The organism is Paraburkholderia sp. BCC1886 (genome assembly GCF_900996245.1).
GTDB lineage: Bacteria > Pseudomonadota > Gammaproteobacteria > Burkholderiales > Burkholderiaceae > Paraburkholderia.
In genome coordinates this window covers 453,708-502,239 of the sequence record NZ_CAAJGK010000063.1, presented here as the reverse complement: position 1 = coordinate 502,239, position 48,532 = coordinate 453,708, and the positions used below count along the sequence as shown (strand labels likewise).

The 48,532-nt window shown below is 62.9% G+C and carries 42 protein-coding genes and 1 tRNA gene (1 of these 43 running past the window's edge); 29 read left to right on the top strand and 14 right to left on the bottom strand.

Going from position 1 to position 48,532, the window contains the following annotated elements:
* Positions 1 to 284: 284 nt before the first annotated feature.
* Positions 285 to 1,481 carry a M20 aminoacylase family protein gene (locus FQ746_RS24520; RefSeq protein WP_144112244.1) on the bottom strand — a complete coding sequence of 399 codons (1,197 nt, stop codon included), beginning with the start codon at positions 1,479 to 1,481 and terminating at the stop codon, positions 285 to 287.
* Between the two features lie 175 nt (positions 1,482 to 1,656).
* Between FQ746_RS24520 and FQ746_RS24515 the strand changes: the two genes are divergently transcribed.
* Positions 1,657 to 3,792, top strand: coding sequence for a molybdopterin-dependent oxidoreductase (locus FQ746_RS24515; protein WP_144112242.1), 2,136 nt, complete (start codon positions 1,657 to 1,659; stop codon positions 3,790 to 3,792).
* Between the two features lie 89 nt (positions 3,793 to 3,881).
* Positions 3,882 to 5,555 carry a long-chain fatty acid--CoA ligase gene (locus tag FQ746_RS24510; protein ID WP_144112240.1) on the top strand — a complete coding sequence of 558 codons (1,674 nt, stop codon included), beginning with the start codon at positions 3,882 to 3,884 and terminating at the stop codon, positions 5,553 to 5,555.
* A gap of 147 nt (positions 5,556 to 5,702) precedes the next feature.
* Here the strand turns inward: FQ746_RS24510 and FQ746_RS24505 are convergent, their stop codons facing one another.
* The gene (locus tag FQ746_RS24505) at positions 5,703 to 6,872 is read right to left on the bottom strand and encodes a porin (protein ID WP_144112238.1); all 1,170 of its coding nucleotides are present in this window, start codon (positions 6,870 to 6,872) and stop codon (positions 5,703 to 5,705) included.
* Between the two features lie 302 nt (positions 6,873 to 7,174).
* On the opposite strand from FQ746_RS24505, the gene coq7 reads away from it, so the two are divergent.
* The 18 genes from coq7 to lpxC all read left to right on the top strand — a co-directional run bounded on the left by coq7 (position 7,175) and on the right by lpxC (position 27,871).
* Complete coding sequence (coq7, locus tag FQ746_RS24500) at positions 7,175 to 7,810, top strand: 2-polyprenyl-3-methyl-6-methoxy-1,4-benzoquinone monooxygenase (protein WP_144112236.1); 636 nt, start codon at positions 7,175 to 7,177, stop codon at positions 7,808 to 7,810.
* A gap of 537 nt (positions 7,811 to 8,347) precedes the next feature.
* Entirely contained in the window at positions 8,348 to 8,776 is a 429-nt protein-coding gene (gene mraZ, locus FQ746_RS24495) for a division/cell wall cluster transcriptional repressor MraZ (protein ID WP_144112234.1), read from the top strand.
* Positions 8,777 to 8,791: 15 nt separating this feature from the next.
* Positions 8,792 to 9,745: a 16S rRNA (cytosine(1402)-N(4))-methyltransferase RsmH gene (rsmH, locus tag FQ746_RS24490; protein ID WP_144112232.1), complete on the top strand. Its 954-nt coding sequence runs from the start codon at positions 8,792 to 8,794 to the stop codon at positions 9,743 to 9,745.
* Complete coding sequence (gene ftsL / locus FQ746_RS24485) at positions 9,742 to 10,092, top strand: cell division protein FtsL (RefSeq protein ID WP_144112230.1); 351 nt, start codon at positions 9,742 to 9,744, stop codon at positions 10,090 to 10,092. The genes rsmH and ftsL overlap by 4 nt, the downstream gene beginning before the upstream one ends.
* The gene (locus tag FQ746_RS24480; protein ID WP_144112228.1) at positions 10,089 to 11,954 is read left to right on the top strand and encodes a peptidoglycan D,D-transpeptidase FtsI family protein; all 1,866 of its coding nucleotides are present in this window, start codon (positions 10,089 to 10,091) and stop codon (positions 11,952 to 11,954) included. The genes ftsL and FQ746_RS24480 overlap by 4 nt, the downstream gene beginning before the upstream one ends.
* Positions 11,951 to 13,546: a UDP-N-acetylmuramoyl-L-alanyl-D-glutamate--2,6-diaminopimelate ligase gene (locus FQ746_RS24475; RefSeq protein WP_144112226.1), complete on the top strand. Its 1,596-nt coding sequence runs from the start codon at positions 11,951 to 11,953 to the stop codon at positions 13,544 to 13,546. Before FQ746_RS24480 ends, FQ746_RS24475 begins: the two co-directional genes overlap by 4 nt.
* On the top strand, positions 13,543 to 14,970 hold the full coding sequence (gene murF, locus FQ746_RS24470; protein ID WP_186310827.1) for a UDP-N-acetylmuramoyl-tripeptide--D-alanyl-D-alanine ligase: 1,428 nt from the start codon (positions 13,543 to 13,545) through the stop codon (positions 14,968 to 14,970). The genes FQ746_RS24475 and murF overlap by 4 nt, the downstream gene beginning before the upstream one ends.
* Before the next feature lie 18 nt (positions 14,971 to 14,988).
* Positions 14,989 to 16,158, top strand: a complete 1,170-nt coding sequence (mraY, locus tag FQ746_RS24465; protein WP_144112224.1) for a phospho-N-acetylmuramoyl-pentapeptide-transferase — start codon at positions 14,989 to 14,991, stop codon at positions 16,156 to 16,158.
* A 23-nt stretch (positions 16,159 to 16,181) separates the two neighbouring features.
* Positions 16,182 to 17,702: a UDP-N-acetylmuramoyl-L-alanine--D-glutamate ligase gene (gene murD, locus FQ746_RS24460; protein WP_144112222.1), complete on the top strand. Its 1,521-nt coding sequence runs from the start codon at positions 16,182 to 16,184 to the stop codon at positions 17,700 to 17,702.
* Positions 17,699 to 19,000 carry a putative lipid II flippase FtsW gene (gene ftsW, locus FQ746_RS24455; RefSeq protein WP_144112220.1) on the top strand — a complete coding sequence of 434 codons (1,302 nt, stop codon included), beginning with the start codon at positions 17,699 to 17,701 and terminating at the stop codon, positions 18,998 to 19,000. Before murD ends, ftsW begins: the two co-directional genes overlap by 4 nt.
* Positions 18,997 to 20,124, top strand: a complete 1,128-nt coding sequence (gene murG, locus FQ746_RS24450) for an undecaprenyldiphospho-muramoylpentapeptide beta-N-acetylglucosaminyltransferase (protein WP_144112218.1) — start codon at positions 18,997 to 18,999, stop codon at positions 20,122 to 20,124. The genes ftsW and murG overlap by 4 nt, the downstream gene beginning before the upstream one ends.
* Positions 20,124 to 21,530, top strand: coding sequence for a UDP-N-acetylmuramate--L-alanine ligase (gene murC, locus FQ746_RS24445; RefSeq protein ID WP_144112216.1), 1,407 nt, complete (start codon positions 20,124 to 20,126; stop codon positions 21,528 to 21,530). Before murG ends, murC begins: the two co-directional genes overlap by 1 nt.
* A gap of 1 nt (position 21,531) precedes the next feature.
* Positions 21,532 to 22,485 carry a D-alanine--D-alanine ligase gene (locus FQ746_RS24440; protein WP_144112215.1) on the top strand — a complete coding sequence of 318 codons (954 nt, stop codon included), beginning with the start codon at positions 21,532 to 21,534 and terminating at the stop codon, positions 22,483 to 22,485.
* Positions 22,486 to 22,493: 8 nt separating this feature from the next.
* A complete protein-coding gene (locus FQ746_RS24435; RefSeq protein ID WP_144112213.1) occupies positions 22,494 to 23,246 on the top strand; it encodes a cell division protein FtsQ/DivIB in 753 nt (250 codons plus the stop codon).
* A 27-nt stretch (positions 23,247 to 23,273) separates the two neighbouring features.
* A complete protein-coding gene (ftsA, locus tag FQ746_RS24430) occupies positions 23,274 to 24,506 on the top strand; it encodes a cell division protein FtsA (protein WP_007180311.1) in 1,233 nt (410 codons plus the stop codon).
* A 165-nt stretch (positions 24,507 to 24,671) separates the two neighbouring features.
* Positions 24,672 to 25,871, top strand: a complete 1,200-nt coding sequence (gene ftsZ / locus FQ746_RS24425) for a cell division protein FtsZ (RefSeq protein ID WP_144112211.1) — start codon at positions 24,672 to 24,674, stop codon at positions 25,869 to 25,871.
* A 270-nt stretch (positions 25,872 to 26,141) separates the two neighbouring features.
* Positions 26,142 to 26,645, top strand: a complete 504-nt coding sequence (locus FQ746_RS24420; protein WP_144112208.1) for a peroxiredoxin — start codon at positions 26,142 to 26,144, stop codon at positions 26,643 to 26,645.
* A gap of 308 nt (positions 26,646 to 26,953) precedes the next feature.
* A complete protein-coding gene (lpxC, locus tag FQ746_RS24415) occupies positions 26,954 to 27,871 on the top strand; it encodes a UDP-3-O-acyl-N-acetylglucosamine deacetylase (RefSeq protein ID WP_144112206.1) in 918 nt (305 codons plus the stop codon).
* A 105-nt stretch (positions 27,872 to 27,976) separates the two neighbouring features.
* Here lpxC and FQ746_RS24410 read toward each other — a convergent pair whose 3' ends face one another.
* Complete coding sequence (locus FQ746_RS24410; RefSeq protein ID WP_144112204.1) at positions 27,977 to 28,462, bottom strand: DciA family protein; 486 nt, start codon at positions 28,460 to 28,462, stop codon at positions 27,977 to 27,979.
* A 290-nt stretch (positions 28,463 to 28,752) separates the two neighbouring features.
* Here FQ746_RS24410 and secA point away from each other — a divergent pair, with 290 nt between their 5' ends.
* The 4 genes from secA to mutT all read left to right on the top strand — a co-directional run bounded on the left by secA (position 28,753) and on the right by mutT (position 34,302).
* A complete protein-coding gene (gene secA, locus FQ746_RS24405; protein ID WP_144112202.1) occupies positions 28,753 to 31,569 on the top strand; it encodes a preprotein translocase subunit SecA in 2,817 nt (938 codons plus the stop codon).
* A 151-nt stretch (positions 31,570 to 31,720) separates the two neighbouring features.
* Entirely contained in the window at positions 31,721 to 32,962 is a 1,242-nt protein-coding gene (argJ, locus tag FQ746_RS24400) for a bifunctional glutamate N-acetyltransferase/amino-acid acetyltransferase ArgJ (protein ID WP_144112200.1), read from the top strand.
* Positions 32,963 to 33,001: 39 nt separating this feature from the next.
* A complete protein-coding gene (locus FQ746_RS24395; protein WP_144112198.1) occupies positions 33,002 to 33,871 on the top strand; it encodes an ATP-binding protein in 870 nt (289 codons plus the stop codon).
* 8 nt (positions 33,872 to 33,879) lie between these two features.
* Positions 33,880 to 34,302 carry an 8-oxo-dGTP diphosphatase MutT gene (gene mutT, locus FQ746_RS24390; protein WP_144112195.1) on the top strand — a complete coding sequence of 141 codons (423 nt, stop codon included), beginning with the start codon at positions 33,880 to 33,882 and terminating at the stop codon, positions 34,300 to 34,302.
* A 9-nt stretch (positions 34,303 to 34,311) separates the two neighbouring features.
* Here the strand turns inward: mutT and yacG are convergent, their stop codons facing one another.
* From yacG to FQ746_RS24345, 9 genes are all read right to left on the bottom strand, one after another.
* Entirely contained in the window at positions 34,312 to 34,509 is a 198-nt protein-coding gene (yacG, locus tag FQ746_RS24385) for a DNA gyrase inhibitor YacG (RefSeq protein ID WP_144112193.1), read from the bottom strand.
* A 104-nt stretch (positions 34,510 to 34,613) separates the two neighbouring features.
* Entirely contained in the window at positions 34,614 to 35,369 is a 756-nt protein-coding gene (gene zapD / locus FQ746_RS24380; protein WP_144112191.1) for a cell division protein ZapD, read from the bottom strand.
* 194 nt (positions 35,370 to 35,563) lie between these two features.
* Positions 35,564 to 36,190 (bottom strand): dephospho-CoA kinase, encoded by a 627-nt coding sequence (coaE, locus tag FQ746_RS24375; RefSeq protein ID WP_144112189.1) that lies wholly within the window; start codon positions 36,188 to 36,190, stop codon positions 35,564 to 35,566.
* Between the two features lie 3 nt (positions 36,191 to 36,193).
* A complete protein-coding gene (locus FQ746_RS24370; RefSeq protein WP_144112188.1) occupies positions 36,194 to 37,222 on the bottom strand; it encodes a prepilin peptidase in 1,029 nt (342 codons plus the stop codon).
* Between the two features lie 28 nt (positions 37,223 to 37,250).
* Entirely contained in the window at positions 37,251 to 38,498 is a 1,248-nt protein-coding gene (locus tag FQ746_RS24365) for a type II secretion system F family protein (RefSeq protein WP_260854146.1), read from the bottom strand.
* Positions 38,495 to 39,844, bottom strand: a complete 1,350-nt coding sequence (locus tag FQ746_RS24360) for a GspE/PulE family protein (protein ID WP_144112186.1) — start codon at positions 39,842 to 39,844, stop codon at positions 38,495 to 38,497. The genes FQ746_RS24365 and FQ746_RS24360 overlap by 4 nt, the downstream gene beginning before the upstream one ends.
* A gap of 138 nt (positions 39,845 to 39,982) precedes the next feature.
* Positions 39,983 to 41,278 carry an HlyC/CorC family transporter gene (locus tag FQ746_RS24355; protein ID WP_144112184.1) on the bottom strand — a complete coding sequence of 432 codons (1,296 nt, stop codon included), beginning with the start codon at positions 41,276 to 41,278 and terminating at the stop codon, positions 39,983 to 39,985.
* A 194-nt stretch (positions 41,279 to 41,472) separates the two neighbouring features.
* Positions 41,473 to 41,549 (bottom strand) — tRNA-Pro (locus tag FQ746_RS24350).
* Between the two features lie 58 nt (positions 41,550 to 41,607).
* Positions 41,608 to 42,600 (bottom strand): polyprenyl synthetase family protein, encoded by a 993-nt coding sequence (locus FQ746_RS24345; protein ID WP_144112182.1) that lies wholly within the window; start codon positions 42,598 to 42,600, stop codon positions 41,608 to 41,610.
* A gap of 248 nt (positions 42,601 to 42,848) precedes the next feature.
* On the opposite strand from FQ746_RS24345, the gene rplU reads away from it, so the two are divergent.
* The 4 genes from rplU to proB all read left to right on the top strand — a co-directional run bounded on the left by rplU (position 42,849) and on the right by proB (position 46,016).
* Positions 42,849 to 43,160, top strand: coding sequence for a 50S ribosomal protein L21 (rplU, locus tag FQ746_RS24340; protein ID WP_144112180.1), 312 nt, complete (start codon positions 42,849 to 42,851; stop codon positions 43,158 to 43,160).
* Positions 43,161 to 43,184: 24 nt separating this feature from the next.
* The gene (gene rpmA, locus FQ746_RS24335; protein ID WP_007180330.1) at positions 43,185 to 43,448 is read left to right on the top strand and encodes a 50S ribosomal protein L27; all 264 of its coding nucleotides are present in this window, start codon (positions 43,185 to 43,187) and stop codon (positions 43,446 to 43,448) included.
* Positions 43,449 to 43,701: 253 nt separating this feature from the next.
* Positions 43,702 to 44,829 carry an Obg family GTPase CgtA gene (gene cgtA, locus FQ746_RS24330; protein WP_144112178.1) on the top strand — a complete coding sequence of 376 codons (1,128 nt, stop codon included), beginning with the start codon at positions 43,702 to 43,704 and terminating at the stop codon, positions 44,827 to 44,829.
* Positions 44,830 to 44,897: 68 nt separating this feature from the next.
* A complete protein-coding gene (gene proB / locus FQ746_RS24325; protein ID WP_144112176.1) occupies positions 44,898 to 46,016 on the top strand; it encodes a glutamate 5-kinase in 1,119 nt (372 codons plus the stop codon).
* Positions 46,017 to 46,123: 107 nt separating this feature from the next.
* Here the strand turns inward: proB and FQ746_RS24320 are convergent, their stop codons facing one another.
* Positions 46,124 to 46,681 carry a CNP1-like family protein gene (locus FQ746_RS24320; protein WP_144112174.1) on the bottom strand — a complete coding sequence of 186 codons (558 nt, stop codon included), beginning with the start codon at positions 46,679 to 46,681 and terminating at the stop codon, positions 46,124 to 46,126.
* Between the two features lie 76 nt (positions 46,682 to 46,757).
* Positions 46,758 to 47,519 (bottom strand): RNA pyrophosphohydrolase, encoded by a 762-nt coding sequence (locus FQ746_RS24315; RefSeq protein WP_144112281.1) that lies wholly within the window; start codon positions 47,517 to 47,519, stop codon positions 46,758 to 46,760.
* Between the two features lie 287 nt (positions 47,520 to 47,806).
* On the opposite strand from FQ746_RS24315, the gene FQ746_RS24310 reads away from it, so the two are divergent.
* On the top strand, positions 47,807 to 48,532 hold the start of the coding sequence (locus FQ746_RS24310; RefSeq protein ID WP_144112172.1) for a proline--tRNA ligase. The gene runs 1,011 nt beyond the window's last position; 726 of the gene's 1,737 nt are visible here — the first part of the coding sequence; it begins with the start codon at positions 47,807 to 47,809; its stop codon lies beyond the right edge, outside the window.

Here is a 48,532-nt window from a genome sequence, read left to right as displayed (position 1 = left end):
CGAGTCGGTCCCACCCCTTCCCATCCCGAACAGGACCGTGAAACGACTCCACGCCGATGATAGTGCGGATTCCCGTGTGAAAGTAGGTAATCGTCAGGCTCCCCAGCAGCAACAGAAACCCCACCCGTCAACGGTGGGGTTTCTGCGTTTACGGCCCAGATAAAAACGGCCCAAATAAAAGCCAACGAGCAATAGCGTCAACAAGGCAGAAAACGAGACCAAAACGACCGGCACCGTTTCCATCAAGCATTCAGCCAGTCGACCAATCTCTAAACAACTCTCCTCTACTTCTCCAACCGAAGAAACCGCTGCGCCAGCCTCACCCAATAAGTGGCCCCAAGCGGCAACAACTCATCATTAAAGTCGTAGCTCGCGTTGTGCAACATACAGGGGCCCGTACCGTGCCCTGACTCCCGATGCCCACCGTCGCCGTTGCCCAAGAACGCGTAGCAACCTGGCTTCGCCTGCAGCATGAAGGAAAAATCTTCGGCACCCATCGTCGGCTCGACGGCGTCGTCGACATTGTCAGCGCCCGCTATTTCCTTCATGACCTCCGCTGCAAATCTCGCCTCAGCACCACTGTTAATAGTCGGTGGGTAATTCCGATGGAATTGAAAATCGACCGTACAGTCGTATGCATCAGCCGTACTTTCGACGATCTTACGCATCCGCGTTTCAATCAGATCAAGCGCCTCGGTCGTGAACGTTCGCACCGTGCCGGCTAGCCACGCCTCGTTTGGAACGACATTGACAGCGTCCCCGGCGTGAATCTGAGTGATGGATAGCACCGCGGTATCCAGAGGTTTCTTGTTCCGGGTGATCACGCTCTGCAGTCCATTCGCAATCTGCACCGCGGTGAAAACCGGGTCGCGTCCGTTGTGAGGCAACGCTGCATGCGAGCCCACCCCTTTGATCAGAATCCGGAATTCGTTGCTGGACGCCATAATCGGGCCTTCCCTCACGCCAAAGTGCCCCGCCGGCATGCCCGGCCAGTTGTGGATGCCGAATACCGCATCGACGGGAAACCTGACGAACAGTCCGTCTTCGATCATGGCCCGAGCGCCGGCGCCCCCTTCCTCCGCCGGCTGAAAGATAAACACGATAGTGCCGTCGAACTCACCATGCCTCGCAAGATAACGGGCTGCCCCAAGCAGCATCGCAGTGTGTCCGTCGTGGCCGCAAGCGTGCATCTTGCCGTCGTTCTGCGAACGGTGATCGAAGCTATTGAGTTCCTGAATCGGCAGCGCGTCCATGTCGGCCCGCAAGCCGATCGAGCGCGAACCGCTTCCGCGCTTCAACACACCCACGACACCGGTTTTACCCAAACCACGGTGTGTTTCGATCCCCCAGGACTCCAGACTTTTCGCGACGAGATCCGCCGTCGCGGTTTCTTCGTAACGCAGTTCGGGGTGGGCGTGAATCGTCCGGCGGAGCGCCTGGATCTCGCCGTGCGCGGCCTGAATTTCGGGAATGAGTTTCATGATGGGAGTAAAAGTGCGATGTGCTTTTGCTTGCGGAGGATCGCTCGGGGCCGCCTGGCCCGGGCACGTTGAAAGCCGATTCTACGCTGAACCCATTTTTGGCGGCACATGCCGGCTAACGCGCGGGCCGTAATAGAATCCCGCATTGCCCACCGGTTTGACGGACCCATCGCCGATGAATGCTCCTTCCGAATTCGCTCGAGCGGTTTGCCCGCACGATTGCCCGGACACGTGCGCGATGCGCGTCGTGCTCGACAATGGCCGTGCCATCAAGGTACTCGGCGACCCCGATCATCCTCCCACGCAAGGCGCGCTATGCACGAAAGTCAGCCGTTATGCCGAGCGCGTCTATCACCCGAACCGCTTGACCACGCCGATGAAGCGCGTCGGCCCCAAAGGCGAGGGACGCTTCGAGACAATCAGCTGGGACGAAGCGTTGACCATCGCCGCAACCCGGCTCGCAGAAATCGCGGTTCGCGCACCGGAAGCCATCGTCCCCTATAGCTACGCCGGCACGATGGGCCTCGTGCAAGGCGACAGCATCGCGCAACGCTTCTTTCACAAGCTCGGCGCGTCGCAGCTCGATCGGACCATCTGCGCAGCCGCCGGCGCCGCTGGCCTGAAGTACACCTATGGCGCGAACATCGGCATGCACAGCGAGTTTTTTGCCGAGAGCGAGGTCATTCTGATCTGGGGCGCCAACCCGATCGCTTCGAATCTGCATTTCTGGACCCGCGCACAGGAAGCCAAGCGGAACGGCGCGCGCCTGATCGCGATCGATCCATACCGCTCGCTGACCGCGGAAAAATGTCATCAACACATTGCGCTCAGACCCGGCACGGACGGCGCCCTGGCGCTCGGCCTGATGCACGTGCTGATCGTCGAAAACCTGCTGGATCACGCGTACATCGCCGCTCATACGGTAGGCTTCGACGAGCTCAGCGCCCGCGCGCTCGACTATCCGCCCGCGCGCGTGGCGGACATCTGCGGGATCGAAGCGCAAACCATCGTGGACCTCGCGCGCCTCTACGGCAGCACGAAAAAAGCCGCGATCAGGATGAACTACGGTCTGCAGCGAGTGCGAGGCGGCGGCAACGCCGTCCGCGCGATCGCCAGCCTGCCGTCTTTGACCGGAGCGTGGCTCGAACGAGCGGGTGGCGTGTTGCTGTCATCGGGCGGATGGGCGCCGGTCGATTCCCACGCGCTGCAACGTCCCGACCTGATGCCTGGATGGCCGGCCAAAATACCTCGTGTCATCAATATGAATGCGATCGGCGACGCGCTGCTGCACCCGGGCGACACCGAGTTCGGTCCCAAAGTCGAAGCCGTGATCGTCTACAACTCGAACCCGGTGGCCGTCGCGCCCGACTCGGTGCGTGTCGCCGAAGGCTTCGCCCGGGACGACCTGTTCACCATCGTGCTCGAGCATTTTCAGACCGACACCGCCGACTACGCCGATCTGCTTTTGCCGGCCACGACGCAACTCGAGCACCTCGACGTGCACAAGTCATATGGCCACACGTACGTCATGCTGAACGAGCCGGCGATCGCGCCACTGGGGGAAGCGCGCCCCAACACGGAAATTTTTCGGGGCATCGCGCGGTACATGGGGCTTGACGAGCCCGCGCTGTACGAAAGCGACGAGGCCGTGGCACAGGCGGCATTTCGCTGGCAAGACCCGACGCTCGACGGAGTCGATTGGGCATCGCTGAAAAAAACCGGTTGGGCACAACTCAAACTAGCTGACGCACCGTTTGCCGAAGGCGGCTTCCGCACGCCGTCGGGCAAATGCGAGTTCTATAGTGAGCGGCTCGCCCAGCAGGGACTCGAGCCGCTGCCCGATTACCTCGCGCCCTACGAATCAGCCGACGGCGCGCCCGAACTTGCCGCTCGCTACCCACTCGCGATGATCTCGCCGCCGGCGCGCAATTTCCTCAACAGTACTTTCGTCAACGTCGAAAGTCTCCGTTCGACCGAAGGCGAACCGCACCTCGACATGCATCCGCTCGACGCGCGATACCGCGAGATCGTCGACGGCGAGCAAGTGCGCATCTTCAACGATCGCGGTTCGATGCAGGCTCGCGTACGCGTCACCGATCGAGCGCGCGAAGGGCTCGTGGTCGGCTTGTCGATCTGGTGGAAAAAACTCGCGCCGGATGGTTGCAACGCCAATCAGGTGACGAGCCAGGCGCTCACCGACCTCGGCGGCTCGGCCACTTTTTACGATTGCCTCGTCGAAGTCGAGGCCGCCCGAGCGCCGCGCGAAAGCAGCACGAAAGCCGCTCACCGCGGGTTGGAGGCCGCCGTCTAACCGCACCCTTTTTCGCGAATTGCACCGAGGTGCCCATGCTACGATGCGTTTTTAGCACGACCATTCGAAAATAAAGGAGGAGACGCTGCATGGACAAAATCTGGCTGAAATCTTATCCGCCCGGCGTTCCCGCAGAAATCGATACGAGCCGTTATACGTCGGTCGGTCAACTGCTCGAAGAGGCCTTTCGCGAGCATCGCGCGAAACCGGCGTTCACCTGTATGGGCGCAGAGATCAGTTACGGCGAACTCGATGCGCTTTCACTCAAACTCGCTGCGTGGTTCCAGACAAAGGGGCTCGCCCGCGGCGCCCGCATCGCGATCATGATGCCGAACGTGCTGCAGTATCCCGTGGCGATCGCGGCGATTCTTCGAGCGGGTTATGTGGTGGTGAACGTCAATCCGCTTTACACGCCGCGCGAACTGGAACATCAGCTCAAGGACAGTGGCGCCGAAGCAATCGTTCTGCTGGAAAACTTCGCCGTCACCTTGCAGGCGATCGTGCGCAATACGGCCATCAAGCATGTCGTCGTCGCGGCAATGGGCGATCTGATGGGGCTGAAAGGCACGCTGGTGAATTTCGTCGTGCGCCGCGTGAAAAAGATGGTGCCCGAGTGGAGCTTGCCGGGTCACGTCAAGTTCAATACCGCGATTGCCGAAGGTGGCCGGCAGAGTTTCAAGCCGGTTCAGCAGGGTCCGGACGACATCGCTTTTCTCCAGTACACCGGCGGTACGACGGGTGTCGCCAAAGGCGCGACGCTGCTGCACCGGAACCTGATCGCCAACGTGCTGCAGTCCGAGGTCTGGCTCGACCCGGTGCGCGCGAATCGTCCGGATATCGGCCAGTTCATCACGGTCGTCGCGCTGCCGCTTTATCACATCTTTGCGCTCACCGTTTGCGGGCTGCTGACGATCCGCACCGGCGGTCTGGGCTTGCTGATTCCGAATCCGCGCGACATACCCGGCACCATCAAGGCGTTGGAGGGCTATCCGATCACGACTTTCCCCGCCGTTAACACGCTCTATAACGCACTGTTGAACAGCCCGGACTTTCACAAGCTCGACTTTTCCAAGCTGATCGCGGCAAACGGCGGCGGTATGGCCGTCCAGGAAGCCGTCGCCAAACGCTGGTTCGAACTTACGCGTACGCCGATTATCGAGGGCTACGGTCTGTCGGAGACCTCGCCTTGTGTGACCTGCAATCCGGCCACTGTCACCGAATATAGCGGCACGATCGGCTTGCCGATGCCGTCCACCGAGGTGTCGATCCGTGACGACGAAGGCGTCGAAGTCCCGCTCGGTCAACCGGGTGAAATTTGCATCCGTGGTCCGCAGGTGATGGCGGGCTACTGGAATCGTCCGGATGAAACGGCCAAGGTCATGACGCCCGACGGCTTCTTCAAATCGGGCGATGTCGGCGTGATGAACGAGCGCGGTTACGTCAAGATCGTCGATCGCAAGAAGGACATGATTCTGGTGTCGGGCTTCAACGTCTACCCCAACGAGATCGAAGACGTGGTGGCGAAATTGCCGGGCGTGTTCGAAGTGGCCGCGGTCGGCGTGCCCGACCAGAATTCCGGCGAAGCGGTGAAGCTCTTCGTCGTGAAGAAAGACCCGGCGCTGACGGACGCCGACGTGTTCGCCTATTGCAAGCTGCAGTTGACCGGTTACAAGTGCCCGAAGACGATCGAGTTCCGCACTGAACTGCCCAAGAGCAACGTCGGCAAGATTCTGCGTCGCGAACTACGCGACGGTCGCGCCTAGACCGCACGCACGGCAACTCTCAAAAGGCCCGGCAGACCATCAGCCTGCCGGGCCTTTTGATTTCTGCGCCCAAACCGAACCCATGCCGGGCCAATAAAAAAAGGCGCCCGAAGGCGCCTTTGAGGAAAACTGCTTTTTTACGACTTATTAGAACTTGTGGCGAATACCGACGCGAGCCGTGAACTGGTTCTGGTTCGACGAACCCGTCAGACCGTTGATGCCAGCCGTTGCGTCGACCGTTGCGCCTGCTGCATTGACCGTATCGCCCAGAGCGTGCTGGTAGACACCCGTCACGTACACGTCGGTACGCTTCGACAGGAAGTAGTCCACGCCAACTGCGCCTTGGTGGTACTGAGCACGCGAGCCGCCGTTGATTTCAGCACCGCGCGTGTAGTCATACGCGGCGCCGACCAGCAATGCCGGGGTCAACTGATACTTGAAGTTGACTTCGCCGTTGTTGAACGTAGCCGACTGACCGCGGAACGGCGAAGCGTACGACGAGCCCAGGTTGCCGAAGCGAACGTTCGAGTACGTCACGCCGACCGTTGCCGCGCCGAACGTGTAAGCACCGCCTGCGCCGATCACTTGATACGTGTTAGCCGAAGCGAAGCCAGCGTAGACCGGCGACGTGACTGCTGCGTTTGCTGCTGCAGCCGTACCGCCGTTGTTGAACAGGCCGCCCGAAGCTGCCGGCGTACGTGCGTTCAGGTAACCCACGCCGAGAACGAGGGGACCGTTGTTGTAGCCAGCGCCCAACGACCAGATCTGGTTCGACGTGATGTTGCCAGCGACGCCGCCGAAGCTGTACGTGCCGCCGAACGTCAGGCCGCCGTAGTTTGCGCTCGTGTACTTGACCGTGTTGTTGGTGCGGTACGCGTTGTTGAAGTTGTCCAGGTCACCCGGGTGAGCGGCGATGTAGCCACCCCATTGGTCACCCGCTTCCAGCGGACCGACATAGTCGACCACGGAGTCGTATTGACGACCCAGCGTCACCGTACCCAGCTGGCTCGACAGACCCACGTAAGCCTGACGACCGAACATCAGGCCGCCTTGACCCAGCTTGCCGTTGTTCACGTCGAAGCCGTTTTCCAACACGAAGATTGCCTTCAGACCGCCGCCCAGATCTTCCGTGCCACGCAGGCCCCAACGCGAGCCTTGCAGAACACCGCTGGACAGGTTGTACAGGTGCTTGCCACCTGCATTGGTGTTGATGTTGAAGCCTTCGTCAATGATACCGTACAGGGTCACGCTGCTCTGTGCATGTGCGACGCCTGCGAATGCGCCCAGTGCTGCGAGAGCGAGAAGCGACTTTTTCATCGAATGATCTCCAAGGATTACGAATCTTTTGTACAAGGCGAATATTTGTGTAGCGTTGAGGCCTTGCTTGTCCAACTTCGCGAGAAGTTGCACGTAATGTAACAAAAGGCATACATGGCACAAAGCAAAAGGAAGCTCCCAGGAAGGCTCCTGTTACGTTTACGCAACATGGTCTAAAATCAAAAACCGGCCGTCTGGCCGGTACGGATTCCGGCTTCCCGCAACGCCGTTTTCCGCCCGCAAAGCCTTGTCAGGCGGACCTCTCGGTCTGGCAAAAAAGTTGTTGGATAAGGGAGTGCTGAATGTTTCTCGACGAGTTGATCAACGAGTTTGATCGGGGTTTACGCTCAATGACGGGCGTGTCCCGGATGAGTCGTCCATTGCCGGTTCCGCAAGAATCGCTAGCTGCTCAAGCGCCGGAATTGTCGCCGGCCGAGCGCGCTCATGCGGCAGGTCTGATGCGGGTCAACCACGTGGGCGAGGTCTGCGCTCAGGCGCTGTACCAGGCTCAGAAACTCGCGACGCGATCACCTTCGTTGCGCGCCGTGTTCAATCACGCCGCAATCGAAGAAGAAGACCATCTGGCCTGGACGGCGAAACGGCTCGAAGCACTCGACTCGCGGCCGAGCCTGCTCAATCCCGTGTGGTACACCGGCGCATTGGCTATCGGTTTCGCCGCAGGCCGTCTTGGCGACCGGGTGAGTCTTGGCTTCATGGCCGAGACCGAACGTCAGGTCGAGCAGCATCTGGATCAGCATCTCGACGAGTTGCCGGCCGCCGACCACGAGTCGCGCGCCATTGTCGAGCAGATGCGGGTCGACGAAGCCGGTCACGGCAAGGCGGCGATGGATGCCGGCGGCGTCGAATTGCCGTTCCCCGCGCGTGCGCTCATGCGCGCGGTGTCGAAGGTGATGACGCGCACCGCCTATTACATATAGAAGGGGAAAACCCGCACAACCGCACGCGAATTCTCCAGCCTGATTTTTACCGATCAAGGTGAGAAAAAGTACTCGATCAGGCTAGTTTTACCTATTGCTGGAAGTGGGACGGCGCACCCCGCGCCGATCCCCGATTTACCCCGTAACGCCCTCCAACTCCCGCGAATCGCCCGCCACGTTCTCTTACATTCCACGCTGTTCCCCCACACTTTTCACGTATCACCTTCACAAGTGCTACTAGCTCATTCATTTATAACGGTTTTCCGTTTTATGCGCGACGTGAAGGAGTCGCGCTAAGTCCTTGTTCTAGCAAACAAAATTCGCCTGAAAAGCGTGGTTCTCCCTTGACCCCTGTTTAGCCTTACTCTAAAGTGGGAGACAGTGTGAGAAAGTGTATTTTTGTGTGATCTCACGAGCAGTTTCGGGTAGATTTTTACGAATCGAGTCGCCGGCGCAAAAACGCCGCAGAGCAACCAGGTTGCAGGGGACCGAAGTTGGACGCCAACGCGCCAACACCGGTCGACAGGGGAGAACGAAGTGTTCCAAGGGGCGTCGGCGCTGACACTCGATGCGAAAGGGCGGATGTCGATCCCCTCTCGCTATCGTGACGCGCTGCAAACACAGGCAGAGGGCCGGGTGACGATCACCAAGCACCCGGACGGCTGCCTGCTGCTCTTTCCCCGCCCCGAATGGGAAGTCTTTCGCGACAAGGTCGACAAGCTTCCCATGAACGCCGCCTGGTGGAAACGCATCTTTCTCGGCAATGCCATGGACGTCGACATGGACGGTGCGGGCCGCGTGCTCGTGTCGCCGGAATTGCGCACGGCCGGCGCGCTGGAAAAAGAAGTGACGCTGCTCGGCATGGGCCGGCACTTCGAATTATGGAATGCACAAACCTACGCCGAGAAGGAACAGGCGGCGATCGCCGAGGGCATGCCCGAAGCGTTGAAGAATTTCACGTTCTGATCGCGGCTCACATATATGGCACCTGCGATGGGAAACGAATTGCAGCATCGCACGGTGCTGCTGGAAGAAGCGGTTGGCGCGCTGGTCACGCGCGCGGACGGCGTGTATGTGGACGGTACGTTCGGGCGCGGCGGTCATAGCCGGCTGGTGCTGGAGAAGCTGGGCGACGCGGGGCGGCTCATCGCGTTCGACAAGGACCCGCTTGCCATCGCTACGGCGGAGAAAATCGCCGACTCGCGCTTTGGCATCGTGCACGAGAGTTTTGCTTCACTGCGCACCGCGGTTGCGGAGCGCGGCGTTGGTCGGGTGTCGGGTGTGTTGCTGGATCTGGGCGTGTCGTCGCCGCAAGTCGACGACCCGGAGCGAGGTTTCAGTTTTCGCGCCGACGGCCCGCTCGACATGCGGATGGATCCCACGCGCGGCGAGTCCGCGGCTGACTGGCTGGCGCGGGCCACGGTGCAGGAATTGACGGAGGTGATACGAGATTATGGGGAAGAACGGTTTGCTTTTCAGATTGCAAAGGCGCTTGTTGCTCGCCGGGCAGAGTCCGACCGTCTTGGGCCTCTCGTCAGCACGGGCGAGCTTGCCCAAATCGTGGCTAACGTCGTCAAGACCCGTGAGAAGGGCAAGGATCCGGCAACCCGCACCTTTCAAGCTATACGGATTCACATCAATCAAGAGCTTGCGGAGCTGCAAGTCGTTCTAGAAGCAGCGCTGTCGCTGTTGGAGCAAGGGGGGCGGCTGGTGGTCATCAGCTTTCATTCGCTCGAGGACCGGATCGTCAAGCGATTCATGCAGGCGCACGCAAGTACGCCTACGGTGGATCGCCGCCTTCCTATTCGCGCCGTCGACCTGCCGAGCCCTCCGCTCAAAATCATCGGCCGCGTGTTCGCGAGCGACGCTGAAGTCGCCGCCAACCCGCGCGCCCGTTCTGCCGTGATGCGCGTGGCGGAGCGGATCGCACCATGAACCGCCTCAATATTCTCCTGCTGATCATCGTCATGGGCTGTGCTTTGTCGGTTGTGAATGCAACCAATCAGCAGCGTCAGATATTCATCCAGTTGCAGCGCGCGCAATCGCAGGAGCGTCAGCTCCAGCAGGACTACTCGCAGCTTCAATATCAGCAGAGCGCGTTGTCGAAGACCTCGCGCATCGAGCAGATCGCCACCGACTCGCTGAAGATGCAAGGCGTCACCACCGGCCGCACCCAATACCTCACGCTCGACCCGGGCGCCGCGAAGGCCGAGGACGCACCCATCCCGACGTCCGGCCCCGCCTCGACCCCGGCAGCCACTACCCGCAAAGGCACGCGATGAAAAAGTCGCCGGCCCGCAAGAGCGTCGCCTTCTCGGCCAACCCGATCCTGTCGGTGCGCCTGCCGATGTGGCGCTCGAAACTCGTCGTGTTCCTGCTGTTCATGGCGTTCGTCGCGCTCGCCGCGCGCGCGTTCTGGATTCAGGGTCCGGGCAACGCGTTCTATCAGAAGCAGGGCGAAATCCGCTATCAGCGCCGTCTGGAGTTGCCGGCCACGCGCGGCAAGATTCTCGACCGTAACGGACTCGTGCTGGCCACGAGTCTGCCCGTGCGCGCCATCTGGGCGATTCCCGAATCGGTGCCGGACGACCTCGGCGCCGACAAGCTGACCGAACTCGGCAAGCTGCTCGGCATGACCGGCAAAGAGCTGCGCTTCAAGTTGTCCGAAGACAAGACCTTCGTCTACGTGAAGCGTCAGGTGCCGGTCGACGTCGCCGAGAAAGTCACCGCGCTCGACATCCCCGGCATCTACGCGCGCGACGAATACAAGCGCTTCTATCCGGAAGGCGAGATCACGGCTCACCTGATCGGCTTCACCAACGTGGAAGACGAAGGCCAGGAAGGTGTCGAACTCGGCGACCAGAAGCTGCTGGCCGGCGTGTCGGGCAGCCGCCGCGTGATCAAGGACCGCATGGGCCGCATCATCGAGGACGTGGACGAGCAGGTCGTGCCGCACAACGGCCAGGACGTGGACCTGTCGATCGACAGCAAGATCCAGTACATCGCGTACACGAACCTGAAAGCCGCGGTCGAGAAGTTCAAGGCCAAGGCCGGCGCCGCGATGGTGATCGACGTGCAGACGGGCGAAGTGCTCGCGCTCGTCAACTACCCGACCTACAACCCGAACGACCGCACCCACCTGACCGGCGACCAGTTGCGCAACCGCATTCTGACCGATACGTTCGAGCCGGGCTCGATCATGAAACCGTTCACGATCTCGCTGGCGCTAGATCTGCATCGCGTGACGCCGAACACGCTGGTCGACACCGGCGGCGGCCGCTTCGTGCTGGACGGCGCGCCGATTACCGACGACAGCGGCTTCGGCGTGCTGACGGTGGGCGGCGTGATCCAGAAGTCGAGCAACATCGGCGCGACCAAGATTGCGATGCAATTGCGTCCGGAAGAAATGTGGAACATGTACACGAGCATCGGCCTCGGCCTCGCGCCGAAGGTCGGCTTCCCGGGCGCGGCGGCTGGCCGTCTGCGTCCGTGGAAAAGCTGGCGGCGCATCGAGCAGGCGACCATGTCGTATGGCTACGGCCTGTCGGTGTCTCTCTTCCAGTTGGGCCGCGCCTACACCGCCATCGCCCACGACGGCGAAATCATGCCGGTGTCGATTTTCCGCACGCCGGGTAATCAGCCGGCCACCGGTCCGCAAATCTTCGCGCCGACCACCGCTCGCGAAGTACGCGCGATGCTCGAAACCGTCGTGGCGCCGGGCGGCACGTCGCCGGACGCAGCCGTGCCGGGCTACCGCGTCGGCGGCAAGAGCGGTACCGCGTACAAGCATGGCGCGCATGGTTACGATCACTCGAAGTACCGCGCGTCGTTCGTCGGCATGGCGCCGATGCCGAATCCGCGCATCGTGGTCGCCGTCTCGGTCGACGAACCGACGGCGGGCAGCCACTTCGGCGGTCAGGTGTCGGGTCCGGTGTTCTCGTCGATCGTCGGCGATACGCTGCGTTCGCTGAACGTGCCGCCGGACATGCCGGTCAAGCAGATGGTGGTGTCGGACGACTCGGCGCCGACCGTGGCTAATACGCCCGCTACGCCGACCACGGTCAAGAAACTGTCGACCAGTGCCGGCGCGAAGAAGATGACCATCTCCGCGAACGCGAAGAATCACCCCGGAGTCGTCCGATGAGCGCGTTGCGTCAGGCCCATCCGGCGGCCCGGCAGATCGCCGATGCGCTGACCTGGCTGCACGAGCGCGTGCAGCGAGGCGCGCATCTGCACGCCGACACGCGCTCGCTCGCGGCTGGCGACGTGTTCTTCGGCTATGCGGTCGACGGCGCGGACAACCGCGCGTTCATCGGCAACGCGTTCGACAAGGGCGCGGCCGCCGCGCTGGTTCAGCCCGAAGGTTTCAGCGGCCAGCCCGATGCATCCACGACACTCGCGGTGCCCGCGCTGAACGAACTCGCCGGTTCGATCGCCAGTGCCTGGTACCAGGATCCGAGCGACGGCATGCTGGCCATCGGCGTGACCGGCACCAACGGCAAGACGTCGTGCAGCCAGTGGATTTCGACCGCGTTGAGCGCGCTCGGCACGCGCTGCGCGATCATCGGCACGCTCGGCACGGGGTTGCCCGGCCAACTCGTCCACACCGGTTTTACGACGCCGGACGCGCCGCAGTTGCAGCGCAGCCTCGCGCAACTGCGCGACGCGGGCGCGCAGGCCGTGGCCATGGAAGTGTCGTCGCACGCGTTGCATCAGGGGCGCGTAAACGGCACGTCGTTCGATATCGCAGTGTTCACGAATCTGACGCAGGACCATCTCGACTACCACCACACCTTCGAAGCCTACGAAGCGGCCAAGGCGCGCCTGTTTGCGTGGCCGGGTCTGCGTGTTGCCGTGATCAACCGTGACGATGCCGCCGGCCGACGTCTGCTGGACAGCACGCGGGGCCATGCTCGCACCATCGCTTACGGCATTGGCGACGAGCCCGTCGCCGACTCAACAAAAGACACGCTCGAAAAGGCCCGCCAGGTCACGCCGAACCCCGCACCGGCCCACGCCTGGCTGAACGCGTCGAACGTGCGCGCCACCGCAACCGGCACGGCCTTCCACCTGAGCACGTCCGACTGGGGCAATGCCGAAGTCGAAGTGCAAACGCTCGGCGCGTTCAACGTGAGCAATCTGCTCGGCGTGCTCGGCGCGTTGCTGGCCGCGAACGTGCCGTTCTTCGTCGCGCTCGCCGAACTGGCGAAACTCGAACCGGTGAACGGCCGCATGCAGCGCCTCGGCGGCCGTCTGCAAAACGACGAACCGCTGGTCGTGATCGATTACGCACACACGCCCGACGCGCTCGAAAAAACGCTCGAAGCGCTGCGCCCGATGGCGACCGCGCGCGGCGGCGAACTCATCTGCATGTTCGGCTGCGGCGGCGACCGCGACGCCACCAAGCGTCCGCTGATGGGCGCGATCGCCGAGAAACTCGCCGACGGCGTCGTCGTGACCAGCGACAACCCGCGCAGCGAAGACCCGCAAGCGATCATCGAACAGATCGCCGCCGGCATGAACGACGCGTCTCGCGCGCGCCGCATCGAAGATCGCGCCAGCGCGATCCTGCAGGCGATCCGCGGCGCCGCGCGGGAAGACGTCATCGTGCTGGCCGGGAAGGGGCACGAAGCAACACAGGAAATCATGGGTAAGAAGCGCGCATTCTCCGATCAGGACCACGCCCGTCTCGCGCTCGCCGCGCGGGCGACGCATGCACGCGGAGGTGGCGAATGACCCAGCGAGGTATCGAGATGTTCACGCTGCGTGAAGCCGCCACACTGATTCCCGGCGCCACCGTGCTCGGCGACGACACCGTCGGCTTCGACTGCGTGTCGACCGACAGCCGCCGCGTCGGCCCCGGCGACCTGTTCGTCGCGCTGAAGGGCGATCGCTTCGACGCGCACGACTTCCTCGCCGAAGTCGCATCGCGCAACGTGACGGCGGTGCTGGTGTCGCGCACACCGGGCGACTGGCGCGTGCCGTCGTTGCAGGTCGCCGACACGCGCGTTGCGCTCGGCGCGCTCGCGCGCGGCTGGCGTCGCAAGTTCGACATGCCGCTGGTGGCGGTCACCGGCAGCAACGGCAAGACCACGGTCAAGGAAATGATCGCGTCGATTTTCGCGGCCGCGGTCGGCGACGACGCGCGCCTCGCGACCGCGGGCAACTTCAACAACGACATCGGTCTGCCGCTCACGCTGTTCCGTCTGCGCGAGACGCACCGGCTCGCCGTGGTCGAACTCGGCATGAACCATCCGGGCGAAACTTCGCTGCTCGCGCAGATCGCCGAACCCACCGTGGCCGTCGTCAACAACGCGCAGCGCGAGCATCAGGAATTCATGGCTACCGTGGAAGCCGTCGCGCTCGAACATGCGAGCGTGATTCATGCGCTCACGCCGGCAGGCGTCGCCGTGTTCCCCGCCGACGACGCGTACGCGAGCATCTGGCGCGTCGCGGCCACCGGCAACCGCATCATCGATTTCGCGCTGAACGACGCCACCCGCGTCACGCCCGCCGCCGTGCAGGGCACGTTCAGCGGCAATCTTCTGAGCATCGACACGCCGGACGGTCATCTCGACGTCGCCCTGCAAGTGCTAGGCAATCACAACGCGCACAACGCGCTGGCTGCGACCGCTGCCGCACTCGCCGCAGGCGTGTCGCCCGACGCGATCAGGCGCGGTCTCGAATCGTTCGGCGCGGTCAAAGGCCGACTGCAGGTGAAGCGCGGCGCGCTCGGCACGCTCGCCGGCGCGACCGTGATCGACGACACCTACAACGCGAATCCCGATTCGATGCGCGCCGCGATCGACGTACTCGCGTCGTGCGCATCGCCGCGCGTGCTGGTGATGGGCGACATGGGCGAGGTCGGCGACAACGGTCCCGCGTTTCATCGCGAGATCGGCGCGTACGCGAAAGAACGCGGTATCGACGCACTGTATGCGCTGGGCGACGCTTCACGCGACGCCTGCAGCGCGTACGGCGCGAGCGCGCATCACGTGACCGATGTCGGCACGCTGGTCGCGCAATTGCAGCAGGCCGGTTTCGGCGCCGCTGCAACGTTTCTCGTGAAAGGCTCGCGCTTCATGCAGATGGAGCGCGTGGTGGACGCCGTGACGAGTCCACAACCCAACGCAGCGGGCACGACGCCCGCTGCACATTGAAATAGAAGGACCGAGGCAATGCTCCTGGCGCTGGCGCAATGGCTGCAGAATGACGCAAGCTTCTTGCGCGTGTTCAGTTATCTGACTTTTCGTGCGGTGATGGCCACAATCACCGCACTGTTGATCGGGCTCGTCTGCGGCCCGGGTGTAATCCGCAAGTTGACGGCGATGAAGGTGGGGCAGGCGGTTCGTAAAGACGGTCCGCAAACGCACCTCGTCAAATCGGGTACGCCGACCATGGGCGGCGTGCTGATTCTGCTCGGTATCGCGGTGGCCACGCTGTTGTGGGCCGATCTGACCAACCGCTTCATCTGGATCGTGATTCTGGTCACGTTCGGCTTCGGCGTGATCGGCTGGGTCGACGATTACCGCAAAGTGGTCTACAAGGATCCGCGCGGCATGTCGTCGCGCGAGAAGTATTTCTGGCAGTCGGTGATCGGTCTGTTCGCCGCGGTGTATCTCGCGTTCAGCGTGTCCGAAGCGAGCAACGTGCGCGTGTTCGACCTCTTCATGGCATGGGTGCGCAGCGGTCTGTCGATGGGGTTGCCGCCCCACGCCGACCTGATGTTGCCGTTCGTCAAGTCGATCAGCTATCCGCTCGGCGTGTGGGGCTTCATCGTGCTCACGTATCTGGTGATCGTCGGCGCGAGCAACGCGGTCAACCTCACCGACGGCCTCGACGGCCTCGTGATCATGCCGGTCGTGCTGGTGGGCGCGTCGCTCGGCGTGTTCGCGTACGTGATGGGCAGCTCGGTCTACTCCAAATATCTGCTGTTTCCGCATATCGCCGGCGCCGGCGAGTTGCTGATCTTCTGTTCGGCGATGGGCGGCGCGGGGCTCGCGTTTCTCTGGTTCAACACGCACCCGGCGCAGATGTTCATGGGCGACGTCGGCGCGCTTGCGCTCGGTGGCGCGCTCGGCACGGTCGCGGTAATCGTCCGTCAGGAAATCGTGCTCTTCATCATGGGCGGCATTTTCGTCGCGGAGACGCTGTCGGTGATGCTGCAGGTGTCCTGGTTCAAGTTCACCAAGCGGCGTTTCGGCGAAGGACGGCGTCTCTTCAAGATGGCGCCGCTGCATCACCATTTCGAACTGTCGGGCTGGAAGGAAACGCAGGTGGTGGTGCGTTTCTGGATCATCACGTTGATGTTGTGTCTGTTCGGTTTGTCCACGCTCAAGTTGCGCTAAGCAGTTATCAAGGGAAGCAGGCGATGTTCGGCGAGAAGTTTCGGGATCGGCAAAAGCCGATGGTGCTCGTGCTGGGACTGGGTGAATCCGGTCTCGCGATGGCGCGCTGGTGCGCGCGGCACGGCTGTCGGCTGCGTGTGGCCGATACGCGCGAGGTGCCGCCGAATCTGCCCGCACTCGAAGCACACGGCATCGACGCCGCGTTCGTCGGCGGCCCGTTTTCGCCGGCGCTGCTCGACGGCGTCGAACTGGTGGCGATCAGCCCGGGCCTGTCGCCGCTCGCCGCCGACCTGTTGCCGTTGATCACGGCGGCGCGCGAGCAGGGCATCGCCGTGTGGGGCGAACTCGAACTGTTTTCGCAAGCACTGAAGACGCTCGGCGAAGCCGGCTACGCGCCGAAGGTGATCGCGATTACGGGCACCAACGGCAAGACCACGACCACGAGCCTGACGGGACTGCTCTGCGAACGCGCGGGCAAGAAGGTCGCGGTGGCCGGCAACATCAGCCCGTCGCTGCTCGACAAACTCAGCGAAGCGATCGACAACACCGCGTTGCCCGATGTGTGGGTGCTGGAGTTGTCCAGCTTCCAGCTGGAAACCTCGCACTCGTTCGCGCCGGATGCGGCGGCCGTGTTGAACATCACGCAGGACCACCTCGACTGGCACGGTGGACTGGACGCCTACGCCGCTGCGAAGGGCCGCATTTTCGGAGCGCAAACCGTGCGCGTGCTGAATCGCGACGACGCGCGCGTGATGAAGCTCGATGCGTCGGCCAACGGCGACAGCGAGGCGGACGTGATTACCTTCGGCGTGACCGAGCCGAAGAATGCCGGCGACTACGGTCTGCTGCGCGATAACGCGATGGTCTGGCTGGTCGAAGCGCACGACCGCGACGCGAGCGACGAGCCCGCGCCGAAGCGTCGTCGCAAGAACGAAGTAGCGGCGTTGCCGAACATCGCGCTCAAGCGCCTGATGCCGGCCGACGCGCTGCGCATTCGCGGCCTGCACAACGCGGCCAATGCGCTCGCGGCGTATGCGCTCACGCGCGCCATCGGTCTGCCGGGTGCGCCGCTGTTGCACGGCTTGCGCGAATACCGCGGCGAGGCGCATCGCGTGGAATTGATCGCGTCGATCGAAGGCATCGATTACGTCGACGACAGCAAGGGCACGAATGTCGGCGCGACCGTGGCCGCGCTCGACGGTCTCGCGCAGCGCATCGTGCTGATCGCCGGCGGCGACGGCAAGGGCCAGGATTTCGAACCGCTCGCGGCGCCGGTCACGCGCTGGTGCCGCGCGGTGATGCTGATCGGCCGCGACGCTCCGCAAATTCGCGCGGCGTTGCAGGACACCGGCATCGCGTTGACGGATCACGCGACGCTCGAAGCAGCCACGCTTGCTGCGACCGCACTCGCCGAACCGGGCGACGCGGTGCTGCTGTCGCCGGCTTGCGCGAGTTTCGATATGTTCAGGAGTTATGCGCATCGTGCCGCGGTGTTCCGCAGCACGGTGGAAGACATCGCGGCCGAACGGGGGACGATGATATGAGATGGTCTGAACGATTCGGATCGCGCGAGGCGGGCGGTAGCGCCGTCGACGGTCTGGGCGGCGGTGTTCACGGCGGCCTCGGCGGCGGCACCAAACCGGCCGGTCGTACCGGCGGCCGCGGGCTCGCCAGCGCGGTCAATGGCGTGCGGCCGTTGCGCTCGCGCATGCTCGACTACGATCACTCGCTGCTGTGGGTCGCCGTCGCGCTGCTGGGACTCGGCGTCGTGATGGTGTACTCGGCGTCGATCGCGATGCCGGATTCTCCGAAATACGCGTCGTACCGCGATTACGCGTTTCTCGTGCGCCAGATCATCTTCGTGGTGATGGGCTCGGTGATCGGCGTCGCGGCCTTCCGCATTCCGATTTCGACGTGGGACAAGTACGCGCCCAAGCTGTTCCTGATCGCGCTGTTCTCGCTCGTGATCGTGCTGATTCCGCACATCGGCAAGGGCGTGAACGGCGCGCGCCGCTGGATTCCGCTCGGCATCACGAACATGCAGCCGTCGGAAATCATGAAGCTCGCCGTGACCATCTACGCGGCGAACTACACGGTGCGCAAACAGGAATACATGCATAGCCTCGCCAAAGGCTTCCTGCCGATGGCGGTCGCGGTCGGCCTCGTCGGCGCGTTGCTGCTGCTCGAACCGGACATGGGCGCGTTCATGGTGATCGCGGCTATCGCGATGGGCGTGCTGTTTCTCGGCGGCGTGAACGGCAAGCTGTTCGGCGGCCTCGTCGCGACCGCGGTGGGCACGTTCAGCTTGCTGGTGTGGGCGTCGCCGTGGCGTCGCGAGCGGATCTTCGCTTACCTCGATCCGTGGGACGACCGTTACGCGCAGGGCAAGGCGTATCAGCTGACGCACTCGCTGATCGCTTTCGGCCGCGGCGAGTGGTTCGGCGTGGGCCTCGGCGGCAGCGTCGAGAAGCTCAACTATCTGCCGGAAGCGCATACCGACTTCATCCTCGCGGTGATCGGCGAGGAACTCGGTTTTGTCGGCGTGATGATCGTGATCCTGATGTTCTACTGGATCGTGCGCCGCTCGTTCGAGATCGGCCGTCAGGCGCTCGCACTCGACCGCACGTTCGCGGGGCTGGTCGCCAAGGGCATCGGCATCTGGTTCGGCGCGCAGACCTTCATCAACATGGGCGTGAATCTCGGACTACTGCCGACCAAGGGGCTGACCTTGCCGCTCGTCAGCTACGGCGGCTCGGGCATCGTGCAAAACTGCGTGGCGATCGCCGTGCTGCTGCGCGTCGATTATGAAAACCGGGTGCTGATGCGAGGCGGAAAAGTATGACCGCACTGCCGCAACGCACGCTGATGGTGATGGCCGGCGGCACCGGGGGACACGTGTTCCCGGGGCTCGCGGTCGCGCACCTGATGCAGGCGTGGGGCTGGAAGGTCGTATGGCTCGGCAATCCCGCGGGCATGGAAGCGACGCTGGTGCCCAAACACGGCATTCCGATGGAATACGTGCGCTTCGGCGGACTGCGCGGCAAGGGCATGAAGACCAAGCTGATGCTGCCGCTGAATCTGCTGCGCGCCTGTACGCAGAGCCTCGCCGTGCTGCGTCGCGTGAAGCCGGACGTGGTGCTCGGCATGGGTGGATACATCACCTTTCCGGCGGGCTTGATGACCGCGTTGAGCGGCCGTCCGCTGGTGCTCCACGAACAGAATTCGATTGCGGGTCTCGCCAACAAGGTGCTCGCGAAAATCGCGAAACGCGTGCTGGTGGCATTCCCGAACGCACTGCCGCACGCGGAATGGACAGGAAACCCGATTCGTGCGGAACTTGCGCGCGCAATTGCACCCAAAGCACGCTACGCCCAACGTAGCGGTGCGTTGAACGTGCTGGTGGTGGGCGGCAGTCTGGGCGCGGCGGCGTTGAACGACGTGGTGCCGCGCGCGGTGGCGATGCTGGCGCCGAACGAGCGTCCGCGTATCGTGCATCAGGCGGGCGCGAAGCATATCGACGCGCTGCGCGAGAACTACGCGAAGGCCGGCCTCGCAGCGGGTACCGACGCCAACGCAGCCGTGGAACTGGTGCCGTTCATCGACGACATGACGAGCGCGTATGCGAATGCCGATCTGGTGATCTGCCGCTCGGGTGCGATGACCGTGTCGGAGATTTCGGCGGTGGGCGTGGCGGCGTTGTTCGTACCGTTCCCGTACGCAGTCGACGATCACCAGACCACCAACGCAGCGTTCCTCGCCGATCACGGCGCGGCGCTGGTCGTGCAGCAACGCGATCTGTCGGCGGACATGCTCGCCGGCTGGTTGCGCGGTCAGACCCGCGAGACGCTCGCGGAGATGGCAGAGCGTTCGCGCTCGCTCGCGAAACCCGACGCTACGGAGCAGGTCGCGCAAATCTGCGCGACCGTGGCGGGTTCGATTTCGGGCGCGAGCCCAGAAGGAAGGTAATGAAACACATCGTCAAACATATTCACTTCGTCGGCATCGGCGGGGTCGGCATGAGCGGCATTGCCGAGGTGCTGGTCAACCTGGGTTACCAGGTGAGCGGCTCGGACCTGTCGGCCAACGCCATTACCGATCGTCTCGCCACGCTCGGCGCGCGCATTGCCATCGGCCATGCGGCGGAGAACATCGAAGGCGCGAACGCGGTGGTGGTGTCCACGGCCGTGCGCAGCGACAACCCGGAAGTGCTGGCCGCGCGTCAGCGCCGCATTCCCATCGTGCCGCGCGCGGTGATGCTCGCGGAACTGATGCGTCTGAAACAGGGCATCGCGATCGCCGGTACGCACGGCAAGACGACGACCACCTCGCTGGTGGCGAGCGTGCTGGCCGCGGGCGGGCTCGATCCGACCTTCGTGATCGGCGGGCGTCTGATCAGCGCGGGCGCGAATGCGCGGCTCGGCACGGGCGACTTCATCGTCGCCGAAGCGGACGAGTCCGACGCGTCGTTCCTGAATCTGTTCCCGGTGATCGAAGTCATCACGAACATCGACGCCGATCACATGGACACCTACGGCCACGACTTCGCGCGGCTCAAGCAGGCGTTCATCGAGTTCACGCATCGTCTGCCGTTCTACGGCATCGCGGTGTTGTGCGTGGACGATCCGAACGTGAAGGAGATTTTGCCGTTCGTATCGAAGCCGATCATCCGCTACGGTCTCGCGGCCGATGCGCAGGTGCGCGCGGTGAACGTCAAGGCGCACGACGGCAAGATGCATTTCACGGCGTTGCGCGAAGACGCGGCGCCGCTCGACATCGTGTTGAACCTGCCTGGCGAGCACAACGTACAGAACGCTTTGGCCGCGATTGCGATTGCGACTGAACTCGAAGTGAAAGATGCCGATATCCAGCAAGCGCTGGCGGATTTCAACGGCGTGGGCCGACGCTTCCAGCGCTACGGCGAAGTGCCGGTGAAGTCCGGTGAAGACAGAACGGGCGGCGCGTACACGCTGGTCGACGACTATGGTCATCACCCGGTCGAAATGGCGGCGACGGTGGCCGCGGCGCGCGGTGCGTTTCCCGGCCGGCGCCTCGTGCTGGCGTTCCAGCCGCACCGTTTCACGCGAACTCGCGACTGCTTCGAAGATTTCGTGAAGGTGTTGTCGACGGTCGACGCGCTCGTGCTGACCGAAGTCTATGCGGCTGGCGAAGCGCCGATCGTCGCCGCGGACGGCCGCGCGCTCGCGCGTGCGCTGCGGGTTGCGGGCAAGGTCGAGCCGGTGTTCGTCGACACGGTGGATGAAGTGCCGGACGCGCTCGCTGCGCTCGTGCGTGCCGGCGATGTGGTGATCACGATGGGCGCGGGTTCGATCGGCGGTGTGCCGGGTCGTCTCGCGCAAGAAACGAAGGTATGACATGAGCAGCAACCAATCACAGCAATCGGCAGAACGCTTCGGCAAGGTGGCGGTGCTCCTCGGCGGCGACTCGGCCGAGCGCGAAGTCTCGCTGAACTCCGGCCGTCTCGTGTTGCAGGGCCTGCGCGACGCGGGCATCGACGCGCATCCGTTCGACCCGGCCGAGCGGCCGCTCGCCGCGTTGAAAGAAGAAGGCTTCGTGCGCGCGTTCAATGCGCTGCATGGCGGTTACGGCGAGAACGGCCAGATTCAGGGCGCGCTCGATTTTTACGGCATCCGTTATACGGGCAGCGGCGTGCTCGGCTCGGCGCTCGGTCTGGACAAGTTCCGCACCAAGCTCGTGTGGCAGCAACTGGGTATTCCGACGCCGCCGTTCGAAGCGGTGCTGCGCGGTGACGATTACGCGAAGCGCGCCACCGAGATCGTCGCAAAGCTCGGCTTGCCGCTGTTCGTGAAGCCGGCCAGCGAAGGCTCGAGCGTCGCGGTCATCAAGGTGAAGAGTGCCGACGCGTTGCCGGCGGCGCTCATCGAAGCGGTCAAATACGACCGGATCGTGGTGGTCGAAAAGAGCATCGAAGGCGGCGGCGAATACACCGCGTGCATCGCCGGCGATCTGGACCTGCCGGTCATCCGCATCGTGCCGGCCGGCGAGTTCTACGACTACCACGCGAAATACATCGCGAACGACACGCAGTACATGATTCCCTGCGGTCTGACGCCGGACGAAGAAAAGCGTTTGAAGGTGCTGTCGCGCCGCGCGTTCGACGTGCTCGGCTGCACCGACTGGGGCCGTGCCGACTTCATGCTCGACGCGGACGGCAACCCGTATTTCCTCGAGGTGAACACGGCGCCCGGCATGACCGATCATTCGCTGCCGCCGAAAGCGGCGCGCGCGGTGGGCATCAGCTATCAGGAACTGGTGGTCGGCGTGTTGGCGCTGACGCTCGTGGACTAAGCAAGACCATGTGGAATAACGCTCGTCAGCTCAATCTCGCCGCCAACGCATTGCATGTGTTGCTGGTGCTCGTGCTGCTGGCGGCCGGTGCGTACTGGACGATCCAGCGGCCAAATTTTTCGCTGCGGGAAATCCAGATCGACGGCGATACCGACCATATCAATTCGCCGACGGTGCGCGCCGGTGTGGTCGGACGGTTGAAGGGCAATTTTTTCACGGTGGATCTCGACGTCGCGCGTCAGGCGTTCGAGCAGATGCCGTGGGTGCGTCATGCCAGCGTGCGGCGCGTGTGGCCTAACGCGCTGGCTGTCACGCTGGAAGAGTACAAACCGCTGGGGACGTGGGGCAGCGATCAGCTGGTCAGCGTCGACGGCGAACTGTTCACCGCGAATCAGGGCGAGCTCGAAGACGACCTGCCCGCGTTCGACGGCCCGGACGGATCGGCGAAAGACGTGGTCGCGAGGTATCACGATTTTCAGAAGTGGTTTGCGCCGCTGGGCGCGACGCCCGACGAGGTGACGCTGTCGCCGCGTTATGCGTGGACGGTGAAGCTGTCGAACGGCATGCAGGTCGAACTGGGACGCGAACGCAATCAGGACACGCTGCTCGACCGCAGCAAGCGCCTGACCGCGGCGTGGGGCGCGGTGACGCAACGTTGGGGGAAGGACATCGAGTATGCGGACTTGCGCTATCCGAACGGTTTCGCGATTCGCGCGGCAGGGATGCGCTTTATCACCGAACCCGACAAGGGCAAGAAGTAAACGGACATCACACGCAATGAGCACGCTATGAGTAAAGACTATAAAGATCTGCTGGTCGCCCTCGACATTGGGACGTCGAAGGTGGTGGCCATCGTCGCCGAGTTGAAGGGCGAAGGTCACTACGAGGTGATCGGCCTCGGCCAGAGCGAATCGAAGGGGCTCAAGAAAGGTGTGGTGGTGAACATCGAGGCCACCGTGCAGTCGATCCAGCGCGCGCTCGAAGAAGCCGAGCTGATGGCCGACTGCAAGATCACCAACGTGTTCACCGGGATTGCCGGCAGCCATATCCGCAGCTTCAATTCGAGCGGCATGGTGGCGATCAAGGAAAAGGAAGTCACGCAGACCGACGTGGCGCGCGTGATCGAGACGGCCAAGGCGATCAACATTCCGACCGACCAGCAGGTGCTGCATATCCTCACGCAGGAATTCATCATCGACGGTCAGGAAGACGTGCGCGAGCCGATCGGCATGAGCGGCATCCGCCTGGAAGTGAAGGTGCATATCGTCACCGGCGCGGTGAGCGCGGCGCAGAACATCGTCAAGTGCGTGCGCCGTTGCGGGCTCGAAGTGAACGATCTGATCCTGCAACCGCTGGCTTCGTCGCTTGCGGTGCTGACGGAAGACGAGAAAGAACTCGGCGTGGTGCTGGTGGATATCGGCGGCGGGACGACGGACATCGCGATTTTCAGCGAAGGCGCGATCCGTCATACGGCGGTGATTCCGATTGCCGGCGACCAGATTACGAGCGACATCGCGATGGCGCTGCGCACGCCGACGCCGGACGCCGAAGACATCAAGGTGGATTACGGCATCGCCAAGCAGGCGCTGGCCGATCCGGACGAGATGATCGAAGTGCCGGGCCTCGGCGAGCGCGGTCCGCGCACGCTGTCGCGTCAGGCGCTGGCGGCGGTGGTCGAGCCGCGCGTCGAAGAACTGTTTTCGCTCGTGCAGCAGGTCGTGCGCGAGTCGGGTTACGAAGAACTGCTGAGCTCCGGCGTGGTGCTGACCGGCGGCGCGTCGATGATGCTCGGCATGGTGGAACTCGGGGAAGATATTTTCCTGAAGCCGGTACGCATCGGCGTGCCGGAATACGCGGGCGGTCTGGCGGACGTCGTGCGTAACCCGCGTTATTCGACGGCCATGGGGCTGCTCGTCGAAGGACGCTCGCAACGGATGCGCGGCCGCAAGGTCGCGGTGCAGTCGGGGTCGATGGGCCAGGTGTTCACGCGAATGAAAGACTGGTTCCTCGGCAACTTCTGATAGTTCTCTGGCAGTGACGGTTAGCGGTTGGCTCGAAGGTTCTGGTTCACGTTTTGGTTCAACTACGCGCTGGTGCCGGCGGCTGGCGCGCGATGGGAGGTTGCCCGATCTCCCGTTGAATAACGGCCGAAGTGGCGGTCATTTTTTATCTTGACGGAGGCAACAATGGAATTCCAGATGCTGGAAACCGAAACGAACGGCACCATCATCAAGGTGGTCGGAGTAGGCGGCGCTGGCGGCAATGCCGTGCAGCACATGATCAACAAGGGCGTGCAAGGCGTCGACTTCATCGTGATGAACACGGACGCGCAGGCTCTATCGCGCTCGCGCGCCACCGCGGTGATCCAGCTCGGCAATACGGGTCTGGGCGCAGGCGCCAAGCCGGAAATGGGCCGTGCTGCGGCCGAAGAAGCGCGTGAACGGATTTCCGACGCACTGCGCGGCGCGCACATGGTGTTCATTACCGCCGGCATGGGCGGCGGCACGGGCACGGGCGCAGCGCCGGTGGTCGCGCAGATCGCCAAGGAAATGGGTATCCTGACCGTCGGCGTGGTCAGCAAGCCGTTCGAATTCGAAGGCGGCAAGCGCATGCGCGTGGCAGAAGCAGGCTCGCAGCAACTGGAGGATCACGTCGACTCGCTGATCGTCGTTCTGAACGACAAGCTGTTCGAGGTGATGGGCGATGACGCCGAGATGGACAAGTGCTTCCAGTGCGCCGACGACGTTCTGAACAACGCTGTGGCCGGTATCGCGGAAATCATCAACGTCGACGGTCTGGTGAACGTCGACTTCGAAGACGTGAAAACGGTGATGGGCGAGCAGGGCAAGGCGATGATGGGCACGGCGACGGTCGCCGGTGTCGATCGCGCGCGTCTGGCCGCCGAGCAGGCCGTGGCCAGCCCGCTGCTGGAAGGCGTGGACCTGTCGGGTGCGCGTGGCGTGCTGGTCAACATCACGTCGAGCCGTTCGCTGCGTCTGTCCGAAACGCGTGAAGTGATGAACACCATCAAGAGCTACGCCGCGGAAGACGCGACGGTGATCTTCGGTGCGGTGTACGACGACGCAATGGGCGACGCCCTGCGCGTGACGGTGGTGGCAACGGGTCTGGGCCGTGCGGCGAAGAAGCAGCAATCGGCACCGATGACGCTGCTGCGCACGGGTACCGACAATCAGCCGATCAGCACGCAGCACGCAACGTACGCACCGTCGTCGTCGCACGCGAGCACGGCCGATTACGGCGCGCTGGATACGCCGGCGGTGTGGCGCACCTCGCGCGACACCGCGGCTTCGCATGTGCAGGCGCTGCAGGAAAAAGGCGTCGACACGTACGACATTCCGGCGTTCCTGCGCAAGCAGGCGGACTAAGCGCGGGCAGGCTTTCGTTGCCGCGCTGCGAGTGGTCGAACACAGCAGCGTTGGCGGACGGATGCACGAGCGTGGCGGGTGAACGGCAAACAGGTCGCGTATCGTGAGATCCGCGGCGCGGACAGGTGCCCCCTTCGGATTCGCGAAGCGCGGATGGGGCGGTGGTCGCGGTTGTCGTTGCAAGGCGGCGCCCGAGGGCAGGGCGACACTTTCATTCACCCCGACACGACAGCGTGCGGGTCTGGTTCGCATCGATGCAAAGGATTGAGCATGATTCAGGCAGGTGAAAAGCTACCCGACGCGACGCTCTTCGAGTTCATCGAAGACGAGCGGGCGGGTTGCACGTTGGGGCCGAACAGCTTCGACGTGCGCGAACAGACGGTGGGCAAGCGCGTGGTGATCTTCGGATTGCCTGGCGCGTTCACGCCGACCTGTTCGGCCAAACACGTACCGGGTTACGTCGAGCACGCCGAGCAGTTGCGCGCGCTTGGGATCGACGAGATCTGGTGTGTGTCCGTCAACGACGCGTTCGTAATGGGCGCGTGGGGACGCGATCAGCACGCCTCGGGCAAGGTGCGCATGATGGCGGACGGTAGTGCGGCTTTTACGCGGGCGCTCGGTCTGGAGCAGGATTTGTCGGCGCGCGGCATGGGAATCCGTTCCCAGCGCTACGCGATGGTGGTCGACGACGGCGTGGTCAAGACGTTGAACGTCGAGGCTGCCGGCAAATTCGAAGTCAGCGATGCAGCTAGTATTCTCGCCACGTTGAGCTAGTCACGGCGTCTCGCGCCTTCGCTTCGAACCGCGCTTGTAGCGTGTCGTGTCGAGGCAACGGCAAGCAAGACGCTTTTGTGACAGGCCGTTACGCGGGCCGATGACCGGAAACGCCTCCGTTCCGGACATCGGCCCGTCACGCTTTCCTGATGTTGTCCTGTTGTTGGATGGCTGCGGAGCCATCTGGGTAACGCCCGGAAACAGATTGATACGTACCGTGTAACGACGCTCCGAAGGCCTTTGGAGTACAATGCGCGCTATGGAATAAAAAGTCCCGATTGGGATTTTCAATCGAATAGAAGATCACCATGTTGAAGCAGCGCACTATCAAATCGATCGTCAAGACTGTCGGCATCGGCGTGCACTCGGGGCGAAAAGTCGAACTGACGCTTCGCCCGGCGGGTCCCGATACCGGCATTGTCTTCACCCGCGTGGATTTGCCCACGCCGGTGGAAATTCCCGCGAACACCATGTCGATCGGCGACACTCGCCTCGCGTCCGTTTTGCAGAAGGACGGCGTCCGTGTTTCCACCATCGAACATCTGATGTCCGCCTGCGCCGGTCTCGGCATCGACAATATGTACGTGGATGTCACCGCTGAAGAAATTCCCATCATGGACGGCAGCGCGTCCACTTTCGTGTTTCTGATTCAATCGGTCGGCGTCGAGCAGCAGAACGCGCCGAAGAAGTTCATCAAGGTCATCAAGCCGGTTGAGATTGTCGACGGCGACAAGTTTGCCCGTCTCGATCCGTTTTTCGGTTTCAAGCTGAAGTTCACCATCGACTTCCGTCATCCCGCGGTCGACAAGACCGGTCAGGCGCTGGAAGTGGACTTCGCCAATACCTCGTACATTCGCGATATCGCGCGGGCGCGCACCTTCGGTTACGCGCATGAAGTCGAGATGCTGCGTGAGTTGGGCCTTGCCCGCGGCGCAAGTCTCGACAACGCGATCGCGCTGGACGAATACCGCATTCTGAACAACGACGGCCTGCGTTACGACGACGAATTCGTGAAGCACAAGATGCTCGACGCGATCGGCGATCTATACGTGGTGGGTCATCCGCTGCTGGCGTCGTACACGGCCTACAAGTCGGGTCACGGACTGAACAACCTGCTGTTGCGCGAGTTGCTGGCTCACGAAGACGCGTATGAAATCGTCACCTTCGACGATACGCAAAAGGCGCCGCGCGGCTTCGCATTCGAGACGCAGACGGCGTTTGCCTGAAGGTAGCAGCGTTTCCTTCTTCGGAAATTTCCGAAGTTAGCGACGAAAAATAAGCGGCCCATTGGGCCGCTTATTCGTTGGTGAAACGCTTTCTTCAGAATCGACTCAGCGATTTCTCCGATGCCGCGCCGCCATTTTCGCCAAGGCTTCCTGCAGCGGCGACGGCGCGAGCGATTCGCTCAACGCCTGCAGCGCGTTGGCACCGACCGGCGTCATGCGCGCCTGCTTGACCGGCGGCGCCTCCTTGAGCGGCTGCGGGCGCACGCGAATGCGCAGCGCATTCACCGGCCAGCCGCGCTGCTGCAAGTCGGATAACAGCCGCGGCTCGAGATGCCGCAAGCGCGCCGCCAGAGCATTGTGCGCAGCGAACAGCGCCAGCACGCCTTCCTTGATGAAGCTCGGCTCCACGCTGGTCGCAAGGTAATCGGGCAGCAACTCGCGCAAGTCCTTTTCGAGCGCCGCGATCTGCTCGACGCCCGCGCGCAGCGCGGCAAACGCGTCCGTGCGGCGCAGCACTTCGGCGAGCGGCTGCGGACGGCGCGCATTGAACTGCTTGGGCGGCGGCCTTGAAAAGGACGGAATACGGCTCATGTGTGGACTTAAGGGCGTGGGCGCACCCCATGTGCGTCGACGCCGCGATTGTACCGCGCGGCATGCCCGCCACCCTGCCTCGCCCGACACCGTTAAAGGGCGCTGCGGCAAGCCTCCCGAGGCTGGCCTTCATCGCGGCGCCGTCACAGGCGCGGGCAAGGGCGCGTGCTAAAATGCGCGATTCGAATTCACTCTTGGACTAAGCCGCCGAGGCCCTTCCGACCCGGGAGCGCACGTGCATGCACTGCACGCCGCGAACCAGCCGAAGCCGCGACGCAGACACCGATCCGATGACCACCGGTTTTCTACAAAAGATTTTTGGCAGCCGCAACCAGCGGCTAGTCAAGCAATATCAAAAGACCGTCGCGGCGATCAATGCGCTCGAACCGCAGATCGAGCAATTGACGGACGATCAACTGCGAGCCAAGACGGATGAATTCCGCCAGCGGGTGGCCAGTGGCGAGTCGCTCGACAAACTCCTGCCGGAAGCCTTCGCGGTCTGCCGCGAAGCCAGCAAGCGGGTGCTCAAGATGCGCCACTTCGACGTCCAGCTCATCGGCGGCATGGTGCTGCACTTCGGCAAGATCGGCGAAATGCGTACGGGCGAGGGCAAGACGCTCGTCGCGACGCTGCCGGTTTATCTCAATGCGCTGTCCGGCCGCGGCGTCCACGTCGTCACCGTCAACGACTACCTGGCCCAACGCGACGCCGAATGGATGGCGCGCCTGTACAACTTCCTGGGTCTGTCGGTCGGTATCAATCTGTCGCAAATGGATCACGGCGCGAAGCAGGAAGCTTACGCAGCCGACATCACCTACGGCACCAACAACGAATTCGGCTTCGACTATCTGCGCGACAACATGGTCTACGAGACAGAGTCGCGCGTGCAGCGAGCCCTGAATTTCGCGGTGGTCGACGAGGTCGACTCGATTCTCATCGACGAAGCCCGCACGCCGCTCATCATCTCCGGTCAGGCCGAAGATCACACCGAACTCTACGTGCGCATGAACGCGCTGCCGCCACTGCTCGAACGCCAGATCGGCGAAGAGAAGGCCGACGGTACCGGCGTCGAGAAGCCGGGCGACTACACGCTGGACGAGAAAGGCCGTCAGGTGTTCCTGACGGAATCGGGCCACGAGAAAGCCGAGCGTCTGCTCGCCGAGTGGGGCCTGATTGCCGAAGGCGAAAGCCTCTACGCGCCGCAAAACATCACGCTGATGCACCACGTGTACGCCGCATTGCGCGCACACACGCTGTTCTTCAAGGACCAGCATTACGTGGTTCAGAACGGGGACGTGGTGATCGTCGACGAATTCACCGGCCGCCTGATGTCGGGCCGCCGCTGGTCGGACGGCCTGCACCAGGCCGTCGAGGCCAAGGAACACGTGAAGATTCAGAGCGAGAACCAGACGCTCGCGTCCATCACGTTCCAGAACTACTTCCGCATGTACGCGAAGCTGTCCGGCATGACCGGCACGGCCGACACCGAAGCCTACGAATTCAACGAGATCTACGGTCTCGAAACGGTCGTCATTCCGACCAACCGTCAGCCGAAGCGGATCGACAAGCAGGACCAGATCTACAAGACCGCCAAGGAGCGTTACGACGCGGTCATCCGCGACATTCGCGATTGTTACGAGCGCGGTCAGCCGGTGCTGGTCGGCACGACGTCGATCGAAAACTCCGAGTTGCTGTCGCATCTGCTCAAGCAGGCCGGCCTGCCGCACGAAGTGCTGAACGCCAAGCAGCACGCGCGTGAAGCGGAAATCGTCGCCGAAGCCGGACGTCCGAAGCGCGTGACGATCGCCACCAACATGGCCGGTCGCGGTACCGACATCGTGCTCGGCGGCAATGCCGAAAAGCAGGCGTCGTTCATCGAACTGGACGAAACGTTGTCCGACGCGGAGAAGCAAACCCGCATCCAGAAACTGCACGACGAATGGCAGGCGCTGCACGATCAGGTGAAAGCCGCGGGCGGCTTGCATATCATCGGCACCGAGCGTCACGAATCGCGCCGTATCGACAATCAGCTGCGCGGCCGTGCCGGCCGTCAGGGCGACCCGGGTTCGTCGCGTTTCTATCTGTCGCTGGAAGATCCGCTGTTGCGCATTTTCGCCGGCGACCGCGTGCGCGCGATCATGGACCGCCTGAAGATGCCGGAAGGCGAGGCGATCGAAGCGGGCATCGTGTCCCGCTCCATCGAGTCGGCGCAGCGCAAGGTGGAAGCGCGCAACTTCGACGTGCGCAAGCAGCTCCTCGAATACGACGACGTCTCGAACGATCAGCGTAAGGTCATCTACCAGCAGCGCAACGAACTGCTGGAAGCGAATGACATTACCGAGACCATCGGCGCGATGCGTCATGGCGTGATTGCCGACCTCGTGCATCAGTTCGTGCCGGCCGGCAGCATCGAAGAACAATGGTCGGTGCCGGAACTGGAAGAACTGCTGCGCAACGAGTGGCAGCTCGACCTCGCCATCCAGGAAATGATCAACGAGTCCAACTCGATCAGCTCGGACGAAATTCTCGAAGCGGTGGAAGCTGCGGCGGACGAAGCGTACGAAGCCAAGGTCGAACTGGTCGGCCGCGAGTCGTTCAGCGGTTTCGAACGCTCGATCATGCTGCAGACGCTGGACCGTAGCTGGCGCGAACATCTGGCCGCGCTCGACCATCTGCGCCAGGGCATTCACCTGCGTGGCTATGCGCAGAAGAACCCGAAGCAGGAATACAAGCGCGAAGCGTTCGAACTGTTCGCTGCAATGCTCGACGCCGTAAAGCTCGAAGTCACCCGCGTGGTCATGAACGTGCAGATCCAGTCGCCGGAGCAACTGGAACAAGCGGTGGAGCAGATCGAAGAGCAAGGTGGTTCGCTTGTCGACAACGTGGAGTTCCGCCATGCCGAACTGGCGGAAGCCGCGGCGGCAGCGCCGGTTGCCGCAGAAGCCGCGACGGCCGCGATGATCGGCGAAGCCATGAGCACCGGCACGCTGCAACAGACGGTTGCGCCCAACGTCACCATGGACAACGTGCCGAAGGTCGGACGTAACGACCCGTGCCCGTGCGGCAGCGGCAAGAAGTACAAACAGTGTCACGGCAAGATCGTATAAAGCGGGAGGCGGCGCGCGTCACGCGCGCCGCGTCGCCTTCTGCTCCGATTTAGCGTTGAATTCCGCGGTGCTCCGGCAACCTGGCCGGATCACCAGTTTTCGTCTCCTCAATGCCGGCGCCTGCCGGCATTTTCTTCGACAGGTCGCGACCATGGCTGTCAATTTCCCTTCGATCGATCCCGCTCAACTCCATCCCATTGCCGGCGTGACGCTGGGCTGGGCCGAGGCGAATATCCGCAAACCGAACCGCAAGGACGTGCTGGTCATTTCCATCGATGAAAACGCGACGGTCGGCGGCGTGTTCACGCAGAACCGCTTTTGCGCCGCGCCCGTGACGGTATGCCGCGAGAACCTCGAGCGCGTGCGCGCCGGCGGCAAACCGATTCGCGCGCTGGTGATCAACACCGGCAACGCCAACGCGGGCACCGGCGAGCCGGGCCTCGCGGCGGCGCGCGCGACCTGCGTCGAACTGGCGCGCCTCGCCGACATCGCGCCGGAACAGGTGCTCCCGTTTTCGACGGGCGTGATTCTCGAACCGTTGCCGGTGGATCGTCTGACGGCCGGCTTGCCGGCTGCATTGGCGAACCGCAAGGAATCCAACTGGTTCGACGCCGCGCAGGCGATCATGACCACGGATACCTTGCCGAAGGCCACCTCGCGTCAGGTCACGATCGACGGCCACACGGTTTCGTTCACCGGCATCAGCAAGGGCGCCGGCATGATCAAGCCGAACATGGCGACCATGCTCGGCTTCCTCGCGTTCGACGCGGCCGTCGCGCAACCGGTACTCGACGCGCTGGTCAAGCACGTGGCCGACCGCTCGTTCAACTGCATCACGATCGATGGCGATACCTCGACCAACGACTCGTTCATCCTGATCGCGTCGGGCAAGTCGAGCCTGCCGGCCATCACCTCGACCGATTCGCCGGCGTATGTCGCGCTGCGCGACGCCGTGACGGAAGTCGCCCAAACGCTCGCGCAACTGATCGTGCGTGACGGCGAAGGCGCGACCAAATTCATGACGGTCCATGTCGAAGGCGGCTCGAGCATCGGCGAGTGCCGGCAGATCGCGTACGCGATCGGCCACTCGCCGCTCGTGAAGACCGCGTTCTACGCATCGGACCCGAATCTCGGCCGCATTCTCGCGGCCATCGGCTATGCCGGTATCGACGATCTCGACGTCGGCAAGATCGATCTGTATCTGGACGACGTGCTGGTCGCCACCGCCGGCGGCCGCAATCCGGCCTATCGCGAAGAAGACGGCCAGCGCGTCATGAAAAAGAGCGAGATCGGCATTCGCGTCGTACTCGGCCGCGGCACTGCGCAAGCCACGATCTGGACTTGCGATCTGTCGCACGATTACGTGAGCATCAACGCCGACTATCGTTCGTAACCAGGTTCTTTATGCGGCGCTTCGCCGCTTTTCATCACCATGGACAAACTCGAACAGTTTCTGACCCGCGCCGAAGCCGTGCTCGTTCGCCTCGAAGCGATGTTGCCGCCCGCGGCGCCCGAGATCGACTGGTCGGCTGCAGTCGCCTTTCGCTGGCGCAAGCGCCAGGGGCGCGGCTATCTGCAACCGGTGCCGGCCATCTCCGACATTCAGCTCGACGACCTGCAGAACATCGATCGTCAGAAGGGCCTGATCGAACAGAACACGCGCCAGTTCGTACATAAGCAGCCGGCCAACAACGTGCTGCTGACGGGCGCGCGCGGCACCGGCAAGTCGTCGCTCATCAAGGCCTGCCTGAACGCGTACGCCAAAGACGGTCTGCGTCTGATCGAAGTGGACAAGGACGACCTGCACGATCTCGGCGATATCGTCGACCTGATCTCGCAACGGCCGGAGCGCTTCGTGGTGTTCTGCGACGACCTCTCGTTCGAAGACGGCGAATCCGGTTACAAGGCGCTGAAAGTCGCGCTCGACGGCTCGGTCGCCGCGCAGTCCGACAACGTGCTGATCTACGCGACGTCGAATCGCCGTCATCTGTTGCCCGAATACATGAGCGACAACGAGACGTACAAGCACACGTCGGACGGCGAAATCCATCCGGGCGAAGTGATCGAAGAAAAGATCTCCCTGTCCGAGCGCTTCGGGCTGTGGGTGAGCTTCTATCCGTTCAAGCAGGACGATTACCTGTCGATCATCGCTCACTGGCTGCGGCATTTCGGCTGCGACGACGCCGAGGTCGAAGCGGCTCGCGGCGATGCGTTGGTGTGGGCGCTGGAACGCGGCTCGCGCTCGGGACGGGTGGCGTGGCAATTCGCGCGCGACTGGTCCGGCCGCAAAGCACCGGCCTGAGGCGCGCCATGACCGATGCGGAAAAAAACGCGGCCGGCCGCAAGGTGACCGAAGTGGCCGTCGGCGTGCTGATTCAGCCGGACGGGCGCTATCTGCTGGCGCAGCGGCCGGCCGGCAAGCCCTACGAGGGCTACTGGGAATTTCCGGGCGGCAAGCTGGAGCCGGGCGAATCGGTGGAAGCGGCGCTCGCCCGCGAGTTGCACGAGGAACTCGGCATTACGGTCGAGGCAAGTCATTTGTGGCACACGCTCGAACACGACTATCCGCATGCTTATGTGCGGCTGTTCTTCTGCAAGGTGACTCAGTGGAGCGGCGAGCCGCACGGGCGTGAAGGCCAGGCGTTCGTCTGGCAGGCGTTGCCGGCGGATGTCTCACCGTTGCTGCCGGCGACTATTCCCGTGCTGGAATGGCTCGCGGCCGAGGAGCACTGAAGCGGACGCTCAGTGCGGGTTGTAACCGTCGTCGGGCGTCTCGTCCGACGACGCTTCCTGATCGGTCCCGCCGATCTTGTATTTTTCCGTGGCCCACGCACCGAGGTCGATCTGCTTGCAACGCTCGGAGCAGAACGGCCGAAAGCGGTTTTCGGGGGACCAGCGGACATCTTTTCCGCAAGTGGGGCATTTGACGACGGTAGGCATACGGTCAGGCAGTCAATCGCAAAACGGAACAAGGATCGAATATAGGGGCATTTTTCGCCGCTTTAAAGGCGCGGCCCTATGTTTCGGATTTCAGCAGCCTGGCGTTACAGGCTACACAGCGTGAGTTGGAACGGTACGTCGACATCGACCGCGCGCGGACGCAGATCGCCGTCCTGCACCGTGAAGCGAACCCACAACATGTACTTGTTGGCACTGGCTTCGGGAATCACCCGCAATTCGGGCGCCACGCGCACCTGCATCAACTGATACGAGCGGCCGGACAGCATTTGCTGGTAGCTGCCCTGCATGGCCATGACCTTGGACGCCTGACCGGATTCGCGCGCGAGCCGCAGCACGATGGTGGCCGCGTCGCGCAGCGGAAGCAGCGGGGTGACCCACTTGGCGATGTCCTGACGACGCTGGTCGGGGTGGAGTTGTTGCCACGCGTAATAAGAAGGCAGGTCGAATTTGCAGGTGCCGCCAGGAATGATGGCGCGGCTGCGAATGCTGGCGAGCCATTCGTTCTCGGCGAGATGCTGGCCGGTTTTGCCCTGCATTTGCGACAGACCTGCGAGCGTTTGCTCGATCTCGCCGAGCACCGCTTCCAGCGCGTCCTGCTCGATACCCGGATTGCCGCGAAACGGCGCCAGCGTTTGCCGTTGCCGCTCGAGTTCCTTCATCAGATCGGACTTCAGATCTGCGCGTCCCGCCACCTCGGTGATTTCAAATAAGGTGGTCAGCGCGACGTGATGTTCCCTGGCGTCTTCCTGAGTCAGGAAAAACGTGAAGCGCTCGAACAGGTCTTCGAGGCGCAATAGCGTCCGGATTCGCTCGTTGAAGGGATACTCGTAAAGGATCAAGCGGGCTCGCCTCGGGCGTGGTCGGTGACAGGAATGCAGAACATTCTAATGCGGGGAGACTACCCTAGCAATCACGCACTTTTTAAGCACTGGTTTGGCGTTTTTTTCACGCGTTTCGAGCGGTTTCTGCGTGGTTCGGCTCGCGTGGTCCGACAAAGTTCAACCGGCTGCGAAACCGCGCGAAAAGCGCGGGCTCAGGTTGCTGCCGCTGCCAGCGACAGGTAGGTCCGATGCTGCGTGTCGACTGCCGACTTCAGTGTGTCGAGCGACGCGTTGTCGTTGTCGTCGTCGTTGTCGTTGTCGATAACGTCGTCGGCCGCGGCAAGACGCGCTTCGCGGGTGGCCTGACGGGCGATGATCGCCAACACCTGCTCGCGGCTAAAACCGTTGCGCCGCATGACGCGCGCGATTTGCGTTTCCACGCTGCAATCGACGGTGAGGACGCGGCCAAAGCGCTGCTTCCAGTTACCGGATTCGACCAGCAGCGGTACGACTACGATGACATACGGTCCTCGTGCTTCGCGTTGAGCGCGGGAGGTCTCGGCGCGGATTAGCGGATGGGTGATGCCTTCGAGCCGGGCGCGCGCGCTGTCGTCGCTGAATACGAGCGCGCGCATGCGGGCACGGTCGAGCGAGCCGTCGGGGGCGACGAATTGCGCGCCGAACTCCGCTTCGATTAGCGGCATGGCCGGGCCGCCCGGAGCGGTGATGCTGTGCGCGATCAGGTCCGCGTCGACGAGCGGAACACCGTGCGCGGCGAACAGGTCGGCGACGGTCGATTTGCCGCTGCCGATGCCGCCGGTTAATCCCACAACGAACATGCTTCAGCCTCCCAAAGCCAGATAGAGGGGTGTGCCGAGAAAGAGGGTAACAGCGCCGCCAGCCGCGAGAAAAGGACCGAAAGGCAGCGGTTCTTCGAAGCGCATCCGGCCGCGCCAGGTGGCCGCGAGTCCGACCAGCGCGCCGGTCACCGCCGCGATCAGCACGATCTGCGGCAGGGCGGCCCAGCCGAGCCAGGCCCCTAGCGCGGCGAGCAGTTTGAAGTCGCCATAACCCATGCCTTCGATACCGCGGACCAGACGGAATACCCAGTGCACGGCCCACAACACGAGGTAGCCGAAGATCGCGCCGAGCACGGCGTCCTGCAGGCTGCTCGCGAACATACCGTCGAAGTTGACGATAAGACCGGCCCACAGCAAAGGCAGTGTCATCGAGTCGGGCAGCAGGTGAGTGTCGATGTCGATCGCGCTCATCGCGAGCAAGGCCGCGCATAAGCCGAACGCGGCGAGCGCCATCGGGGTCGGGCCGAACGAGACGAGTGCCTCGACGGCAAAGGCCGCGCTGGCGAGTTCGATAAGCGGATAGCGCGCGCCGATGGGAGCCTTGCAGGCCGAGCAACGCCCGCGTAGCAGCACGTAGCTCAACACCGGCACATTTTCCCAGGCGGACAGAACGTGGCCGCAATGAGGACAGGCGCTGCGCGGCACCCACAGGTTGTAGCGCGCGGGAAGGGTGTCTTCTTCCACTGGGTCGTTGTTTGCGTCGGCGGCTTCGAGTGCGTCGTGTTGCCCGTGTTCCCCGTGTAGCCCGTGCTCCCTGTGTTCCTCGTGCAGGTCGCGAAGGTCTTCGCGCCACGCACGTTCGAGCATGATCGGCACGCGATGCACGACCACGTTCAGGAAACTGCCGATCACGAGTCCGAACACGATCACGAACGCGATCTGCAGACCGGCGGGCAGACTGCCGAACGCGAGACCGAGGTCGGCGGCGAAGTGACCGGACAGCAGGCCCGACGGGACGACGGACAGCGGACTGGAAGAAGTATCTGACACGAGTGGAAAAGAAGCCTGCATGGATAAAAGGGCGGAGTCGGCTGCGATGCTACACCACGTTACCGAGTTGAATGATGGGAAGATACATGGCGATGACGAGTCCGCCGACCAGCCCACCCAGCACGATGATGACGAGCGGTTCGCATAGGCTCGACAGCGTGCCGATACGCTCGTCGACCTGACGATCGGCGAGCGAGGCCACGTCGATCAGCATCGCGTCGAGCGCGCCCGATTCCTCGGCGACCGCGACCGGTTGCACGACCTCGGGCGCGAAACAGCGGGCGGCGCGCATGGCTGCGGCGAGTCGTTCGCCGCGCTTCAGACGCGCGCCGATCTCGACGGTGGCACGGTCGAAAAACGCGTTGCCGGTGGCATGCGTGAGCGAATCGAAAGCATCGGCGAGCGGTGTGCCGGCAGACAGCAGCGTGCCGAGCGCGCGACTCCAGCGCGCCGCGCACAAGGTGCGCAACAACGGACCCGCGATGGGCATTGTCAGCGATAAGCGCGCAAACCGGATGCGCGCCGATTCCGATTTGCGTAGCAGAAATATCATCGCCGAGAACGTTGCGAAGAGCAGGGCGAGCAACGGTATGCTCCAGCGCGCGGCAGCGGACGACAGCGCCAGCACGAACTGCGTCGGCGCGGGCAGCGCGGCACCGAAGCCGTCGAAAATCTGCTTGAAAGTCGGGACTACCCAGACGAGCAATGCCGCCGTAATCACGAGGGCGAGCAACAGAATGGCGACCGGATAAGTGAGCGCTGCGCGGACTCTGCCGCGTTGCGCGGCCGCCCGCTCGCGATCTTCGGCGATGCGGGCCAACACTGTCGCCAGTGCGCCCGCGGCCTCACCGACTTCGACGAGCTGACAGTAAAGCGCGCTGAACTGCGCCGGATGCCGCTGCAAAGCCGCAGAAAACCGCAGGCCGCCGGTGATGTCGCGAGCAACGGCACTGGCGATTCGCGGCATGCCTTGTGGACGCGAACTCTGCGCCTGACCAAGCAGTTCGAGCGCCGGCGCGAGCGGCAAGCCGGCGCGCAGCAGGCTTGCCAACTGTCGGGTGAAGCGTGAAACGTCCGCGGCCGTGGCTTTGGCGCGCGGCGCCGGACCATGCGCTTTCAATTCCACGACGAACAGATTGTCGCGTTTGAGGATCGCGCGCGCGGTGCCGGGGTCGGGCGCGATCAGCGCACCCTGTTTGTGAGCGCCGGAGCTGTCGACGCCGCGCCAGCGGAAACGCGTTTCGCTCGACAGCGGCGGCACGCGCGACGTGGCTTGCATTGGGAGGGCAGCGCTCATGCGACCTCGGTGGCGGCAAGGGCTTCGGCGAGGCTGGTGGTGCCGTCACGCACGCGCGCCAACGCAGCGTCGCGCAAGGTCGTCACCTGTTCGGCCTGTGCGAGTCTTGCCAGTTCGTGCGTGCCCGCGCGGGTCACGATCAGTTCGCGCATCGCGTCCGAGACAGGCATCACCTGATGAACGCCGACCCGCCCGCGGTAACCGATGCCGTGGCATGCGGCGCATCCGGTCGCGGCAAACGGCTGCCAGTCTGCGGGGCTCCCGGTCGCGAGATCGCGGCTGAAGCCCGCCGCCTCGAGTGCCTTCGCGGATTCGTGTGCAGGCGCGCGGCACGCCATGCAGAGCCGCCGCACCAGTCGCTGCGCCGTCACCATGCGTAACGCTGCCGCGAGGTTGTACGGCTCGACGCCGATATCCAGCAGGCGTGCAATGGCGGCGGGCGCGTCGTTCGTGTGCAGCGTCGAGAGCACGAGGTGCCCGGTTTGAGCGGCCTTTACCGCGACGTCGGCGGTTTCCTCGTCGCGAATTTCGCCGACCATGATCACGTCCGGGTCCTGCCGAAGAAAGGCGCGTAATGCGACCGCAAATGTCAGCCCGGCTTTCTCGCGCACGCTCACCTGATTGATACCGGCAAGCTGGATCTCGGCAGGATCTTCGACCGAACAGAGATTACGCGCTTCACCGTTGAGCAGATTCAGGAAGCAATACAGCGACAGCGTTTTGCCGCTGCCTGTCGGGCCCGTGACCAGCACGAGCCCATGGGGCGCGCGGATCGCGGCATCGACGGTATTGCGTTGGCGGGCGTCGAGTCCGAGCGAGTCGAGCGAAAGATCGGCCGGCAGCGCGTCGAGTCTGCGCAACACCAGCTTTTCGCCGAACAGCGTCGGCAGCGAGTTGACACGATAGTCTTCCACGCGGCCGGGGGACGTGGCGATGCGCAACCGGCCGTCCTGCGGCACGCGCCGCTCGGCAATGTCGAGGCGCGCCAGCACCTTGACCCGGGTGATGAACGCGTCGCGCAGATGCGCGGGCGGCGTGGCGATGGCATGCAACACGCCGTCGATCCGCAAGCGTATGCGCCAGCCGTGCTCGGCCGGTTCGATATGCAGGTCCGACGCGTTCCGTCGCGTCGCTTCCTGCAACGTCTCCGTGAGCAGACGGACGGCGGGGACGTTATCGGAGTCGGCGAGAGCCGGCGGAGGGTCAGCGTTGAACGGGGTTGTTTTAGGCGCTTGAGGCGCTTGAGGCGCGTGGGGCGCGTGTGGCGCCCTGGCGGACTGAGGCGCGCTTTCGCGATCGAAAACGATGGGCCGCGGCGCGGCGGCGAGTGGGGAAGACGCTTGCATGAAAGTCCGGTGATGAGCCGCCTCGTAAACACGACGACGCCATCTTCGGACATTGACTGGGCTCAGCGCCACTCGGCCATTCGGCTAATGGCGCGCGTCCCTGGCCTGTGCGATGCTTTGTCCGCAGCCGAAAGCCGGTTAGCTCAGCAAGGATTTGCCGCTCTTCGGGCGCGGCGGCTGGAACAGTTTGACGGTGCGGATGGCCTGATCGTCGCTGCGCATCACTTCGAGTTTGATCTCGCCTATCTGCACGCAAACGTCGCCGTCGGGGATGTCTTCGAGAATTTCGAGGATCAGACCGTTGAGTGTTTTCGGGCCGTCGGTTGGGAGTGTCAGTTGTAGCCAGCGGTTCAGTTCGCGCAGCGGCATGCTGCCCGCGACGATGCACTCGCCGCTCTCGTTCCAGCCGCCGCGCGAATTGGCACTACGCGGAATCGACGTCGTGAATTCGCCGATCAGCTCTTCGATGATGTCTTCCGGCGTGACGAGCCCCTGGAGTTCGCCGTATTCGTTCACCACCAGCGCGGTGCGGTGGCGGCTCTCCTGGAAATACTGGAGTTGCTGGAACACGGGTGTGCCGGTCGGCACGAAATACGGTTCCGCCAGCAATTCGCGCAGCGTTTCGCGCTCCAGTTCCTGGTTGTGCAGGGCGGCCAGCGTTTTGCGTACGTGCAGCACGCCCAGTACGCGGTCGATGTCACCTTGATAGACGATCAGCTTGTTGTGATAGCAGGTTTCGAGTTGATGCAGGATCTGCTCGAACGGCGCATCGAAGTCGAGGGCTTCGATGCGGCGGCGCGGAATCATCACGTCGTCGACGGAAATGTTTTCGAGGTCGAACAGGTTGAGCAGAATGCTGCGGTGCTTCGTCGGCATGAAACTGCCGGACTCGAGCACGATGCTGCGCAACTCTTCCGTGGACAGGCGCTGATCACGCGCGCCTTTAGTGTTGATATGCAGCACCCGCAAGATGGCGTTCGCGAACAGGTTGACGAACCAGACGAGCGGGCGGGCCACGCGCATCATCGGCGCGATCAGCAGGCTGGCGGGCAGCGCAATTTTCTCCGGAAAAGTCGCGCCGACGATTTTCGGCGTGATTTCCGCGAACACGATAATAAGGAACGCGACGATGCCCGTGGCGATCGACAGCACTACATTGTTACGCCCGAACGTATGCAGCGCGATGGAGGTGGTGAGCACCGGGATGATCGTGTTGAACAGATTGTTGCCGATCAGTACGACGCTCAGCAGTTGGTCGGTGTGGGCAAGCAGGCCTTGAGTGGTCTTCGCGCCAAGGGCATTCTGACTGGCCAGATGTTTCAGCCGATGGCGGTTGATCGCCATCATGGCGGTTTCGGAAATCGAGAAAAAGCTGGAGCAGATGAGCAGGAGAACTACGGCGCCAATCTGCGCCCATAAGGGAAGTTGTTCCACGCGCGCTGAGGGTAGGGAAAAGGATGGAGAGAATATAGCAGAGGGGATGCGGCGTCCCATCGGACGAAAGGGCGGACGCGCTGGGGTAGGACGTTGTGACGCGACTTCGGCGGGCTGACAGTTTCAAGCTGGAAAACAAAAAACCGCCGAGCAAGCTGGGCGGTTTTTTGAGCCTTGAATCAACAAGGAGAATCTGGTCGGGGTGAGAGGATTCGAACCTCCGGCCTCTACGTCCCGAACGTAGCGCTCTACCAGGCTAAGCTACACCCCGATGTGTACTGCGAGAAATGCTGTGCTCGATTTGGACTGATTCGGTAATTTAGTCTCGTTTAAGACTGCCTTGCCGTCGAGTAAGAACATAATTCTAGCAGGCTATCTTTGAAAATGGAATCGGGAAATGAAGAAATCGCTGCTGCTGCAGCCTGCGCTTCCTGTTTCGCGCATTCGAGCGTGTGATCCAGCGCGCCAGAGCTCGTGATTGCTTCGAAGATCGTGTCGAAACGGTCGGTGCCGCCCTGTTCGATTGCTTCGCGAGCGAGCGCCGACTGCTCGGGCGTGCCGCGCTCTATTAAATAGATGAGCGGAAGCGTGGGTTTGCCTTCGCGAAGATCGTCGCCGGCGTTCTTGCCCATTGATTCGGCCGTGCCCGTGTAATCGAGCCAGTCGTCCATGATCTGGAACGAGGTGCCGATGCGCCGCCCGAATTCCGCCGCCGCTGCTTCGGTCCTGGCATCCGAGCCGGCCAGCACCGCGCCGAGTTGCGCGGCGGCTTCGAACAGCTTGGCTGTCTTGTAGCGGATTACCTGCATGTAGCGCGCTTCGTCCACGTCGGCGTCGTGCATGTTCAGCAACTGCAGGACTTCGCCTTCGGAGATGATGTTGGTCGCCTCCGAAAGGATTTCCATCACCCGCATTTTGCCGACGCCCACCATCATCTGGAACGAGCGCGAATACAGGAAGTCGCCTACCAGTACACTCGCCGCGTTACCGAACAGCGCATTGGCTGTTTGCCGGCCGCGCCGCAGATCCGATTCGTCGACTACGTCGTCGTGCAGCAAGGTCGCCGTGTGGATGAACTCGACGACCGCCGCCAGTTCATGGCGGTGACCGGTGGTTTCCCCGAGCGCGCCGGCCACGAGCAGGAGCAGCGCGGGGCGCAGCCGCTTGCCGCCGGCACTGATGATGTACTCGGAAATCTGGTTGATCAGCATTACGTCGGACGCCAGACGGTGCCGGATGACACGGTTCACCTGCTGCATGTCTTCGGCGATCGGAGCGAGCAGGCTGGCGGCGTTGGAGGAAGTAGTGGCGGTCGACGACATGGTGGCTGAATTGGGTAGTGCCGCGAATTATAAGGGGTATCGCGACCGTTCCGGGGCGTTGGCTGCGGCTTGGCGTAATGGCGGCGGTCGCCGCGGCGCTCGTCAGACCCGCGGGGCCGACCGCCGGGCAGTGCGAAGCAGCATTGAATGAGTTTTGACCGTGCAGCTAACTCTATGTATAATCACGGGTTTCCGCGCGCGGTGCGTGGGGAAAATGAAAAACGAATGAACACAGAGTGAGGTTTTCAATGTACGCGGTCATAAAAACCGGTGGCAAGCAGTATAAAGTTGCCGTCGGCGAAAAACTTAAAGTAGAACAGATACCGGCAGACATTGACGCTGAAATCACGCTCGACCAGGTTCTCGCAGTAGGCGAAGGCGAATCGATTAAGTTCGGTACGCCACTGGTCGGTGGGGCTTCCGTCAAGGCTACCGTCGTGTCGCAAGGTCGTCACAAGAAAGTGACCATCTTCAAGATGCGTCGCCGGAAGCACTACCAGAAGCATGGCGGCCACCGCCAGAACTACACCGAATTGCGCATCGACGCTATCAACGCGTAAGCGCACGGTTAAGGAGCAAATCAAATGGCACACAAAAAGGCAGGCGGATCGTCCCGGAACGGCCGCGACTCTGAATCGAAGCGCCTCGGCGTGAAGGTTTACGGCGGTCAGGCCATCAACGCTGGCGGCATCATTGTTCGTCAACGTGGCACGCGCATGCACCCGGGCGAAAACGTCGGTATCGGCAAGGACCACACCTTGTTCGCGCTGACGGACGGCCACGTCAATTTCTCGACGAAGGGCGCAGCGAAGAAGCACATGGTCAACGTCGTCCCGGCAGCAGTCTGAGTTTAATCAGACACGGGCTTCAGGACCGGAAGAAGGCCCCGCGAAGTTAGCGGGGCTTTTTTTATTCCGGCGATTTTCGCCGGGCGAGTATTGGGTTTGCGCAGGTTTCCGGGAACAAACCCGGCTGCGTGCCGCCGCGTCCTATGCCATTCGGCCGATTGATCGACGCGCGGCGAGCACGGCAAAATAGCGGCATCCGAGAGCATTAAATCAGCAGCATCATCTGGCAGCACACCACGGGACGGAGTTACGCATGAAGTTCATTGACGAAGCGAGGATTGAAGTCATCGCCGGCGACGGAGGGGATGGCAGCGCGTCGATGCGCCGCGAGAAATTCGTTCCGTTCGGCGGCCCGGATGGCGGCGACGGCGGCCGGGGCGGCAGCGTAATTGCGGTAGCAGACCGCAACATCAATACGCTGATCGACTACCGCTACGCGAAGAAGCATCTGGCGCGCAACGGCGAAAACGGCCGCGGCGCCGATTGCTACGGCAAGGGCGGCGACGACATTACGCTGCGCATGCCGGTCGGTACGACCATTACCGACATGGAAACCGGCGAACTCATCGCCGACCTGACCGAGCACAACCAGAGTGTGCAGATCGCCCAAGGCGGTGCGGGCGGGCTCGGCAACCTGCATTTCAAGTCCAGCACGAATCGCGCGCCGCGTCAGAAGACCGACGGCAAGCCGGGCGAGCGCCGTATGGTGCGCCTCGAACTCAAAGTGCTGGCGGACGTCGGTCTGCTCGGCATGCCGAACGCGGGCAAGTCGACTTTTATCGCGTCGGTGTCCAACGCGAAGCCGAAGATCGCGGATTACCCGTTCACCACGCTCGCGCCGAATCTCGGCGTCGTGCGCGTCGGCCCGAGCCGCAGCTTCGTTATCGCAGACATTCCTGGTCTGATCGAAGGCGCGGCGGAAGGTGCGGGGCTGGGGCATCAGTTCCTGCGTCACCTGCAGCGTACCGGCCTGCTGCTTCATATCGTCGACCTCGCACCGTTCGACGACGCGGTGGACCCTGTCGCGGAAGCCAAGGCGATCGTCAACGAACTCCGCAAATACGACGAGCTGCTGTTCGAAAAAACGCGCTGGCTTGTGCTCAACAAGCTCGACATGGTGCCGGAAGACGAACGCGAAGCGCGCGTCTCGGCTTTCCTCGAAGGCTTTGGCTGGGAGGGCCCGGTGTTCGAAATCTCCGCGTTGACCGGTCAGGGTTGCGAGAACCTTTGCTACGCGGTGTTCGATCACATCGCTGCGCATTCCGACGCGCAGCGCCAGGCGGAAGCGGAAGATCTCGCCGCCGACGTCCGGTTCCGCGAAAAGCCGCAAACGCCTGAAGCGCCCGCCGCAGCGGACGAGTCCGTCGATCCGCAAGAATAAAAAGCTCGAGCGCCGGCGCTTCTGTGCGACCGGCGTGTATCACGCCTCATCTTGGGAGACCGTGCACCATGCGTTCCGTCATCGCAGATTCACGGCGATTGGTAGTGAAAGTCGGTTCGAGCCTCGTCACAAATGACGGACGCGGCCTCGATCATGCCGCAATCGGCCGCTGGGCCGCGCAGATTGCCGCTCTGCGAGCGCAGGGCAAGGAAGTGGTGCTGGTGAGTTCAGGCGCCATCGCCGAAGGAATGCAGCGGCTCGGCTGGACCAGGCGGCCACGCGAAATCGACGAGTTGCAGGCGGCCGCCGCCGTCGGTCAGATGGGTTTGGCGCAAGTCTATGAAAGCCGCTTTGCCGAGCATTCCATTCAGACCGCACAGATTCTGCTGACCCACGCCGATCTGGCCGACCGCGAGCGCTATCTGAATGCGCGCTCCACGCTGCTCACGCTGCTGCGACTGGGTGTCGTGCCCATCATCAACGAGAACGACACGGTCGTTACCGACGAAATCAAGTTCGGCGACAACGACACGCTCGGCGCGCTCGTGGCGAATCTGATCGAAGGCGACGCGCTCGTCATCCTCACCGATCAGCAGGGGCTGTTCACCGCCGATCCCCGCAAGGACCCGAACGCCACACTGGTCCAGCAGGCCGACGCCGGCGCTTTGGAGCTCGAAGCCATGGCTGGCGGCGCGGGTTCGAGTCTGGGTCGCGGTGGCATGCTGACCAAAATTCTCGCCGCCAAGCGTGCCGCGCACAGTGGCGCCAATACGGTCATTGCGAGCGGCCGTGAAGCGGACGTGCTGTCGCGGCTGGCTTCGGGCGAAGCGATCGGCACGCAACTGATCGCACGCACCGCCCGGATGGCCGCGCGCAAGCAGTGGATGGCCGACCACCTGCAGGTACGTGGCCACGTGGTGATCGACGACGGCGCGGTCGAGAAACTCACCGACGGCGGCAAGAGCTTGCTGCCGATTGGCATCGTCGGCGTGCAAGGTGCGTTCGCGCGAGGTGAGGTGATTGCCTGTCTGAGCGTAGCGGGACGGGAAGTCGCGCGCGGCCTGACGAATTACAGCAGCGCGGAGACGAAGCGGATCCAGCGGCGTCCGAGTGGCGATATCGAATCGGTGCTCGGCTACATGCTGGAGCCGGAACTGATTCATCGCGACAATCTCGTGCTCGTCTGATTGCCCGATTTCCCGATAAAACAACGGGGTATCCAGACGAAAAAACGCCGTCACGGAACTGATCAGCATCGTCAGCCGGAACGGCGTTTTTTCTTACGACATCAGTCTTAATGAACCCCTGACGTCGCGGTGCGCTTGTAGCGGATGTTTTCCAGCATCTGTTTCGCGCTACCCGTGGGCATCTTGTTCGCGCACATATAGTCCTGATACAGCGCCGAGTGGTAAGCGTTCAACGCACCGTCCTCGATTCGCGTGAAGCCGTTTTCCACCGTCCGGTCCCAACCGTCGTGATCGGCGTTCAAGCCCGCGTACAGGCGCCACTCGTACGTGTCGCAGCGAATCCCTTCATAGTTCACATTGCGCGCGCCGCTCGGGCTGGTGACGACCACCGTGTACCGAACCACGCCATCCGAGCCCACCGACAGCGAGTTGCGATCGATCGCGAAATGCAGCGGCGTATTGCCGGAGACATCGAAAGGTAGCAGGTTGGCGTCTTGCGGCAGTGGCGGCAGCGTGTCGACCGCGTTTTCCGTCCAGTTGCCTTTGCGGTCCAGCAGGTAGGTGAACGCGCTGTCGTCTTTGTTGGTAGGTTTGCCGGCGCTCGAACAACCAGCCAGCAGGGCGCCGGTGGCGACACACGCCACGACGAGTGCAAGTGCTTTCAATATGATTTCCTCGAAACGCTGACGTGGCTCGAAGAGCCACGTCAGAGGGAGGCGGCAAGAACAGCCGCACAGAGTGTTAATTGCGCATGCCCGGGCGATACAGCGAGCCGGCGGTTTCGTTTGCCGAATCGTCGTCGTGGTCCGAAGCGGGATCGGCTTCGGCGCCGGGTCGGCTTGACGATGCGGAACCGGGCCCGCAATCGGACACGATCGTGGTTCGAACCGATGTCTCGATGCGAACCGACGTCACCGAGGTTACCGACGTCACCGTCATCACCGTGGAATCCGGCGGGCTTTCCATGGACGTTGCTATCCGGGGATAACGCGGCCCATGATGCCCAGCGGGTTTTTCCGTACGCGGCGCAGCACGACGCATGAAACGGGACAACTCCGTCAGCGCCAACTGATACACATCCCGCTTGAACTCGATCACACAGTCGAGCGGCACCCAGTACTCGTTCCAACGCCATGCATCGAACTCAGGGTGATCGGTGGCGCGCAAGCAGATGTCGCAGTCGCGTCCAACCATCCGGAGCAAGAACCAGATTTGTTTCTGGCCGCGGTAATGACCGCGTACCTCGCGCTTGATGAACTTGTCAGGCACCTCGTAACGCAACCAGTCGCGCGTGCGACCGATGACCTTGACGTGCTCAGGCAGCAGGCCGGTTTCTTCGTGTAACTCCCGATACATCGCTTGCACGGGGGTCTCTCCGTACTTGATGCCCCCTTGCGGAAACTGCCAGGAATGTTCACGGAGCCGCTTGCCCCAAAACACCTCGTTGTGCGCGTTCAAGAGGATGATGCCGACGTTCGGGCGAAAGCCTTCACGATCCAGCATACAACCACCTTCGAATCCTTTAAAATTGCTTTGATTATAAACAGATAACGAGCCCACCGCACCGATTCGCACCAGATTGGAACGATTCGCCGCAAACGGGCCGTGTTTGCGGTAGCCTGTCACTCTTTCCGATTCTTGCCCCTCGTGTGGACAGCATTGCGCGGCAGCGTCAAGCTTTGCGTCGCCAGCCAGCCGGCGCATCCGTCCAGCGTGATGAATCTGAGTTGATTCCTACCTTGTCTTCTTTCGGGCGGTCCCTCCGGAGCCGCCGCTTTTGGAAAATCTGAATGAAAGCTTCCCGTTTCTTTATCGGCACGCTGAAAGAAGCGCCCGCCGACGCCGAGATCGTCAGCCACAAACTCATGGTGCGCGCGGGCATGATCCGTCGCGTGGCAGGCGGTATCTATAACTACCTGCCGGTCGGCCTGCGTTCGATCCGCAAGGTGGAAGCCATCGTGCGTGAAGAAATGAACCGGGCAGGGGCAATCGAACTGTTGATGCCGGCGGTACAGCCGGCCGAGTTGTGGCAGGAGTCGGGGCGCTGGGTCAAATACGGTCCCGAGTTGCTGCGCTTCAAGGATCGCAAGCAATCGGATTTCGTGATCGGACCGACTCACGAAGAAGTCGTCACGGACATCGCCCGCAATCAGATCAAAAGCTATCGTCAGTTGCCGGTGAATTTCTACCAGGTGCAGACCAAATTCCGCGATGAAATCCGCCCGCGTTTCGGCGTGATGCGCGGCCGCGAATTCATCATGAAAGACGCGTACTCGTTCGACAAGGACATCGAAGGCCTGCGCGAGTCGTATCGAAAGATGTACGACGCGTACGTGCGCATCTTCACGCGCCTCGGTCTCGACTTCCGCGCGGTCGCGGCGGACAACGGCTCGATCGGCGGCAGCGGCTCGCACGAGTTTCACGTGATCGCCGATACGGGCGAAGACGCCATCGCCTATTGCCCGACTTCGGAGTTCGCCGCCAACGTCGAAGCGGCGGAAGCGTTGCCGCTCTAC

Excerpts from the sequence above, each read along its gene's own strand:
- FQ746_RS24520 (WP_144112244.1), bottom strand. The coding sequence starts at position 1,481 with ATGAAACTCATTCCCGAAATTCAGGCCGCGCACGGCGAGATCCAGGCG.
- FQ746_RS24515 (WP_144112242.1), top strand. The coding sequence starts at position 1,657 with ATGAATGCTCCTTCCGAATTCGCTCGAGCGGTTTGCCCGCACGATTGC.
- FQ746_RS24510 (WP_144112240.1), top strand. The coding sequence starts at position 3,882 with ATGGACAAAATCTGGCTGAAATCTTATCCGCCCGGCGTTCCCGCAGAA.
- FQ746_RS24505 (WP_144112238.1), bottom strand. The coding sequence starts at position 6,872 with ATGAAAAAGTCGCTTCTCGCTCTCGCAGCACTGGGCGCATTCGCAGGC.
- coq7 (WP_144112236.1), top strand. The coding sequence starts at position 7,175 with ATGTTTCTCGACGAGTTGATCAACGAGTTTGATCGGGGTTTACGCTCA.
- rsmH (WP_144112232.1), top strand. The coding sequence starts at position 8,792 with ATGGCACCTGCGATGGGAAACGAATTGCAGCATCGCACGGTGCTGCTG.
- ftsL (WP_144112230.1), top strand. The coding sequence starts at position 9,742 with ATGAACCGCCTCAATATTCTCCTGCTGATCATCGTCATGGGCTGTGCT.
- FQ746_RS24480 (WP_144112228.1), top strand. The coding sequence starts at position 10,089 with ATGAAAAAGTCGCCGGCCCGCAAGAGCGTCGCCTTCTCGGCCAACCCG.
- FQ746_RS24475 (WP_144112226.1), top strand. The coding sequence starts at position 11,951 with ATGAGCGCGTTGCGTCAGGCCCATCCGGCGGCCCGGCAGATCGCCGAT.
- murF (WP_186310827.1), top strand. The coding sequence starts at position 13,543 with ATGACCCAGCGAGGTATCGAGATGTTCACGCTGCGTGAAGCCGCCACA.
- mraY (WP_144112224.1), top strand. The coding sequence starts at position 14,989 with ATGCTCCTGGCGCTGGCGCAATGGCTGCAGAATGACGCAAGCTTCTTG.
- murD (WP_144112222.1), top strand. The coding sequence starts at position 16,182 with ATGTTCGGCGAGAAGTTTCGGGATCGGCAAAAGCCGATGGTGCTCGTG.
- ftsW (WP_144112220.1), top strand. The coding sequence starts at position 17,699 with ATGAGATGGTCTGAACGATTCGGATCGCGCGAGGCGGGCGGTAGCGCC.
- murG (WP_144112218.1), top strand. The coding sequence starts at position 18,997 with ATGACCGCACTGCCGCAACGCACGCTGATGGTGATGGCCGGCGGCACC.
- murC (WP_144112216.1), top strand. The coding sequence starts at position 20,124 with ATGAAACACATCGTCAAACATATTCACTTCGTCGGCATCGGCGGGGTC.
- FQ746_RS24440 (WP_144112215.1), top strand. The coding sequence starts at position 21,532 with ATGAGCAGCAACCAATCACAGCAATCGGCAGAACGCTTCGGCAAGGTG.
- FQ746_RS24435 (WP_144112213.1), top strand. The coding sequence starts at position 22,494 with ATGTGGAATAACGCTCGTCAGCTCAATCTCGCCGCCAACGCATTGCAT.
- ftsA (WP_007180311.1), top strand. The coding sequence starts at position 23,274 with ATGAGTAAAGACTATAAAGATCTGCTGGTCGCCCTCGACATTGGGACG.
- ftsZ (WP_144112211.1), top strand. The coding sequence starts at position 24,672 with ATGGAATTCCAGATGCTGGAAACCGAAACGAACGGCACCATCATCAAG.
- FQ746_RS24420 (WP_144112208.1), top strand. The coding sequence starts at position 26,142 with ATGATTCAGGCAGGTGAAAAGCTACCCGACGCGACGCTCTTCGAGTTC.
- lpxC (WP_144112206.1), top strand. The coding sequence starts at position 26,954 with ATGTTGAAGCAGCGCACTATCAAATCGATCGTCAAGACTGTCGGCATC.
- FQ746_RS24410 (WP_144112204.1), bottom strand. The coding sequence starts at position 28,462 with ATGAGCCGTATTCCGTCCTTTTCAAGGCCGCCGCCCAAGCAGTTCAAT.
- secA (WP_144112202.1), top strand. The coding sequence starts at position 28,753 with ATGACCACCGGTTTTCTACAAAAGATTTTTGGCAGCCGCAACCAGCGG.
- argJ (WP_144112200.1), top strand. The coding sequence starts at position 31,721 with ATGGCTGTCAATTTCCCTTCGATCGATCCCGCTCAACTCCATCCCATT.
- FQ746_RS24395 (WP_144112198.1), top strand. The coding sequence starts at position 33,002 with ATGGACAAACTCGAACAGTTTCTGACCCGCGCCGAAGCCGTGCTCGTT.
- mutT (WP_144112195.1), top strand. The coding sequence starts at position 33,880 with ATGACCGATGCGGAAAAAAACGCGGCCGGCCGCAAGGTGACCGAAGTG.
- yacG (WP_144112193.1), bottom strand. The coding sequence starts at position 34,509 with ATGCCTACCGTCGTCAAATGCCCCACTTGCGGAAAAGATGTCCGCTGG.
- coaE (WP_144112189.1), bottom strand. The coding sequence starts at position 36,190 with ATGTTCGTTGTGGGATTAACCGGCGGCATCGGCAGCGGCAAATCGACC.
- FQ746_RS24370 (WP_144112188.1), bottom strand. The coding sequence starts at position 37,222 with ATGCAGGCTTCTTTTCCACTCGTGTCAGATACTTCTTCCAGTCCGCTG.
- FQ746_RS24365 (WP_260854146.1), bottom strand. The coding sequence starts at position 38,498 with ATGAGCGCTGCCCTCCCAATGCAAGCCACGTCGCGCGTGCCGCCGCTG.
- FQ746_RS24360 (WP_144112186.1), bottom strand. The coding sequence starts at position 39,844 with ATGCAAGCGTCTTCCCCACTCGCCGCCGCGCCGCGGCCCATCGTTTTC.
- FQ746_RS24345 (WP_144112182.1), bottom strand. The coding sequence starts at position 42,600 with ATGTCGTCGACCGCCACTACTTCCTCCAACGCCGCCAGCCTGCTCGCT.
- rplU (WP_144112180.1), top strand. The coding sequence starts at position 42,849 with ATGTACGCGGTCATAAAAACCGGTGGCAAGCAGTATAAAGTTGCCGTC.
- rpmA (WP_007180330.1), top strand. The coding sequence starts at position 43,185 with ATGGCACACAAAAAGGCAGGCGGATCGTCCCGGAACGGCCGCGACTCT.
- cgtA (WP_144112178.1), top strand. The coding sequence starts at position 43,702 with ATGAAGTTCATTGACGAAGCGAGGATTGAAGTCATCGCCGGCGACGGA.
- proB (WP_144112176.1), top strand. The coding sequence starts at position 44,898 with ATGCGTTCCGTCATCGCAGATTCACGGCGATTGGTAGTGAAAGTCGGT.
- FQ746_RS24315 (WP_144112281.1), bottom strand. The coding sequence starts at position 47,519 with ATGCTGGATCGTGAAGGCTTTCGCCCGAACGTCGGCATCATCCTCTTG.